The 57,671-nt window shown below is 59.5% G+C and carries 56 protein-coding genes and 1 pseudogene (1 of these 57 running past the window's edge); 27 read left to right on the top strand and 30 right to left on the bottom strand.

Annotation, left to right across the window (positions count from 1 at the left end; all coding sequences use genetic code 11):
* Window positions 1-124: the end of an ergothioneine biosynthesis protein EgtC gene (egtC, locus tag IIC71_01550; GenBank protein MCH7667879.1), read on the top strand. 647 nt of this gene lie to the left of the window's left edge; 124 of the gene's 771 nt are visible here — the last part of the coding sequence; the start codon falls outside the window, past its left edge; it ends in the stop codon at window positions 122-124.
* Complete coding sequence (egtD, locus tag IIC71_01545; protein MCH7667878.1) at window positions 121-1,116, top strand: L-histidine N(alpha)-methyltransferase; 996 nt, start codon at window positions 121-123, stop codon at window positions 1,114-1,116. The genes egtC and egtD overlap by 4 nt, the downstream gene beginning before the upstream one ends.
* 60 nt (window positions 1,117-1,176) lie before the next feature.
* On the opposite strand, the gene ligA is transcribed toward egtD, so the two are convergent.
* Together ligA and IIC71_01535 are read right to left on the bottom strand one after the other, a co-directional pair.
* On the bottom strand, window positions 1,177-3,192 hold the full coding sequence (gene ligA / locus IIC71_01540; GenBank protein MCH7667877.1) for an NAD-dependent DNA ligase LigA: 2,016 nt from the start codon (window positions 3,190-3,192) through the stop codon (window positions 1,177-1,179).
* A 69-nt stretch (window positions 3,193-3,261) separates the two neighbouring features.
* On the bottom strand, window positions 3,262-4,422 hold the full coding sequence (locus IIC71_01535; protein MCH7667876.1) for a hypothetical protein: 1,161 nt from the start codon (window positions 4,420-4,422) through the stop codon (window positions 3,262-3,264).
* Window positions 4,423-4,597: 175 nt separating this feature from the next.
* Here IIC71_01535 and IIC71_01530 point away from each other — a divergent pair, with 175 nt between their 5' ends.
* Together IIC71_01530 and IIC71_01525 are read left to right on the top strand one after the other, a co-directional pair.
* A complete protein-coding gene (locus IIC71_01530) occupies window positions 4,598-4,969 on the top strand; it encodes a DUF2384 domain-containing protein (GenBank protein ID MCH7667875.1) in 372 nt (123 codons plus the stop codon).
* Between the two features lie 3 nt (window positions 4,970-4,972).
* Window positions 4,973-5,716, top strand: a complete 744-nt coding sequence (locus IIC71_01525; GenBank protein ID MCH7667874.1) for an RES family NAD+ phosphorylase — start codon at window positions 4,973-4,975, stop codon at window positions 5,714-5,716.
* 47 nt (window positions 5,717-5,763) lie between these two features.
* On the opposite strand, the gene IIC71_01520 is transcribed toward IIC71_01525, so the two are convergent.
* Genes IIC71_01520 through IIC71_01510 form a run of 3 tightly spaced genes read right to left on the bottom strand, consistent with a single transcriptional unit; the run spans window position 5,764 to window position 8,888 of the window.
* On the bottom strand, window positions 5,764-6,699 hold the full coding sequence (locus IIC71_01520) for a hypothetical protein (protein ID MCH7667873.1): 936 nt from the start codon (window positions 6,697-6,699) through the stop codon (window positions 5,764-5,766).
* The gene (gene mnmA / locus IIC71_01515; GenBank protein MCH7667872.1) at window positions 6,700-7,830 is read right to left on the bottom strand and encodes a tRNA 2-thiouridine(34) synthase MnmA; all 1,131 of its coding nucleotides are present in this window, start codon (window positions 7,828-7,830) and stop codon (window positions 6,700-6,702) included.
* On the bottom strand, window positions 7,758-8,888 hold the full coding sequence (locus tag IIC71_01510; protein ID MCH7667871.1) for a cysteine desulfurase: 1,131 nt from the start codon (window positions 8,886-8,888) through the stop codon (window positions 7,758-7,760). The genes mnmA and IIC71_01510 overlap by 73 nt, the downstream gene beginning before the upstream one ends.
* Window positions 8,889-8,939: 51 nt before the next feature.
* Here IIC71_01510 and IIC71_01505 point away from each other — a divergent pair, with 51 nt between their 5' ends.
* Window positions 8,940-9,182 (top strand): NrdH-redoxin, encoded by a 243-nt coding sequence (locus IIC71_01505; protein MCH7667870.1) that lies wholly within the window; start codon window positions 8,940-8,942, stop codon window positions 9,180-9,182.
* Between the two features lie 25 nt (window positions 9,183-9,207).
* Here the strand turns inward: IIC71_01505 and IIC71_01500 are convergent, their stop codons facing one another.
* A complete protein-coding gene (locus IIC71_01500; GenBank protein ID MCH7667869.1) occupies window positions 9,208-10,350 on the bottom strand; it encodes a hypothetical protein in 1,143 nt (380 codons plus the stop codon).
* A 25-nt stretch (window positions 10,351-10,375) separates the two neighbouring features.
* Between IIC71_01500 and IIC71_01495 the strand changes: the two genes are divergently transcribed.
* A complete protein-coding gene (locus IIC71_01495) occupies window positions 10,376-10,522 on the top strand; it encodes a hypothetical protein (protein MCH7667868.1) in 147 nt (48 codons plus the stop codon).
* Here IIC71_01495 and IIC71_01490 read toward each other — a convergent pair.
* The 3 genes from IIC71_01490 to IIC71_01480 form a co-directional block, all read right to left on the bottom strand.
* Entirely contained in the window at window positions 10,519-11,286 is a 768-nt protein-coding gene (locus tag IIC71_01490) for an enoyl-CoA hydratase/isomerase family protein (protein ID MCH7667867.1), read from the bottom strand. The two genes, IIC71_01495 and IIC71_01490, sit on opposite strands and share 4 nt — an antisense overlap.
* Before the next feature lie 72 nt (window positions 11,287-11,358).
* Entirely contained in the window at window positions 11,359-12,309 is a 951-nt protein-coding gene (gene meaB, locus IIC71_01485) for a methylmalonyl Co-A mutase-associated GTPase MeaB (protein MCH7667866.1), read from the bottom strand.
* A gap of 101 nt (window positions 12,310-12,410) precedes the next feature.
* Window positions 12,411-12,551 (bottom strand): hypothetical protein, encoded by a 141-nt coding sequence (locus IIC71_01480; protein ID MCH7667865.1) that lies wholly within the window; start codon window positions 12,549-12,551, stop codon window positions 12,411-12,413.
* Window positions 12,552-12,626: 75 nt separating this feature from the next.
* Here IIC71_01480 and IIC71_01475 point away from each other — a divergent pair, with 75 nt between their 5' ends.
* Complete coding sequence (locus tag IIC71_01475) at window positions 12,627-13,220, top strand: TetR/AcrR family transcriptional regulator (GenBank protein MCH7667864.1); 594 nt, start codon at window positions 12,627-12,629, stop codon at window positions 13,218-13,220.
* A gap of 76 nt (window positions 13,221-13,296) precedes the next feature.
* On the opposite strand, the gene IIC71_01470 is transcribed toward IIC71_01475, so the two are convergent.
* From IIC71_01470 to IIC71_01455, 4 genes are all read right to left on the bottom strand, one after another.
* Complete coding sequence (locus IIC71_01470; GenBank protein MCH7667863.1) at window positions 13,297-13,596, bottom strand: NifU family protein; 300 nt, start codon at window positions 13,594-13,596, stop codon at window positions 13,297-13,299.
* A 132-nt stretch (window positions 13,597-13,728) separates the two neighbouring features.
* On the bottom strand, window positions 13,729-15,039 hold the full coding sequence (locus IIC71_01465) for a SpoIID/LytB domain-containing protein (protein MCH7667862.1): 1,311 nt from the start codon (window positions 15,037-15,039) through the stop codon (window positions 13,729-13,731).
* A gap of 49 nt (window positions 15,040-15,088) precedes the next feature.
* Entirely contained in the window at window positions 15,089-16,348 is a 1,260-nt protein-coding gene (gene murA / locus IIC71_01460) for a UDP-N-acetylglucosamine 1-carboxyvinyltransferase (protein ID MCH7667861.1), read from the bottom strand.
* 36 nt (window positions 16,349-16,384) lie between these two features.
* Window positions 16,385-16,885 (bottom strand): hypothetical protein, encoded by a 501-nt coding sequence (locus tag IIC71_01455; GenBank protein ID MCH7667860.1) that lies wholly within the window; start codon window positions 16,883-16,885, stop codon window positions 16,385-16,387.
* 33 nt (window positions 16,886-16,918) lie between these two features.
* Here IIC71_01455 and IIC71_01450 point away from each other — a divergent pair, with 33 nt between their 5' ends.
* From IIC71_01450 to IIC71_01440, 3 genes are read left to right on the top strand one after another with little or no spacing between them, the layout of a single operon-like run.
* Window positions 16,919-17,422 (top strand): RpiB/LacA/LacB family sugar-phosphate isomerase, encoded by a 504-nt coding sequence (locus IIC71_01450; protein ID MCH7667859.1) that lies wholly within the window; start codon window positions 16,919-16,921, stop codon window positions 17,420-17,422.
* A 51-nt stretch (window positions 17,423-17,473) separates the two neighbouring features.
* Window positions 17,474-19,558 carry a polyphosphate kinase 1 gene (gene ppk1 / locus IIC71_01445; protein MCH7667858.1) on the top strand — a complete coding sequence of 695 codons (2,085 nt, stop codon included), beginning with the start codon at window positions 17,474-17,476 and terminating at the stop codon, window positions 19,556-19,558.
* A complete protein-coding gene (locus IIC71_01440) occupies window positions 19,555-20,442 on the top strand; it encodes an NUDIX hydrolase (GenBank protein MCH7667857.1) in 888 nt (295 codons plus the stop codon). Before ppk1 ends, IIC71_01440 begins: the two co-directional genes overlap by 4 nt.
* Window positions 20,443-20,506: 64 nt before the next feature.
* Here IIC71_01440 and IIC71_01435 read toward each other — a convergent pair whose 3' ends face one another.
* Entirely contained in the window at window positions 20,507-21,166 is a 660-nt protein-coding gene (locus IIC71_01435) for a dienelactone hydrolase family protein (GenBank protein ID MCH7667856.1), read from the bottom strand.
* A 53-nt stretch (window positions 21,167-21,219) separates the two neighbouring features.
* Here IIC71_01435 and pgl point away from each other — a divergent pair, with 53 nt between their 5' ends.
* Entirely contained in the window at window positions 21,220-21,894 is a 675-nt protein-coding gene (gene pgl / locus IIC71_01430; protein MCH7667855.1) for a 6-phosphogluconolactonase, read from the top strand.
* On the opposite strand, the gene IIC71_01425 is transcribed toward pgl, so the two are convergent.
* The 5 genes from IIC71_01425 to IIC71_01405 all read right to left on the bottom strand — a co-directional run bounded on the left by IIC71_01425 (window position 21,872) and on the right by IIC71_01405 (window position 26,400).
* Complete coding sequence (locus IIC71_01425) at window positions 21,872-22,309, bottom strand: hypothetical protein (protein MCH7667854.1); 438 nt, start codon at window positions 22,307-22,309, stop codon at window positions 21,872-21,874. The genes pgl and IIC71_01425 overlap by 23 nt on opposite strands.
* Before the next feature lie 39 nt (window positions 22,310-22,348).
* A complete protein-coding gene (locus IIC71_01420) occupies window positions 22,349-23,209 on the bottom strand; it encodes an aldehyde dehydrogenase family protein (GenBank protein ID MCH7667853.1) in 861 nt (286 codons plus the stop codon).
* A complete protein-coding gene (locus tag IIC71_01415) occupies window positions 23,206-24,675 on the bottom strand; it encodes an aldehyde dehydrogenase family protein (GenBank protein MCH7667852.1) in 1,470 nt (489 codons plus the stop codon). The genes IIC71_01420 and IIC71_01415 overlap by 4 nt, the downstream gene beginning before the upstream one ends.
* Window positions 24,676-24,678: 3 nt before the next feature.
* Window positions 24,679-25,602, bottom strand: a complete 924-nt coding sequence (gene deoC, locus IIC71_01410; protein MCH7667851.1) for a deoxyribose-phosphate aldolase — start codon at window positions 25,600-25,602, stop codon at window positions 24,679-24,681.
* Between the two features lie 78 nt (window positions 25,603-25,680).
* Window positions 25,681-26,400, bottom strand: a complete 720-nt coding sequence (locus IIC71_01405) for a hypothetical protein (protein MCH7667850.1) — start codon at window positions 26,398-26,400, stop codon at window positions 25,681-25,683.
* Between the two features lie 101 nt (window positions 26,401-26,501).
* Here IIC71_01405 and IIC71_01400 point away from each other — a divergent pair, with 101 nt between their 5' ends.
* The 5 genes from IIC71_01400 to murJ are packed head-to-tail and all read left to right on the top strand — an operon-like array spanning window position 26,502 to window position 31,604.
* Window positions 26,502-27,410 (top strand): ABC transporter ATP-binding protein, encoded by a 909-nt coding sequence (locus IIC71_01400; protein ID MCH7667849.1) that lies wholly within the window; start codon window positions 26,502-26,504, stop codon window positions 27,408-27,410.
* A complete protein-coding gene (locus tag IIC71_01395) occupies window positions 27,407-28,288 on the top strand; it encodes a hypothetical protein (GenBank protein ID MCH7667848.1) in 882 nt (293 codons plus the stop codon). The genes IIC71_01400 and IIC71_01395 overlap by 4 nt, the downstream gene beginning before the upstream one ends.
* Window positions 28,285-29,235: an ABC transporter ATP-binding protein gene (locus IIC71_01390; protein ID MCH7667847.1), complete on the top strand. Its 951-nt coding sequence runs from the start codon at window positions 28,285-28,287 to the stop codon at window positions 29,233-29,235. Before IIC71_01395 ends, IIC71_01390 begins: the two co-directional genes overlap by 4 nt.
* Window positions 29,232-29,981, top strand: coding sequence for an ABC transporter permease (locus tag IIC71_01385; GenBank protein ID MCH7667846.1), 750 nt, complete (start codon window positions 29,232-29,234; stop codon window positions 29,979-29,981). Before IIC71_01390 ends, IIC71_01385 begins: the two co-directional genes overlap by 4 nt.
* Window positions 29,982-30,041: 60 nt before the next feature.
* Window positions 30,042-31,604, top strand: a complete 1,563-nt coding sequence (gene murJ / locus IIC71_01380) for a murein biosynthesis integral membrane protein MurJ (GenBank protein ID MCH7667845.1) — start codon at window positions 30,042-30,044, stop codon at window positions 31,602-31,604.
* A 44-nt stretch (window positions 31,605-31,648) separates the two neighbouring features.
* Here the strand turns inward: murJ and sodN are convergent, their stop codons facing one another.
* Entirely contained in the window at window positions 31,649-32,065 is a 417-nt protein-coding gene (gene sodN / locus IIC71_01375) for a superoxide dismutase, Ni (GenBank protein ID MCH7667844.1), read from the bottom strand.
* Window positions 32,066-32,176: 111 nt separating this feature from the next.
* Here sodN and lepB point away from each other — a divergent pair, with 111 nt between their 5' ends.
* On the top strand, window positions 32,177-32,665 hold the full coding sequence (lepB, locus tag IIC71_01370; GenBank protein ID MCH7667843.1) for a signal peptidase I: 489 nt from the start codon (window positions 32,177-32,179) through the stop codon (window positions 32,663-32,665).
* Between the two features lie 59 nt (window positions 32,666-32,724).
* Here lepB and IIC71_01365 read toward each other — a convergent pair.
* Window positions 32,725-32,886: pseudogene (locus tag IIC71_01365) on the bottom strand (DNA alkylation repair protein).
* Between the two features lie 66 nt (window positions 32,887-32,952).
* Here IIC71_01365 and IIC71_01360 point away from each other — a divergent pair.
* The 5 genes from IIC71_01360 (at window position 32,953) to IIC71_01340 (ending at window position 39,537) form a co-directional block, all read left to right on the top strand.
* On the top strand, window positions 32,953-34,026 hold the full coding sequence (locus IIC71_01360) for a DUF3048 domain-containing protein (GenBank protein ID MCH7667842.1): 1,074 nt from the start codon (window positions 32,953-32,955) through the stop codon (window positions 34,024-34,026).
* A gap of 19 nt (window positions 34,027-34,045) precedes the next feature.
* On the top strand, window positions 34,046-35,419 hold the full coding sequence (locus IIC71_01355) for an amidase (GenBank protein MCH7667841.1): 1,374 nt from the start codon (window positions 34,046-34,048) through the stop codon (window positions 35,417-35,419).
* A 223-nt stretch (window positions 35,420-35,642) separates the two neighbouring features.
* Window positions 35,643-37,430, top strand: a complete 1,788-nt coding sequence (locus IIC71_01350; GenBank protein ID MCH7667840.1) for a 2-oxoacid:acceptor oxidoreductase subunit alpha — start codon at window positions 35,643-35,645, stop codon at window positions 37,428-37,430.
* A complete protein-coding gene (locus IIC71_01345) occupies window positions 37,427-38,446 on the top strand; it encodes a 2-oxoacid:ferredoxin oxidoreductase subunit beta (protein MCH7667839.1) in 1,020 nt (339 codons plus the stop codon). Before IIC71_01350 ends, IIC71_01345 begins: the two co-directional genes overlap by 4 nt.
* Window positions 38,447-38,544: 98 nt before the next feature.
* Window positions 38,545-39,537 carry a glycosyltransferase family 2 protein gene (locus tag IIC71_01340; GenBank protein ID MCH7667838.1) on the top strand — a complete coding sequence of 331 codons (993 nt, stop codon included), beginning with the start codon at window positions 38,545-38,547 and terminating at the stop codon, window positions 39,535-39,537.
* On the opposite strand, the gene IIC71_01335 is transcribed toward IIC71_01340, so the two are convergent.
* The 5 genes from IIC71_01335 to IIC71_01315 form a co-directional block, all read right to left on the bottom strand.
* Complete coding sequence (locus IIC71_01335; GenBank protein MCH7667837.1) at window positions 39,516-40,538, bottom strand: glycosyltransferase; 1,023 nt, start codon at window positions 40,536-40,538, stop codon at window positions 39,516-39,518. The two genes, IIC71_01340 and IIC71_01335, sit on opposite strands and share 22 nt — an antisense overlap.
* A 32-nt stretch (window positions 40,539-40,570) precedes the next feature.
* Window positions 40,571-41,866, bottom strand: a complete 1,296-nt coding sequence (locus IIC71_01330) for a nucleotide sugar dehydrogenase (GenBank protein ID MCH7667836.1) — start codon at window positions 41,864-41,866, stop codon at window positions 40,571-40,573.
* 38 nt (window positions 41,867-41,904) lie between these two features.
* Window positions 41,905-43,821: an S-layer homology domain-containing protein gene (locus tag IIC71_01325; protein MCH7667835.1), complete on the bottom strand. Its 1,917-nt coding sequence runs from the start codon at window positions 43,819-43,821 to the stop codon at window positions 41,905-41,907.
* Window positions 43,822-43,894: 73 nt separating this feature from the next.
* A complete protein-coding gene (locus tag IIC71_01320) occupies window positions 43,895-45,973 on the bottom strand; it encodes a M15 family metallopeptidase (protein MCH7667834.1) in 2,079 nt (692 codons plus the stop codon).
* Between the two features lie 44 nt (window positions 45,974-46,017).
* A complete protein-coding gene (locus IIC71_01315; protein ID MCH7667833.1) occupies window positions 46,018-47,778 on the bottom strand; it encodes a PQQ-dependent sugar dehydrogenase in 1,761 nt (586 codons plus the stop codon).
* 277 nt (window positions 47,779-48,055) lie between these two features.
* Here IIC71_01315 and IIC71_01310 point away from each other — a divergent pair, with 277 nt between their 5' ends.
* The gene (locus IIC71_01310) at window positions 48,056-49,480 is read left to right on the top strand and encodes a glycosyltransferase family 4 protein (protein ID MCH7667832.1); all 1,425 of its coding nucleotides are present in this window, start codon (window positions 48,056-48,058) and stop codon (window positions 49,478-49,480) included.
* Between the two features lie 21 nt (window positions 49,481-49,501).
* On the opposite strand, the gene IIC71_01305 is transcribed toward IIC71_01310, so the two are convergent.
* Window positions 49,502-50,620 (bottom strand): M23 family metallopeptidase, encoded by a 1,119-nt coding sequence (locus IIC71_01305; GenBank protein MCH7667831.1) that lies wholly within the window; start codon window positions 50,618-50,620, stop codon window positions 49,502-49,504.
* Between the two features lie 89 nt (window positions 50,621-50,709).
* Entirely contained in the window at window positions 50,710-51,864 is a 1,155-nt protein-coding gene (locus IIC71_01300; GenBank protein MCH7667830.1) for a DUF3048 domain-containing protein, read from the bottom strand.
* 184 nt (window positions 51,865-52,048) lie between these two features.
* On the opposite strand from IIC71_01300, the gene IIC71_01295 reads away from it, so the two are divergent.
* A complete protein-coding gene (locus IIC71_01295; protein ID MCH7667829.1) occupies window positions 52,049-53,173 on the top strand; it encodes a glycosyltransferase family 25 protein in 1,125 nt (374 codons plus the stop codon).
* Between the two features lie 59 nt (window positions 53,174-53,232).
* Here the strand turns inward: IIC71_01295 and IIC71_01290 are convergent, their stop codons facing one another.
* Window positions 53,233-53,910 carry an HAD family hydrolase gene (locus IIC71_01290; protein ID MCH7667828.1) on the bottom strand — a complete coding sequence of 226 codons (678 nt, stop codon included), beginning with the start codon at window positions 53,908-53,910 and terminating at the stop codon, window positions 53,233-53,235.
* On the bottom strand, window positions 53,907-54,848 hold the full coding sequence (locus IIC71_01285; protein ID MCH7667827.1) for a phosphoglycerate dehydrogenase: 942 nt from the start codon (window positions 54,846-54,848) through the stop codon (window positions 53,907-53,909). The genes IIC71_01290 and IIC71_01285 overlap by 4 nt, the downstream gene beginning before the upstream one ends.
* A 95-nt stretch (window positions 54,849-54,943) precedes the next feature.
* Here IIC71_01285 and IIC71_01280 point away from each other — a divergent pair, with 95 nt between their 5' ends.
* The 3 genes from IIC71_01280 to IIC71_01270 form a co-directional block, all read left to right on the top strand.
* Window positions 54,944-55,726 (top strand): 2,4-dihydroxyhept-2-ene-1,7-dioic acid aldolase, encoded by a 783-nt coding sequence (locus IIC71_01280; protein ID MCH7667826.1) that lies wholly within the window; start codon window positions 54,944-54,946, stop codon window positions 55,724-55,726.
* Entirely contained in the window at window positions 55,723-56,391 is a 669-nt protein-coding gene (locus IIC71_01275; GenBank protein MCH7667825.1) for an acylneuraminate cytidylyltransferase family protein, read from the top strand. The genes IIC71_01280 and IIC71_01275 overlap by 4 nt, the downstream gene beginning before the upstream one ends.
* A gap of 255 nt (window positions 56,392-56,646) precedes the next feature.
* The coding region (locus IIC71_01270) for a hypothetical protein (protein ID MCH7667824.1) at window positions 56,647-57,671 on the top strand (1,025 nt) is incomplete at its 3' end.

Here is a 57,671-nt window from a genome sequence, read left to right as displayed (position 1 = left end):
CACCGGATCGTGGGTGGTGTCTGAACCGCTCGACGACCGCGACGATTGGCGGCCAGTGCCCGAACACCACCTGGTCCACGTCACCGCCGATGGCGTGCAACTCCAACCGTTGGAGTTGTCATGACCCCGCGTCTCGGGGAGGGAGCTACCGTGCGGCGCCTGTCACATGAAGCTGACTTCGGCGCGGATCTGGCATCTGACGTACTCCGAGGACTGACAAAAACACGCAAGGAACTCTCCTCGAAGTACTTCTACGATGCTCGCGGATCGGCGCTGTTTGAGGAGATCACCCAGCTACCCGAGTACTACCTGACCCGAGCAGAGACCGAGATCCTCACGAAGTACGCAAACGACATGCTGGCTGCTGTTGAACCCGTCGAACTTGTGGAGCTCGGGTCCGGATACTCGGTGAAAACGCGACTCCTCATCAACGCCATGGAACGCGTAGGCAGTGGAACACGGTACGTCCCTTTCGACATATCCGAGTCAGCGCTCCGAGATGCCGCAGATTCCCTGCAACGGGAGTTTCCTTGGCTGGAGACAGAAAGCCTCGTAGGCGACTTCCATACCGATCTCCCCATGATCCCCCGATGTGGACGTCGGCTGGTGACGTTCCTCGGTTCGACGATCGGAAACTTTCTCGCACCGGGGCGGGTGCGTTTCTACCGATCCGTTGCTGCCATGCTGGAACCTGACGATGGGCTGCTGGTCGGGCTCGATCTCATCAAGGACATCCCTACGCTTGTTGCGGCCTACGATGACTCGGCGGGAGTCACGGCGGAGTTCAACAAGAACATTCTGCACGTTCTCAACCGCGAACTCGGCGCCGATTTTGACGTCCCAGCGTTCGATTTCATTGCCCGCTGGGATGAGGAATGCGAATGTGTCTCGATGAGCCTACGCGCAACTCGCGTTATGGATGTGCGAATCGAGGACCTCAACATCACGGTGCATCTCGACAAAGACGAGGAAATCCACGACGAGGTGTCTTGCAAGTTTACGTTTGCGAAACTGACCACCGAGGCGCACCAAGCCGGCCTCCATGTCGCCAACTGGTGGACCGACTCCGAGGATCGTTTCGCCGTAGCCCTCCTTCGACTGCCAACCCGCGAGTAGGGCGCTCTCGAACCACACCACCCTTTACGGTAACGCCGACTTCGCCGGCGAGGCTTGCGACTAGGCGTCTTCGAGCAACGCTGACAATGCGGCCTCATTGAGTACAGACACACCGAGCTGTTCGGCCTTTGCCAGCTTGGTACCCGCTGACGATCCGGCAATCAGGAAATCGGTCTTGCCTGATACCGAGCCGGTGACCCTGCCGCCGCGGTCTTCGATCGCAGCCTTCGCTTCCTGGCGGGTGTACCGCTCAAGTGTCCCGGTGATCACGAAGACCTTGCCGGCAAGACTACTCCCGGCGGGCGCCTCGGGCTCGGGGTCCTCAAGCCTCACACCAGCGGCGCGCAGCCGCTCAATGAGACGAACGTTGTCCGTGTCGGAGACCCACGCAATCCACGACGCCACGATTTCAGGTCCGACCCCGTCGATAGCTCCCAGTTCCTCTTCGGTGATCTTCATCAGACGTGACAAACTCCGGAACTCTCTGGCAAACACGCCGGCGACCGTGCTGCCGATGAGCGGCACACCAAGACCGGTGAGCAGTCGCCCGACGCCGGCATCTTTGGCGGCGTCGATTGCCGCAAGGAGGTTGTCGACGGAGATCTCGCCCCATCCGTCAAGCTCGCGGATTCGTTCGCGATCGAGCGTGAAAATGTCCGCGGGATCTTTGATGATGCTTTTGCTGAGGAACGTGTCGACCGTTTTGTAACCAAGGCCTTCGATGTCCATTGCGCCCCGTGACGCGAAATGGAACAGGTACTCTCGGATTCGGCTTGGGCATTCGAAACCACCGGTACATTTCGCCTTCGCCTGCCCCTCCGTGAGGACGATGGGGTTTTGGCAGAAGGGACATAGCGCCGGCATATGCCAGATTGCCAGGCCTCGCGGTCGCTGGGCCAGGATCGGACCTACAACCTCGGGAATCACGTCCCCTGCGCGACGCACAATGACGGTGTCGCCCGGTCGGACGTCCTTGCGGTGCACCTCGCCTTCGTTGTGCAATGTGGCGTGTTCGACCGTGACGCCGCCGACAAAAACGGGCTCCAAGACCGCGTATGGCGTGACCGCACCAGTACGCCCTACCCCGATCTCAATCGCTTTGAGAATCGTCGACCTCTCCTCCGGTGGCAGCTTGTATGCGGTTGCCCAGCGCGGACTTTTGGCGGTGAAACCGGCAATATTCTGTAACCCAAGATCGTCGACCTTGATGACGATGCCGTCGGTCTCGTAGGGGTGGTCGTGACGATGACGTTTTGCTTTTTCGACATACTCGACGACTTCAGCGATCGTTGCCACAGTCTTGTTCTCCGGATTTATCGGAAACCCGAGTTCGGCCAGCCAAGCCATCGTCGCCGAATGAGTGCGCAAGGTTGGTCCACCGTCGACGTGCCCCACCTGATACAACCAAACCGATAGGTTTCGCGCGGCGGTTTTCTTGGGGTCTTTTTGCCGCACCGACCCGGCGGCGGTGTTGCGCGGGTTGATGTACGGCTTGCCGCCCATCTCTTGCTGACGACGGTTCAGCGCCTCGAACTCGGCCACCGGCAAGTAGATCTCACCTCGCACCTCCAGGATGGCAGGGGCTGATCCGCGAAGCCGTAGAGGAAGTGCCCGGATGGTGCGGACGTTGCCGGTGACGTCCTCGCCGGTTATCCCGTCGCCACGGGTGGCGCCGCGGACCAGGACGCCCTTCTCATAAGTCAGAGATACAGCGAGTCCGTCAATCTTGAGTTCGCACGTGTAAGCGCTTGGAGCATCACCTAGCGCGCGAACCAGGCGCGCCTCCCACGCAAGTAGCTCCTCATCCGACTCGACGTTGTCGAGTGAAAACATTCGCTGAAGATGGGTCACAGGATCAAAGGTGGTTTCGGTCGCAGCCCCAACGCGCTGGGTCGGAGAATCAATGGTTACCAGCGCAGAATCGGCTTCCTCGAGCGCCCGCAACTCGCGCATGAGGTCATCCCAGTCGGCATCGGGGATGGTTGTTTCTCCAAGGACGTAGTACCCGTAGTTGTGCGAACAGATCTCTTCGCGCAGTTCAGCGACACGTTTTGATGGGTCGGTCGTTGGGGTCACGCGGTTTACCTCGGGTCGATGCAGACAACAAGATACAGCACCCGTGTTCCCCTGCCTGGCGAGGTCGGCTTACGGCGACCAGGCAACCCAGACGCCGCTGGCGACGTCCGTTGCTGTCTCGTCGTCAATGTCCTGGACCAAGATTCTGGGCTCACCGTCCACGATTGCTGGGTAAACAAACGCCGATCCATCTGGAGCCCACAGCGAAACGGACTGGGCGTACTGGTCGAAGAATGGTCCAAACGACTGGAGCCACGAAACGTTCACCGCAAACTGCTCGAAGTCGGTAACGTCGCCACCTTCCCAAACGTGCCACTGCACCGCGAGGTCGCCGTCATTTACGAAATCCAAAAACAACAAGCGATTCCCTGTTGCGTCCCATTGGTAGACAAGAGCCGGGTCTGACGAGACAGCGGACAGCGATCCGCTTGTCAGATCGATGACTGTCAGGACACCGGTACTGATGGCTGGAATTGTTTGTGCCGAAGCCAAGATTGCGCCCGGATCGCTGCTGTTCGTCGTTTGTACCGCGAGACGATTCCCCGCCCCCACGAATCGAGCTGGGCCACGAACGGTAGCGAGGTCTGCAAACTCCGCACCATCCCACAGCGAAAGAAACGTCCTGGTGTTCTCAGTTCGCAGGGTCACAAGACCAGCTTCGAGCCACACCGGCGCTTGAAACATTCCCGCGGAATCGCTGATTGTCTCCGTGATCTCGGCGTGAACATCGAGGCGTACAGCCCCCACGTGGGTGGCAAACCGGTCGCTGTCTGGATCCCACGTCATGTAAAACGGGGCGCCGTTTCCCACAGGGTCGACGGAACCGACACCGGAAACAACTTCAGCGACGAGGCCAGGCGAGAAATCGTTGTTTCGCAGCAGGATCACTGTCGCCGAATCCTCTTTGAGCGAGGCGAGGTAGTAGAACGGGGGTGTTGCGAATTCAACGTCCCAAACTTCTTCACCACCAATGCGGATGGCTGCCAGGTGGTTGCCTTGCGGGGACGTCTCTGCTCGCACGAACGTGTCTGTCGATGCCCAAATCGGTTGGAAATACGCGGCGTCGGACGCAGGTTCGAATCGTTCGACAACACCTCCATCTGGGTTGACGATGACGACGGCTGCTCCCTCATCGAGGATCAGCAGGACATCCCCTTGTCGCGTGCTCGAACAAGCCCCAGCCAAGAGTGCGAACGCGCTGAGCATCCCGAAGAGAAGAAAGTGTTTCATATCATCAAACTACCCACAACCTACGCCATCTGTTCCTGAAATCACACGATCATTGCAACATTACTCCTACAGAGCAGATCACGCCTGACAAGACCGGTGTATCGTTTGGCGAAAAACAGGGTCCTTTCGTGCAAATGGACATTTCTGTGTTATCCTGAGTTCGAGAGGAACCGATATGACAGTCGCGACACAGATACAGAGCCCCGACACCTCACACGTGCTAAACAAAGCGTTTACCAACGCCAGTGCCCAACTCGGTGTCACCAGAGAGTCGGCGGCGTTGATCCTCGGTGTCAGTCGCACCACGCTGGCTCGCCACGCTGAAAGCGGTTTCGATCCTATGTCCAAACAGGGCGAACTGAGTCTTCTTTTTGTTCGGATGTTTCGGTCACTGTCAGCGATCAGCGGCGGTGACCAGGCATTCATGCGTCATTGGTTCATCACCCAGAACGCTGGCCTGGGTGGTGTACCAGCCGAACTCGTACAGACCATCAACGGCCTGTATCGGTCCATTGAGTATCTCGATGCCATGCGGGGCAAGACCTGACCAATGGAAGTGGTCTCACCATCTGAACTGTTCAGCGGTCGCAAGCTGCATCGGGTGCTTTCGGTCAGCGGCTACCGAATGGTTGAGCACCAGGGGAAGGCCGCAACCGCCGAGCTAGTGGACACGCTCGATGAGCAGTTGGTGCTTGAACGGCTTCTCGATGACTCAAAACCACCCTATCGGCCCCATACCGAAGCACTCCACTATCTGTTGCGGACACCGTTTCGGTACCCGCCCCTCACGCACGGTTCCCGGTTTGGCACCCGTGTCATGGCTAGCTTCTTCTACGCAAGCGAAGACCCCAAAAGCTGCCTGGCAGAGGTCGCGTATTACCGGTTTATCTTTCTCAGCGACATGGAAACGCAGTTCCCGACACCGATTCGTTCCCGACACGAGATGTTCACCGTCAGATTCCGCACACACCACGCCGTTGATCTGACCCGGTTGTCGAACGTGAAGCCGCAACTTACGGATCCATCCGACTACACCTTCACCCAGCAACTCGGATCGTGGCTGATGGAGCAAGGCACCGACCTCATACGATATTGGTCAGCACGCCACCCGGACGGGGTCAACCTCGCTGCACAACCGAGCGCCCTGTGGTCAAAAACACCTGGGCAGCGACAGATGTGGTTCTGCCACACGACACCCGACGAGGTGAGTTTCGCCAAACCCGACGGGACTCCACCAGCGTCGTTTCCACTTGCCGGATTCCTCGTAGCGGGAACACTCCCCCGCCCGGCGTAAGCGGTACAAGGAATGGACTCAGCCCCCCGACCCGCCAGGATCGGGATCTACCGGTCCTCACCACCATGGATGCGGTCGACGACATCATGCACGACCTGCATCACGTGTGCGGCGTCGGGAACAGTCGTCCCTGTGAGGCCGCAACCCGGGGTGTACCAGGCGTTGCCGTGCATCGGCCCAAGAGGTGCGCCTGCGGCGACAAGCCTGGTCAGGGCGATCTGGTAGCGCCTCACGAGAGTTTCAATGTCGGGTATGGGATTGAGCGATGTTGGTGCGACACCCCACATGACACCGGTGCCGTTGCCGATCGCGTCAGCTATGGAATCAACTCGGTCGGTGAATCCGGGACCGAGGCTGGCGACGTCCCACGAGAACCAGCGGGGTCCCAAACCCGCGATCATTGCCCAGTCGGGATCGCCGCAGCAATGTACTCCGGGTCTCACGGAGACGCCGTCTATCACGGCGCCAAGCACATCTCGCACGAGACCTAAATCGGCGTCCGGGCCGCGTTCGGACCCCCACGCTGCCAGCAACGGCTCGTCGAGGATGAGGACGACCGATACGCCGGGCACCATCCGTCGAATAGTCGCGACGTGTGAGTCGATGCGCTCGATCAACCCCGCAACGAGGCCATCCCACAGAACCGCCATATCGGCGCCGCCACGCAGCATTGCCAACCCCAGAGTGATCGGCCCCGTTGCCTGCGTCTTGATGACTGCGTCTCGCCGACCGGTAAGAAACGTTGTTGCTGTCGACTCCGCCTCCGCCCTATCGCCATACGCTGCCCCGTGTACAAGCCCATAGGCACCACCGGGACCGCAACCACACAGACCGTCGCCCCACTGCACGATCATCCCTTCAGACGGGTGTCTCTGCGGGAGCTGCGGAACGTATGAAACGGTTGTGGTGGTATCGACAAATGCAACAGCCTCTCCGACATCCGTGTGTGGAAGTGACCCAACACCCGTGATCTCGAAGCCCATCTACAGCGACGCAGCGATCGTCCCGCCGCCGAGCACTTCGTCGCCTCGGTATATCACCGCCGCCTGCCCAGGGGCGACACCAAGCTGCGCACTCGAAAACCGGATAACCGCATCCTCCCCGCCCGTGTCAAGAAACGCGTCGACAGGTTCAGCGCGGTACCGTATTTTCACAGTGATCTCCGAGTCAAGTGGCGGACTGCCCGCAACAAAAGTCATGTCCTCAACAACGCAACCGTCGGCGAGTAGGTCGGCCTTTTTACCGATGGTTATCCGAGCGCTTTGCGGATCGATGTCGACGACGTAGCGGGGCTCACCGAGTGCAACACCGAGGCCTTTGCGCTGACCAATCGTGAAGTCGATGGTGCCGTCGTGTTCACCGACAACTTCTCCAGTGGTCGTGATGACTTCGCCGGGTATTGCTGTGTCGGGAAAGTGTTCACGGAGAAAGTCTCGGTAGTTCCCATCGCCAACAAAACACAGGTCCTGACTGTCGGGCTTGTTGGCGGTACGCAGACCGAGTTCGCGAGCCCTCTCGCGGACTTCATCCTTGGTGATCTCACCAATCGGGAGCTTGACCCTCGACAGCTCGTCCTGGCCGAGCATGTGAAGCACATAACTCTGATCCTTACCGCTGTCGTGACCAGTGCGGAGGTGGTAGCCGTGGTCATCGTGAGTCACCCGTGCGTGGTGCCCGGTGACCAGGACGTCGCACCCCAACTCGGTGGTGCGATCCAGAAGCGCATGAAAGCGCACGGTGCGGTTGCACTCGATGCACGGGTTCGGCGTACGGCCCTGCATGTAGATCTCGCCAAACCGCTGGACGACTTTTTCGGTGAACTCGTCGACGTAGTCGAGCACGTAATAGGGGATGCCAAGCTGTGCGGCGACACGCCTAGCGTCCTCTGCGTCACCGACGGTACAGCATCCGGCAGTTGGCATTTCGCCACCCGGTCCCTCCCACTGTTTGAGGGTGACACCGATGACTTCGTGGCCTGCATCGAGAATCATCGCGGCCGCCACTGACGAGTCAACACCACCCGACATGGCTACGAGTGCCCTCACTGCAACATCTGCATGGTCTTGATGACACGTTCGGCAGCATCGATTCCGTCCGACTCGGTGTTCACCCATCCAAACGTGAATCGGACACATTCGCCCGCCGCAACCTCGTCCATTCCCATTGCGGCAAGAACGTGCGAAACGTCAATAGCTCCCGACTGGCACGCAGAGCCCGCGGCGGCAGCAATGCCTTCTTGGTCAAGTCTGATGAGCAGGGTTTCTGCCGAGAACCCTGTCATGCGCAAGTGAGAGTGCTGTACCAGCCGGCTATCGATCGGTGCGTTGCGCGAAATTTCCCCGAATCTTTGCATCAGAACGTTTTCAAACGAATCCCTTGCCCCACCGACACGACGCCTGAAGTCAGCTCTGTCTGTAACCGTGGACCGCATGGCTGTTGCCATGCCTACGATGCCGGCGACGTTGAGCGTCCCGGAACGTCGCCCCAGCTCCTGGCCACCCCCATGAAGCACCGGCTCAAGTTCGACGCCGTTTCGCACATACAAAAGCCCGACTCCCATCGGGCCCCCAAATTTGTGGGCAGCGAGAGAAATAAGGTCCGCGCCGGTGGCAGCAACGGTGACTTCCTCTGACACAAATGCCTGCACAGCGTCGGTGTGCAAGAGCGCACCGGCAGAGTGGGCGATATCAGAAATCTCCAGCAGCGGATGGACGACGCCGGTCTCATTGTTGGCTGTCATGACCGATACCACTGCAGTGTCGGTGTCGACGGCGTTGCCCAATGCCGCAATGTCGATGCGTCCCATTGCGTCCACGCCGACAAACTCGACGGAGTTGCCTAGACGCCGAAGAAACCGCGCTGTCTCGATCACTGCTTCGTGTTCGGTCTGCACCGTGACGGTTGCGGTCCGGTCGTCTGAGTCGAGCACCGGACCCATCAAGGCTAGGTTGTCGGCCTCGGTGCCGCCACCCGTGAAAACAATTTCAAGCGGTCTTTTAGCGCCCAGCAGCTCTGCGATCTCCTCACGAGCCTCCTCCACGGCGTTCTTGACGCGTCGAGAGATACCATGGATCCCGGACGGGTTCCCAAAAGCGTCGTCGAGGTAGGGAGCCATTGCTTCGCGCACTTCCGGCCTCATCACCGTTGTTGCGGCGTGATCGAGATACAACATCAGGGTATTGTGACAGCTTCCACTTGCACGTTCGCCGACTCAGGAGCGGTTATGACAACCCAACAGCCGATCGTCTATTGGCGCCCCGGTTGCGGATTCTGCGCCAGATTGTTCAGAGATCTGGAGAGAGCCGAGATTCCGTACAGCAGTGTCAACATCTGGGACGACGAAGATGGCGCCACCATCGTTCGCTCATACGCCCGAGGAAACGAAACGGTCCCGACGGTGGTAGTTGGGGATATGGGTCTTGTGAACCCGTCAGTCGAAACAATCCGATTGGCGCTCCAGGCCTAACCCTGCCTGCCGGCACGAGCCACCATCAGTTCTCCAGAAACCGATCAATGAAACCAAGGATCGCAGCATCGTAGGCGTCCGGATCCACGTTCCACAACGTCGCGTGCGACCCAGCCTCGAACGTCACCACCGTTACAAAATCGTCCGGCACGGCCACGGCGAAGTCCTCAGCCGCCGCCACGGTCAACAACGGGTCGGCGGTCCCGACCATGAGCAACATGGGGACATCGAACTGGTCTGCCCTGTCCATGTGGTTCACGTCTCCCCAATCAACCCCGTACCGCACGCGGACGAACGCTTCCGCAAACGGCCGCAGGGCCCCGGGAATGCCGTAGTCAGCAGCAGCCTTGTCCACAGTTGCTTGCAGATTGAGCAGCGGAGTCTCGAGAACCACACCGGCTACACCTGATAGGTCCGCCGATTCGTGGAGATACGTCATGATGATGTTTGCGCCGAGATCCGTCCCCACCAATATGACCTTCTCGGCGCCCTTAGATCGTGCAAATGCAACAGCAGCGGTCAGGTCCTTCCACTCGTCGTAGCCCCACCCGATTGATGAGCCTGGGGCGTCGGGTGCCGTCCCGTCGGATCGGTAGGAAATGACAAGAACGGGAAGCCGCTGGGCCTCAAGAGATGGCAGCATTCGCAGCACCTCCGCACGACCCGCATCTGCGCGACCGTGCACGTACAGAACCCATGTTGCGCCGTCGCCTTCTATGAACCATGCGGGCAACACTCCGACGTTCGAAACGACACGAACGGTCTCAAAGTCGATGTTGTGCGCCTGCTCGGGATCGCCAAAAAACACATCGCTGACCACTCGTATCCGGTCGCCACCGGAGAACTCGCCGCTCACCGAGCGGAAGATGCGTTCGATGGAGATCTCGGCCGACGAGACTATTTCGGAGATTTGGCCCTGGGCATTCTTAGATTCGACACTCCAGATTCCCGCTCGTTCCGTTGCCGCGCTACGTGCCAGGGTTATACGTCCACCACCGACACCGATGACATCGATGTCGTACACAATCTCGACGTCAGCGTTTTTGAATAGCTCAGATCCGATGCTCTGGCTGAAGAATACGACACGGCCTCCGAGGATCACGGTTGCTAGCGCCAGGGAGATCAGGGCGACGATCTTATATCGTCGCGGCCAGGGATTCGGATCCATACGGCAACATTAGTGGTGCCCCGACGTGACCACGGTTACATGGACCGAGACGCTCACGATGCCCTGGCAGCTCGGAGGCAGACTCGGCGACCTGATCGCAAGACCGATTGTCACGCGGGTATGGCGCAGGAACCTCGCCAACCTTGAGGACCTGATCGCAAGGGCCGGCTAGCGACCGGAGAAGTCAGCCGCTTCCTTGTTGACGAAAGCAAGAATTCCTGTTTTGGCATCCTCAGTGCGAAAGACACGCTCGAAGGAGTCGCGCTCAACGTCCATAGCCTCATCGATGGGGCGACCGTAACCCTCGGCCATTGCCTGCTTCACAGCAGAATACGCTCTGGTCGGTCCACCGGCCCAAGTCGCAGCGTCAGCCATCGCGGTTTCGACAAGCGAGTCGTCTGCCACGACCTTGTCCGCGATGTGGATTGCAAGCGCCTCCTCCGCGCCCACCTGACGACCGCTCATGTTGAGTTCCTTGGCGACCTGGTATCCGCAGAGCCGCTGAAGACGCTGCGTCCCGCCGGCACCGGGGATGATGCCAAGCAGGATCTCGGGCTGGCCTACCTTGGCCGACTCGCCGATATAGCGAAAGTCGGCCCCCATCGCGAGTTCGAGACCACCACCGAGGGCATATCCTTGGATTGCAGCGATCACCGGCTTTTCAAGTAATTCCAAACGACGCACGACGCCGGCCAGGGTGGATGCGATCGGCTCATCAGAATCAGAATCGAACGCATCGACGAATCGTTTGATATCCGCCCCCGCGGCGAAGTGTTTGGTGCCCGTGATGACCACCGCACGGACGTCATCTGCCGCGGCCTTCTCGACGGCTTCGCCGATGTCGGCAATGAGTTCCCCCGAGAGAGCATTTACAGGGGGCCGGTCGAGGGTGATCTTGACGACCGCACCGATGACTTCGTAGTGGATAAGACTCATGGGACCTCCGCAGACAGATTGGCTAACAACCGTAGACAGCTTTGTACAAGGTTAGTGGTGCACCCAAGGTGGCTACCGGTCGAGGTCCCATGTCAATTCAGCGGCTGCGGTCCACGGATCCTTTTCGAGATCCGCAACGGCATCACCGACGGCGGTGGCCGCACTCGAGTTCAGCAGCCTTTGTGCTCTCTCCGAGTACCGGTGCTTGACCGCGCGGCGGAACTCCGTCCGCCAGCGATCACGTCGCGCCGGGATCTTGCCACCCCCGTCAAGGTGCTCTCGGTGCTGCGTTACGGCGTCCCACACGGCCTCGGTGCCGTCGCCCGTATGAGCGGTGCATTGCACAACGAGCGGACGCCAGAAGGAATCGACATCGAGGTCGAGCATCGCATTGAGGTCCCTAATCGTTTCGTCTACGCCGGGCCGGTCGGCCTTGTTCACAACAAATACGTCACCGATCTCGAGTAGACCCGCCTTTGCGGTCTGCACCGCATCACCCCAGCCGGGGTTGACCACAACAACGGTGGTGTCGACGTTTGCGGCAATATCGACTTCGGCTTGCCCGACCCCGACCGTCTCGACAATCACTTCGTCAAACCCGAAAGCATCAAGAATCATCACGACACGCGACGAGGACGCACCTAAGCCGCCGAGTTGCCCCCGCGAAGCCATGGAACGGATGAACACACCGTCATCATCAATGTGCTGCTGCATTCGAATGCGGTCCCCCAGGATCGCCCCACCCGTGAACGGGCTCGAAGGGTCAACCGCCACAACAGCAACCTTGGCGCCGCCGCGACGAATATGGGTTATCAGATGGTTCACAAGAGACGACTTCCCCGAACCCGGTGCGCCGGTGATCCCGACGGTCCACGCATGACCGATGTCGCGATACAACGCCGATACGATCTCGGTCGCAACGGCACCCCCGCTTTCGACGGCGGAAATGAGCCGCGCAAGCGATCGGCTGTCGCCGCTGCGGGCGGCCTGAATCAAGAGTGTGGCGTCAATCGGATTCGGCATCGAGATGACACTACCGGACCACTGCAGTCAGGACCCGCTCATCGCACAAGGTCCCATCCTGAGCGCGTAAGAGCGGAGCTGCCCAAGTACCACTGGTGTGGCTAGCCGGCGACAACGACCAGCGAGGTATCGAGGGCGGAGTCTGTGTCGATTGATTCGCCCGTTTCGATACGCCGTTTGAAACCTGCAAGCGCTCTGGTTGCAGATCCTGTCAGTTGCTTGCGCATCATCACCTTGTTCATCAACCACCCAATGGGACCGATCGTTCCTGCGTTACCATAATGGACCGATCATTCCCATCAAGTCGCTGGATAAACATGACACGAACACGAAGCTTCGATATTGGCGAGGTGCTGACGAGCCTGATGTACCTGTTCTGGGAAAAGGGTTATGAAGCCACCTCGTTGCACGACATCGTCAGCACGTCCGGTTTGTCACGATCGTCGCTGTACCGCGCGTTCGGCTCGAAACGCGAGCTATTCGACCGTACCCTGGCCCGTTATCTAACGGGATTCGATACCGCCTTGGCTCCCTTGGATAACCCCGGAGGTGTGGCCGGGGTCCGTTCGTTCTTCACACAATGGCGCGGTAGGGTCGTTGACGACGGCGGCGGATACCTTGGCTGCATGATCGTCAACACAATCACCGAGCTTGCAATAGCGTCCCCGGAGGCCCGCAAGGTCGGCGACGCCTACCAGCAGCGACTCTACGAATCATTCTTCAACAGCCTCACACAAAGCGAGCGCAGCGACACGGTCGCACCCGAGCTTGCAGCGAGAAAGGCACGCGTCCTTGCGGTCATGACGATGGGGCTATTCGTCGCCAGCCGCGGCCAAGACGCACCCGTCATCACAGACCATCTCGACACCATCATCGCCGAAATCGACTCGTGGCAGCTCGCACCAGTTTGATCAAATCAGATCGGCTACCAACCAGCAAGCTGTATCGCCTCTCAGAGAGTTCGCGGGTGACTTCCCAGCGGTGCAGCTAGAGCGCGATGACCTCGACTACACCGGGGACGCGGTCTTTGAGGATCCGTTCTATTCCCGCCGTCAGGGTCATCGAGACGAGCGAACAACCGTCGCAGGAACCGACGAGTTGTAGAGTCACTCGCCCGCCGTCTGTGCCGAGAAGAATCATGTCTCCACCGTCGGCCTGGAGCGCCGGACGAATGTACTCAAGGACTTCGTTGAGCAGATCCTCGTCGATCGGAGTGTCGGTCGGAGGTGCCGCGCCGAGATCGTCAACACCCCGCGGCGACGCCACCGAAATTGTGGACGTCTGCATCTGTTGTTCGTCGGCCATGTGAGCCCCTCGTGTGCTGACGACATTGTACGGCACGTCGCCGACTCTGAAGGCGGTTTCTGTCCGCACCGACTGCTCGCGGAACACGGCCTGCATGGATGTCTGGCCTTCGTATCAGCGCGGCCAATGTTTGCCGGTCAGCAACGCGACAACAATTTCAGCGCCGACGGGTGGCGTCAGGCGGATGCCGTTCGATGAACGGTCGAACGTCCACTCTCCGCCGGGAACAACGCCCGCAAACGAACCGTTCACCCACAAATCGAACGAACCCGTAGCCTCGAAGAGCAGCGACGGCGATGTCCAGGTGAGTCCGATCCGCACCGTGTCGGGGATGTAGCGCCCACCGTCTTCAGGACGCAGACCACCGTAATAATGGGCGAGCATGTCGTCGTACACCCAACCGTTGTCACCCATTGCCTTAATGCCCCACTGCGACATCCCAATCGCATGACCCCAACCCTCGCCGTCGAACACGACCGTGAGAGGAGTCGGCCGGTCGGACGCCGGCAAGAACGCCGACACGCTCGATATCGCCGACGGATTCTCACCCTCAACATGCGTTGCGAACGTGTAGGACAGAATCGTCTGCGGCCACCGCCTCCCCGACGGCCGGGGTCCAGGAAACAGACCCGGATACAGCGTCGGGCCATGGACATTGAAAATGGCTCGAATGCGCGACACTGCAATAGAGGTGATACCGAGTTCTGAGCGGATCTCCACCTGCGAAGGACCCTCGCCCTCCCCCGGACCGACTACGGAAACGTCAGTGATATCACCACCGACGGTGAACCCAGACATGGCAACGACGCGCCGGAAAGCGTCAGCGGGCACGACAACGGTCCACGACCGATACGGCGTCACATCAAGTTCTGGAGAGTCGACGGGCTGCAAGTACGGTTTCGCGGAGGCACCCCAAATGTCCTGGATAGCCCGGGTACGCGACCCGGCGCTCGACGAGTACAGCGCCTGGGCCGGGGAGTCCTCGTACAAAAGGATCTCGCGCGACGTACGGGCGATCTCGGCGTCCCAGCGCAGTTCGTCAACCGAATCCCCCGGACTGCTGCCTCCGTACACCTGACATTGCGTCGTCGCGCAAATGTCGAACTCATACTTTCGACCCGAAGACGAACGCCCGCGCGCCATCGTCCACGCGAGATAGGTACGGGCAGCAACAACCTGGGCTGCAAGAGTTTCGTCGGGCCACGACAGCGGAACTTCGTGAATTCCGCGCAGGTACCCGTCTAGGTCCACCTCCTCGACGAGTACTAGATTCTTGTCAGCGGTGCCGATGTTGAGGGCTCCGACATAGCTCCGATTACGCCAGACAATCTCGGTCCCTTGGCGCGGGACAATCGTCACCTCATAGATGCCACTGCCGGTCTGCTGTGCTGATGCGACACCCTGACCGAGCGTTCCCAACACCATCGCCGCAGCCAACCATGTGATGCCGGCGGCCGAGTGCCGTCGCGTAAACCTAGATGTCGAAGCGCTCAATTGTCGCCCCCAATGCAGCAAGCTTCGGGACGAATTCGGTGTAACCCCGATCGAGGTGGCTGGCGTCGAGGATGGTCGTCGTCCCCTCGGCCGCTAAGGCCGCAATGGTGAGCGCCGCACCGGCTCTGATATCACACGCATCCACGGTGGTTCCGCTGAGGCGACTCTGACCGTCGATCACCACATGTTGCCCGTCTACACGGATCGCCGCGCCCATACGATTCAGCATGTCGATATACCGAAACCGGCCCGAGTAAATGTTCTCCGTCATTATCGACGTACCCAAACCTGAAGCAAGGAACGCCACCATCTGAGGGTGCATGTCGGTGTGAAAGCCCGGATACGGCAGTGTGGCAAAGTCGACCGCGGTTGGACGTCCTGGGCCAGACACCGTAATCGAAGAATCGCCGGTAACGACATCACAACCGGCAGCTCTCATCTTCGACAATTCCATCCTGAGATGGTCCGGCACACAGTCCTCGACCGTGACCTCGCCTCCAGATGCGGCGCCCGCAAGCAGGTAGGTGCCGGCCTCAAGACGGTCGGGAACTACGGCATGGGTCGCTGCGTGCAACTCGGGGACCCCGGTGATTTCGAGACGGGATGTGCCGGCGCCGGTTATGGTCGCTCCCATCGCACACAGGAATATCGCTAGATCTGTCAACTCAGGTTCGCGTGCTGCATTGGTGAGAATCGTCGTCCCCTTGGCCATCACTGCCGCCAGCAGAATGTTCTCCGTCGCACCAACCGACGGGAACTCGAGTTCGACGTCCGCCCCGATCAACCCACGCGGCGCCCACCCGTGGAGCGCTCCCTCTCGAATCTCGAACTCTGCGCCGAGGCGGCGAAGCCCATCGAGATGCATGTCGATGGGACGCGATCCAAAGTCATCTCCACCGGGTAGCGCAATCCGCACTTCGCCGACGCGTGCGAGCAGAGCACCAACAACGAGAATCGATGCTCGCATCCTGCTGACCACTTCAAGCGGCGCCTCGGCTGAAATGTCGTCAGGAACGGTGACCGTCATCGTCGTGCCATCAACGGTGCAGGTCGCACCGACGTGTGTGAGGACCTCACCCATCAGTGAGACGTCAACAATGTCGGGGACGTTCGTCAGGGTGTGGGCGCCGGGTGCCAGCAACGTCGCAACGAGGTGTTTGAGGGCGGCGTTCTTTGCCCCCAGCACATGAACCGTGCCGCGCAGAAGTGTTCCACCGGTTACTCGCATAGCTTCCATCATGAGGATTCTACGGGCCGATTCCATCTAGACCGCGCACTATGGGAGAACCTCAAACGTCGTGCGAATCAGATCAGCGTGCTTCTCCCACGATTTGCCGCCTGCTCGGAGTTCGATTGAGTACGCAAGCGGCGACTCGGTCACGACCAGACGGTGCCACGCAAAACCATCCGTAAGCACGACGAAACTGTCGATCGACCCGTCAAACTGCGGCTCAACCTTCTCCACCTCGCCAGTGCCGTCTTCGACAATCGCCCAAAGCGCCTCAACGACTTCGGACCGTGATATCGGCCACGTTCGCCCCGCGGCTGTCGCCACGCCTTCCATGTTCATCGGAGCAATCGATATCAACACGTCAGCATCGTCAGACCTGGCGAGGACGACGTATGACCCTCCCGAATCCAACACCGACCACCCGGCCGGCACATCTACGCAGAAAACTTCGGTGCATAGGGTCTCGGATTGTCCGATCGGCGGTGCCGTGCCGCCTGACCCGCAAGCCGCAGCTATCACCAGGAATGTGGCCGCGAGCTTCTTCACCCGTTCAACCTACACCTGTTCACGAGCCTATCGATGCGAGTATCGTGGCCAAGTCACGAAAAGGAGACGTTGGTGCGCATTGTTGTGGGCTCCGATCACGCCGGATACCTACTGAAAAACGAACTCATTCCGTTGCTCGTGGATCGCGGACACGAGGTTATCGATGTCGGCACCGACAGCACCGAGTCGGTCGACTACCCCGACTTTGCGGTGGCAGCTTCTGAAGTTGTGCTCGACGGAGCGGCCGACCGCGCAATCGTCATCTGTGGATCGGGCGCCGGCATGTGCATTGCAGCAAACAAGATCCGCGGAATTCGCTGTTTCCAGGCGTACGACACGTACACCGCCCATCAGGCAGTGGAACACGATGACGCAAACATGGTTTCCCTTGCGACAAGCGTCACGGGCAGAGCCTTGGCGTGGGAGATCGTTGTCGCTTTCCTCGATGCGACCTTTTGGGACAAGGGACAGTACCGACGTCGGCTTGACAAGGTCCTTGCGATTGAGGACGACAATTTCCGTACGGAAGCGACCTGACCCTGTCGACGTAGGGGGAAGTACGATGGACCAGTCCCCGAAAGCCTACCGATGACCGCGCACCCACCTGAAAGTTACATCAATCGGGAGTTGTCGCTCCTGGATTTCCAGACGCGTGTGCTCTCGTTGGCGGAGAACAAAGAGACGCCGTTGCTTGAGCGGGTCAAGTTTGTCGCCATCGTTGCCAACAACCTCGACGAGTTTTACCAGGTACGCGTTGCAGGGCTGGTCGAACACGACGTAACCGGAGTCGGCAGGCGCCCTGCCGACGGGATGTCACCGCGGGCACAACTCGACGCAATTCACAAAGCGATGGTTGAGATCATCACCCGGGTGGACTCGCTGATGAACGACGACCTTTTCCCGGCGCTGGCTAACAACGACATCCACATCACGGACTACACCGACCTCTCCAACGGAGAGCGGAAGTACTTGTCGGAGGCGTTTGACGAACAGCTCTTCCCGGTGCTCACTCCCCTCGCCGTCGACCCCTCACACCCGTTCCCCTACATCTCGAACCTCTCACTCAATATTGCAGTTGAGTTGCAGCGCCCGTCGTCGCGAACCACGGAGTTTGCTCGGGTGAAGGTGCCTCCGATCCTTCCGCGTTTTGTACAACTCGGCGATGAGTATCGATTTGTCCCGCTTGAACAGGTCATCGGTGCTCACCTCGATCGGCTCTTCTCTGGCAGTGACATCGTTGACCATTTTTTCTTCCGGGTCACCCGCAACGCCGACATTGCAGTGGAGGAGGAAGAGGCCAAAGATCTGCTTGAGGCCATGGAGTCGGTGCTGCGGTTCCGACAAAGGTCCGTGACCGTCGTGCGGCTTGAAATCGACACCCGCATGAGCGACAGCATGCTCGACCTACTCGCCTCAGAACTCGGCGTGTCGAGCAGCAACGTCTTCCGCAGGTCCACGCCTCTAGGTCTCAGCGGCCTCTCGGACATCTACAACATTGCAAGACCTGACCTCAAGGACAACTCCTGGACTCCGACAACGCAGCCAAGAATCGCCGATCGCGGCGACCAACCGGTCGACTTCTTCCACGAGCTCACAAAGGGCGACATCATGGTTCACCACCCGTACGAGTCGTTCGCAACCTCGACGGGTGCATTCCTTGCACAGGCCGCACACGACCCCAATGTGCTCGCAATAAAACAAACGCTATACCGGACATCAATCCCTGACGACCCCGCCCTCGGCGGTGAGGAAACCATTGTGAGATCGCTGATCGCAGCGGCTGAGGCGGGCAAGCAGGTCGTTGTGCTCGTCGAGCTGAAGGCCCGTTTCGACGAAGCGGCGAACATCAGTTGGGCGAAACTGCTTGAGAGCGCCGGCGTCCATGTCGTGTACGGAGTACCGGGTCTCAAGACCCATACCAAAACCCTTCTCGTCGTGCGGCGCGAGGGTGGAGTGCTGAAACGCTATGCCCACATTGGGACGGGCAACTACAACCCGAACACCGCCCGGCTGTACGAAGACCTCGGCATTCTGACAGCCGATCCCGACATTGGCGCTGACCTATCCGAGCTGTTTAACGCCCTCACCGGCTACGCAGCCGCACCCCACTACCGCAAGCTTCTCGTTGCCCCACACCATCTGCGCACCGAGATCACAAGCCGTATTCGAGAACAGGCCGATCGCGGCTCAGATGGTCGCATCCTGCTCAAACTCAACCACCTCATCGACGCCGACATCATCGATGAGTTGTACGAAGCTTCATCCAAGGGCTGCCAGGTCGATCTGATTGTCCGTGGCATCTGTGGGCTTCGCGCCGAGGTGCCTGGCCTTTCACAAAACATCACACTTCGTTCGGTGGTAGGAAGATTCCTCGAGCATTCGCGGATCTTCCGGTTTGGCACCGTCGGAAAAGGTGCGACGTACTACTTCGGCTCTGCAGACATGATGCAACGCAACCTGAACGCTCGCGTGGAGGTGCTGACGCCCGTCGACGACCCCCAGTTGCAAACCAGGCTCGACGGGATCATCGAAACGTTGCTGAACGACGATTTGCTTGCGTGGCGACAGGTGGACGGCGATTGGCGCCCAGTCCCTCACAACGGTGGTTGCGGCAGCCACGCCCACTTCATGCAGACGGCGTTGGAACCGACCGCGGGAGCGGGCGGCCGTTGAAGAACATCAGCCCCGCAGCTCAGATCCACGCCGCCGGCGGCGTGGTCTACAGGACTCGCAAGGGTTCTATCCAGTATCTGGTCGCACATCGCCCGAGGTATGACGACTGGTCGATTCCGAAGGGAAAACTCGACATCGGTGAACCGTTCCACGACGCCGCAGTGCGCGAAGTGGAAGAAGAGACAGGGTATGTCGTCCGCCCTGGGGCGTTTCTCGGAGGTGTGCTCTACTCGACGGGCAACGGAAACTCCAAGCTCGTTCGGTACTGGTTGATGAAGGAGAAAAAGGGTTCCTTTGCACCAAACGAAGAGGTCGATGAGGTGCTCTGGCTCTCTCGCAAGAAGGCGATGAAACAACTCAGCTACGGACGCGACCGTACCCTCATCGACGTCGCGGCGGGCATGCTGAAACATCCAAAGTCCGCGACAATTTATCTCGTTCGGCATGCTCATGCCGGGGTCCGCGGGATGTGGCATGACATCGACCGGAAGCGACCAATCAGCCTCCGTGGCTACAAGCAGGTCTCAGCTATCGACAACTGGCTCTCCAACTACCCCATCACCACGGTGATGACATCGAGGTTCAGGAGATGTCGCCAGACGGTCGGCGGTTACGCCAAACAGGCTGGGCTCCAACTGGTACGCGCACCAGGCCTCGGCGACGGATCAACGGCCGCCGATGTTGCCGACCTGATTGCCGACTTACAAGGGCACCAGGCAGTGCTGTGTAGCCACGGTGAGGTCATCGGTGACTTCATAGGCAAGCTTGTCGCGCAAGGCACCATCGATGGCCCCCCGGAATGGCGCAAGGGCTCGATCTGGACTCTCCGCGTGCGCAGGGGCGAAGTGGTCGCCGGCATCTACCGCTCCCCCGCCGACCTCTAGACCACCACCCGGAACTCTGCCTCAAGACACGTCTGGAGGTCGTCGGGTTTACCCATTGATGCGCTCAGAGAACCGACGTATTGATCCATTTTGCAGTCGTGGCGGCAAGCCCGGCGAGGACTCCGGAATCTGTATCGGTTGACCGTTTTGAGACGTGGAAGCCGTGATCGGCGTCGTCAACAATGACCAATCGGGCGCTGCTGATCGCCGACAACGTGTCCAGGATCAGGTCCGGCGGTGACAACCGATCTCTGGTTCCGGCGAAGTACAGCTGTGGGCAATCAATGCGGGAGAGGTGTTCGGTTGAACGCGGGACGCCTTTCCCGATCGGTACCAGCGGATATGCAAAACACACAACACCGGCCGCCACCCAACCTTCATCTCCGACAAGATGGGTGCCCATCCGTGACCCCATCGACTTGCCGGCAACGACGACATCATCACAGTATGTGAGCAGACGATCCGCCGCAGCCCTGTGCACAGCTAACAGTTTCGGGGCCCGATCAGGAGCCTTCGACCCTCGTTCGATGTAGTGGTAGTTGAACGTCATCGTCGGGAACCCGTGCGAGGCCAACGCATCGCGTAAGGCAACCATGAACGGGTGGTCCTGACCGGCTCCGGCGCCGTGTGCGAGGACGATACCGGTGCCGAGCGGAGACTCGGGCATTGCGAGTCGGGCGGTCACTTTCCCAATCGGTGTGCGGATTACCAGTCGTCGAGCCATCTCAGAGACGCTAGCGACACCGACCCAATGCAATGCCGCCTATCGTGAACAACATGGCTGTTCACATCCTGTCGTCCCGTGCCGACGTCGCAATCGCGGCGGCAGATCTTATCACCGACTACATCGCATCCAACGAACATCCGGCGTTGGGGCTTGCCGGCGGGTCAACTCCAGCTGACCTGTACCGAGAGCTCACTACCAGAGACATCGCTTGGGAAAAGGTCGTGTGCTGGCTTGGGGACGAACGTTGGGTGAGTGTTGACGATCCCGATTCGAACTCCGCAATGGCAAGACGTCTCCTCACGGACGAGGTCGGGGTGACATTCATTGGCCCAGACACGTCGCTACCTACACCTCAGGAAGCCGCCGGAATCTACACCCGGCAACTTGCCAGTCCTGGGCTGGTCCTGTTGGGCATCGGAGACGACGGCCACACTGCTTCGCTGTTTCCCGGCACCGACGCGTTGCGAGAACAAGCCGATGTCTATCTCGCCAACTGGGTCGAACACAAGGAAACATGGCGCCTTACTGCGTCGTTTGCGATGTTGAGACGTGCGGAACACATTGTTTTCCTGGTCGCAGGCGGGGCGAAAGCCGAGAGGATCCACGAAATCCTCAACTTGAACATCTCCCACCCTGCTCAACGAGTCGCCGCACAGGCGAAGAAGGTCACGTGGATGCTCGACACCGAAGCCGCGTCACTGCTTAGCTCTCCACCGCCTGGATAGAGTTCACCAGCGCACCCTCACGAACGACCTTGAGCACTAGGTCGGCGGCCGGGTCATCGGTCACCAGATCGGCGGTCGCCTCGCTGATTGCGGTATTGAGTTCTGCAAGATCACATCCGAGCGCCTGCGCGCGCTCATCAAGCTGCTCACCGGTAGCACCGAGATCAACCACGATCTGTGGTGGGGTGGCGTCTCCGACCATGACGTCGACCGGCAGGGTCTCAACGACTTCTACCCACGTTTCGACAAGATCCACGCCGATAGTCACGAGCCCACCACAAGTGTCAACCTCTGCGGGCGGGGTGACCGCCCCCGTAGTACACGCCGCAAGCACCAGCGAAAATGCCGCGAGCTTGGAGGCTCCGGGTAAGGCTGACCGGATGAGGTCATTTCGCTTGCACGGTCCAGTGAACACGGCGTTACCTTAGGGTTGCACCATCGATACTCAGTGTCATCAGACGCCCTTGGGATGCCAAACCGTTTTTGTCTCGACGAACTTCGCAATCAGGTACGGACTCTGGGCGGATTCGTCGGCGAAGCCCGGCTGAGTTGCAACCGTGACGCGTTTTACGTTCTCGGCTGCGTCACGAACCAATGAGGTGGCCAGCTCGTCCGACGTGCCGACAATGTCGATGGCGTTGACATCCATGTGTTTTGCGAGGACCGGCCCAAGTTCTTCGGCGAAGCCGGTGATGATGTTGACAACGCCCGGAGGGACATCAGATGTGGCGAGCACCTCAGTAAGCGCGACCGCCGCCAACGGCCGTGGTCCAGCGACAACGACAACCACGGTGTTGCCGGACACAATGATCGGAGACAAACGTGAGATAAGGCCGAGGAGGGGGGACTCGTGAGCGAAGAGGAGGCCCACAACGCCGGTGGGTTCGGGGGCGGAGATATTGAAAAAGGGTCCCGCTACCGGGTTCATGTTGCCAAATACCTGGGTGAACTTGTCCGCCCAACCTGCGTACCAGACCAGCCGGTCGATAGAGGCGTCAAGCTCAGCATTTGCTGCCTCCGCCGTAAAACCGCCGGTGAGAAGCCGATCAATGAAGTTGTCGCGCCGATCTTCCATGATCTCAGCAATGCGGTACATGATTTGTCCCCGGTTGTACCCACTGCGCTCAGCCCAACCGGTCTGTGCTGCACGCGACCCCCGGACCGCGTCTCGCAAGTCCTTGCGCGAACCCTGACTCACACGAACGACGGTCGAACCGTCGGCGTGCTCAACTGCATATACGCGACCAGACTCCGAACGCACGAACGCTCCATTGATGTACAGCTTGGCGGTCTTGCGGACGTCGACCCTGGTCATGACCACGGCCCATCGAGGTACGGGAGGAGACCGTGACGGCCACCCTCACGGCCAAACCCGGATTCCTTGAATCCACCAAACGGCGACGCAGGATCGAACTTGTTAAATGTGTTAGCCCACACGACGCCAGCCTTGAGCCGGTCTGCCATCCACAAGATTCTCGACCCCTTCGTGGTCCACACACCGGCGGATAGCCCGTACGGCGTGTTGTTTGCCTTCTCGATCGCCTCATCTGGAGTGCGGAACGTCATCGTTGCAAGGACCGGCCCAAAGATCTCTTCTTGAGCAATGCGGTGGCTCTGCGAAACGTCCGTAAAGACCGTGGGTGCAAACCAGAACCCCTTGTCAGGGAGTGCACATTCGGACTGGAACATCTCTGCACCAGCCGCACGGCCCGATTCCACTAGGACCTCGATCCTCTCCAGTTGAGAGGCGGAGTTGATTGCGCCGACGTCGGTGTTCTTGTCGAGCGGATCACCGATCCGCAGCGTGTTAAGCCTCGCTTGAAGTTTGTCAAGGAATACGTCACGGATACTCTCTTGAACAAACAACCGCGACCCTGCACAGCAGACGTGACCCTGATTGAAGAAGATCCCGTTGATGACACCTTCGACTGCTTGATCGATGGGTGCGTCGTCAAAGATGATGTGGGCACCCTTGCCGCCGAGTTCCAACGAGAGCTTCTTGCCGGTCCCTGCCGTTGCGCGACGTATCGCCTTGCCGACGGCGGTTGACCCGGTGAAGGCGATCTTGTCGATATCAGGGTGTTCCACAATCGCAGCCCCCGTCCGACCGTCGCCCGTAACGATGTTCACAACACCGTCCGGCAATCCGGCCTCGGCACACAACTGGGCAAACAGCAGCGCAGTGAGCGGTGTTGTTTCGGCAGGTTTAAGTACGACCGTGTTCCCGGCCGCCAGGGCGGGTGCGATCTTCCACGACAACATCATCATCGGAAAGTTCCACGGAATGATCTGCCCGGCAACCCCCAATGGCTTGGGGTCGATGCCGGCAAATGCATACTCAAGTTTGTCGGCCCACCCTGCGTAGTAGAAGAAATAGGCGGCTACAAGTGGAATGTCGACGTCGCGTGACTCCTTGATCGGCTTGCCACCGTCAATGGTTTCCAGGACCGCAAACTCGCGAGTTCGCTCCTGGAGGAGGCGTGCGATTCGGTACAGGTACTTCGCTCGCTCGGCAGGTCGCATCTGGCCCCAAACGTTCTCGTACGCACCGCGGGCTGCTTTCACTGCGGCGTCGATGTCGGCTGGCCCGGCTGCCGACACGGTCGCGATGTGTTCCTCTGTCGCCGGGTTAATCGTGGCGAACGTCTCCCCATCCAAGGGATCAACAAAGTCGCCGCCTATAAATAGTCCGTATTTGTCGGCAATGGAGACCATCTCAGAGGACTGAATCGATGGGGCGTACTCCCACTCGACACCTTTTTCGATCGTGTGATCCGTCATCGCTCAGTCCTTCGTGAAGTAGTCGGGAGACTGATAGCGGCCCGTTTCGAGCCACCGTATTTGCATCAAAACATCGTTGAGCAGACTCGACGCGCCAAACCTGAACCACTCATTTGTCATCCACTGCGCGCCAAGTGTCTCGCTCAGGAGAACAAGGTACCTGATCGAGTCCTTTGCGGTGCGGATCCCGCCCGCCGGCTTCATACCGATCATCTCGCCGGTTGCCGCGTGATGATCTCTGATTGCCTCAAGCATGACGAGTGTCACCGGCAGGGTGGCGGCGGGCGAAATCTTACCCGTCGATGTTTTTATGAAGTGTGTACCGGCAGACATTGCGATTGCCGAGGCCCTGCGCACGTTGTCGAGAGTGCCGAGTTCCCCGGTTTCGAGGATGACCTTGAGGTGGGACTCCCCACACGCCTCTCGCACGGCCTGGATCTCTTCGAACACTTTGAGGTAGTCGCCGCTCAGAAAGGCACCGCGATCGATCACCATGTCGATCTCGTGGGCGCCCGCCGCGACCGCCTCGCGCACGTCGTTGACTTTTACATCGATACTTACCTGCCCGGACGGAAAATAGGTCGCAACGCTTGCAACACGCACACCGCTGTCTCCAAGAGCGGTGACCGCCGTATCTATGTGAGCCGGATAGACACAAATCGCGGCAACCGTCGGAAGATCGTTGCGTGCTGGATCGGGACGTATACCCTTAGAACATAGTTGCCGAATTTTTCCAGGAGTGTCCTTCCCCTCCAACGTGGTGAGGTCCATCATCGAGATGGCCAACCGGAGCGCCGACAGTTTGGACTCGCGTTTGATTGAGCGGCGGCCGAGAGCTGCAACACGTTCTTTTGCGCCGACATCGTCAACGCTCGGCACCGACTGCACGAGGTTGCGCAGCGACTGGTTAGAAACTGGTTGTGTCAACACTCGTCCCCCTCCTTGTTGCGGAGCTATGAATGCTTTCTTGACGCGCCACGAATGGTACGGATCCCGTGCGGCACGTCAAACCGTTTCGGGTGACGCAGTGTTGGGTTTGTGTCTTGCGGTTGATGCAAGCGTGTACCCCCACCACAACGTTGCGATCCCGGCGAGGAGCGACGCGGCAAGACCGCCCGCTTCGCCGAGCGCGGTCATTGACCCGGCAAGCGTCGGGAACAGTGTCCCCACTGCGATCAAGACGTTGCCCTTTGCAAGTCTGGGGTTTCTCCGCCGCCACCGTACCGCGGAAAACACGGCAAGACCGATGACAACAATGGCTGCAACGCCGCCGGCTACACCGGCAAAGATGCGTGGGGAAGGGAGGTTGGCGTTACCGGCAGTGAAGGTCTTCGCATACACGTCAGATCCGGCAGGGACCGCGGCGCCGAGTCCGGACGTGTCGACAGGGGCGAGCAAAACGGCAAACGCTCCGAGGATCACGACAACCGAAGCAACTGTCGCTGCGGCGCGACCTTTCGACTCGCCAAAGAGCAAATACACAGACCCGACCGCGAGCAGGGGAACATTGACGATGGCACCGAAGAGATAGAAGACTCGGTACACCGCCGGAGTCCATCCGAACAGAGTAGCCCACGCAAGCGACCCCGTCGCAAGGGCGTACGCCGCAAACGCCGCGGCCCACACTGCGGCATGGGGACGAGGTCTGGCGAGGTAATCACGGACCATTCGTGCTGCAAAACCGAACGACAACAAAGCTGCTGGAATTGTGAGAGCAGTATCCACCCTCGCAAGGCTACCCGCTGACAGCAGGGTCGCCTCTGTTCGCGGATCCCAGGGTGATACCTGATACCCGCCTCGTCGGCGACGCGGTAACGTACGCCCTCATGGATCACCCACTTATCGAGCTTTCCGGCCTGAGCCACAGCTATGGCAACGTCGTAGCTCTCGACAGCCTCGACATCAGCATCCCGATGGGATCCATCGGTCTGGTTGGCGCGAACGGCGCCGGCAAGAGCACGCTGATAAAGATCTTGCTCGGCATTCTGACCCCCACCGCCGGCTCGGTAAAAGTGCTCGGACACGACGTTTCCCGAGAACTCATCGCAATGCGCGCCCGAGTCGGTTACATGGCGGAAGGCACGACGCTTCCGTTGGATCAGACAGCCGCGGATTTCATGGTGTACGCCGCCGAGCTCGCCGGTATTCCCAGGAAGGCGGCCAAACAGCGCTCATCGGACGTGCTCACACTCGTTGGGCTCCACGAAGAACGGTTTCGCGCAATCGGAGATTTTTCGACCGGTATGAAACAGCGTGCAATGCTTGCCCAGGCCATCGTGCATGATCCCGACCTGGTATTCCTCGACGAACCGACCGCCGGCCTCGACCCGGAGGGCCGTGACGAAATGCTCGACCTCATCACGCGACTCAACGATTTCGATATCAACGTGTTGGTATCGAGTCATGTGCTTAGCGACATCGAGCGGACGTGCAAGTGGGTAGTCATGCTTGACGGTGGCGCCCTGCTGCGCAACGGACCCATCGAAGGCGTTGTCGCCCGCGACACGCTCGAGCTTGAGGTTCTCGGGGACGCAGACGCGGTAGCCGACCTGCTGCTGGCGCGCGGGGCAACCGTCGGCCGCGGCACGGCGAGTCTGCTGGTGAAAGCGCCGCCGTCCGTCGACGTCGACGTCCTAATCAGAGACGTGCTGGCCGACACTCACATGGGAATGCGGAGGTTGACTCCAAAACGGTCGACACTCGAGGACCTCTTTCTGGAGGCTGAGGGAACATGAGCACGGGGCAGATTTACGACCTTGGTTATGTCCCGCACACCGGGCCACGGCTCGGACGCAGCGGCGCAATGCGCGCCATCGTGAAAGACGGTATGAAACGCGCGTTGGGGATCGGACGCAAAGCGCGCGCAAAGTTCATGCCGATGGGTCTGATCATTGGTGCGATGACGCCGGCGATTGTCCTTGTGGGAATGTCATTTGTCTTCAACACAGAGTTGAACATCGATGCATCAGACCTGCTCGGTTCGCACGCATCATATTTCGACCTTATCGCCTCCCTCTCGCTGCTGTTCATTGCCCTCGCCGCACCCGCCGTCATGATTCCTGACCGTCGGGACAACGTTCTTGCGGTCTACTCGTCACGACCGGTTTCCGCTGCGGACTATCTCATCGCCCGCGCGGGGTCGCTCGCAATCCTGATGATGATGTTTCTCCTGCTCCCCCAACTCGTCCTGTACGTCGGTCTTTCGGCGCTTCAGCCGGCCGGGCTCTTCTCGACGTTGGTTTCCGACTCGGGCGAACTGCTGCGCATCGTCGCCGCATCGCTGGGGTTCACCGCCGCATTCGGGGTCCCGGCGTTTCTCGTGTCGGCGTATGCGAAAAGAACGGGGCTTGCGGCAGGCGCCATCATCATCGGGCTGCCACTGGTTGATTCTCTGGCGATCGGTCTCGGCCAGTCCGACCTGCCGGGCTCCTCGCTTGCACCGCTCTTTGCTGTCGTAACCGCAGGCGGGGTCGTTCGCGACTGGGTGTTCGGCCTCAACAACCTCACTTTCACCGATGCGGGCCTGCCTTTGTGGAGCGCAGCCGCAGCGTTGACCGTGTTTGCGTTCGTTGTTGGGTTCATCGTGCACCTCCGGTATCGGAGAGACATATGACACCAGCACCAAACCCGGCCCTCGTGTCTGACGCGACGATCGAGGTCCGCGGAGTCTCCAAATGGTTCGGTAACAAGGTGGCGGTCTCAGACGTCACATGTTCCTTCGGCCCCGGCATCACCGGTTTGTTGGGGCCCAACGGCGCGGGTAAAACAACCCTCCTACGCATGATGATGGGTCTCACCTCGCCGTCGCAAGGATCGGTGTCGGTCTTCGGCGAAAATCCACGGACGGCGCCCAACGTATTTAAGGACCTAGCGTTCGTACCCGAGGACGACTCCGTGTACCCGTTTCTTACGGGACGCCAATTCGTCAGATACGCCGCCGACCTCATCGGCACCGCCATCAGCAACGCGGAGGTCGTTGAAGCTCTCAACAGAGTCGAAATGCTCGACGCCGCCGACCGCCCGATCTCGGATTACTCCAAGGGCATGCGACAACGCACCAAAGTGGCTGCCGCGTTGGTACACAACCCGCGGGTGCTGGTGCTTGACGAGCCGTTAAACGGCACCGACCCCGTTCGACGCGCATCGCTCATTGCGATGTTCAAAGAACTCGCCGCTGCGGGTCACACGATCGTCATCTCGTCGCACGTTCTTCAGGAGGTAGAACGGCTTGCGACGAGAGTCATTGCAATGGTCGATGGAAAACTCGCTGCCGCCGGCGATATCGGTGCGATTCGGGCGGCGATGTCTGACATCCCGTACCAAATCAGGATCGACACCGACGCACCGCGTCCGATCGCGTCGGCGCTGCTGTCGTTAGCCGACGTTTCCGGCATCTCGGTTTCCCAGGAAAGCGTTCGTGTCGAGACCACAGATCTGAGCTCGGTAGGCAGAGCCCTCCCCCGGATCGCATCCGACATCGGCGCCCGTATCCACCGTTTCGAGCCGGTTGACGAGTCACTCGAAAGCGTATTCCGGTACCTCGTAAAGGGCCGACGATGATGACTGCACACGCAATCTTTCGGGTGACGGTCCGCCAGCTACTGACAAAAAAGCGTATTGCCGGCTTCCTCCTCATAGCGTTGTTGCCCTCTCTGTTGCAGACACTGATACCCGAAAGTTCGTTTGAAGGACCCGAGCAAGCCCTACTTGAGCTAGCAATCAGAACGCTCCTCAGCCTGATCATCCCGATCACCGCAATTGTCTTGGCAAGTGCCGCGCTCGGTGACGAGCGCTCGGACAAGACTCTGTCCTTCCTAACGTTGCGACCCGTTTCGAGGTACACGATCGCAGCGGCGAAGATTGCCGCGACTGCGGTAGTCGCCTCGTCGTTTGCTGCGGCGGGTGCGTTCGCCCTCAGCGTTGCGTACGTCGTTGACGGCGGATCCGGCAACCCGATCATCGGACTCGTCGCGGCCGGCATGTTGTCAGCGACCCTGTATTCCGCAATCGTGACGCCACTTGGTTACGTCACGAAGCGCGCAACGATCGCGGCCCTTTCCTATCTCGTCCTCATCGACAATCTGATTATCGGGGCGATTCCGTCACTGGCTTCCTCGTCGCCATGGCGTGTCGGGCTTGCCGGAGGTAGTGACCTGTTGAGTGACTCCTTCACGGGCACCACTGCCCTCGACGCGATCGGATCGCTTGAGCCGAGCATTGGCGTCGCACTTGTCCAGGTCGTAGGCACGATTGCGGTGATGACCGCTGTCCTGGGCCTTTTGCTGAGCCGACTCGACAACGCATAAACGACAGCCACCCCGGTGAGTGATGCCACATCCTCTCCTTGAGACGCTAACTTTCTGCCCGTGAACAAGCTGTTCAAACCCACCAACCGTCTCGGGACCGCCGCGCTTGTCGTTTCTGGTGGGATCATCATTTCTCGCCTGCTCGGCCAGGTCCGCGAGATAGTGTTCGCGCAGCTGCTTGGCGCCACCGCGGCTACCGACCAATACGTTGCCGCGTTCCGCATCCCCGACTTCATGAACTACCTGCTCGCCGGTGGATTCCTCTCAATCACGTTCATCCCGATATTCAGCCGTTATCTCGCCAACGATGACGAACAGGGAGGATGGGACGCCCTGAGCGCAATAGTGCGCCCGATCGCAATCGCGATCATGGGACTGACGGTTTTCGGATGGTTTGCAACCCCGACCATCGTGGAGTCACTGTACCCAGGATTTACGCCGGAACAGATCGACAACACGATCCGGTTGACTCGTATCGTCCTGCCCGCCCAGGTCTTCTTCGTCACAGGCGCGTTGTTTTCCGCGGTGCAATACGCAAAGGGCGTATTCACGATTCCGTCTCTGGCCCCGATCGTCTACAACGTCAGCATTATCTCGGGCGGCGTCCTGTACGCGGCTGTGACGGGGGAAGCCGACCCCGAGGGCTTCATTTGGGGCGCGTTGGTCGGGGCCGCGGTCGGAAACTTTGGTCTCCAGTGGTGGGGCGCCAGGCGCGTCGGGATGCAGCTCAACTGGACACTCCCGTGGCGCCATCCGGTGCTGCGTGAGTATGCGGTGATTGCTGTTCCGCTCATGGTCGGGCAGTCAATCGTTGTACTCGACGAGACCTTTATGAGCACCTTTGGCGACCTCGTCGGTGACGGTGCCCAAACCCACCTGCAATACGCCCGGCGGACGATGCTCGTGCCGGTTGGTGCGATCGCCCAAGCAGCGAGCGTCGCGGCATATCCGATGCTGGCGAGGCTTTTTGCAGAAGGGAAGCGCCGCGCGCTCGCAGCGACGGTTGACAAGGCAGTGTCGTGGGTTGTTGTGTTATCGATTCTGTCTGCGGGACTCATGGTATCGCTGGCGGAGCCGATCATCCGCACCCAGTTCGAGCGCGGCAATTTCACCGCATCCGACAGCGTTGCGGCCGGGACTGCGTTGTTTTTCTATGCGTTTTCGATACCGATGTGGGGCGTACTCCAGATCATCACGCGGTCGTTCTACGCAAGACGACAGATGTGGATCCCGGTAGCTGTCGGGACAGTCTCAACGATTATCGCAATCCCGATCTACGTCATGTTTCGAGCTGAGTTTGGGCTAGCCGGTGTTGCAGTAGCGTCCGTGATGTCGATCGGTATCTACACAGCAGCATTGGTGTATCTGTGGTACTCCGATGATGCGCACGTTGGCCGCATCGGCAAAGTCATCGACCGCGCGGGCCGCGCCATCCCACCGACCGTGGTCGGAGGCCTCGCCGCCTGGCTCGTGGCACGGATGATTTCCGCGTCGCTAGGTGGCTGGTCGGGATCCGCGACTGCGGTCATCGTCGGCTCGGCGGTTTACATCGGCGTCGGTCTTGGAACGTTGCTCGGTATCGGTGAAGTTACGGCAAGGTCAAAACGTTCGGCACACGCGTAGAAGGAGCCGCCGGTGCGGCCCCTCCCATCGATTCATTGGCGTTGTTACGAAGGCGGGTACACGCCCGTCGCCTTTGACTCCTCGGTCGCCCAGAACACAACAGCGATCTCCTCGATCAATGTTATGAGTTCGCGGCCCACCTCAGGGTCCACAGACTTTTTTGCATCCGACGCCTTCTTGAGAGCACGCCAGAAGAGGTCGTGGAGACCTGGATTCTGCTCAACGTGGTGCGGCTTGAAGAAGTCTGTCCACAAGACAGACAGATGGTGTTTCACCAGTTCGGCACGTTCCTCCTTGATGGACACGCAGCGCGCTCGGAAAACCTCATCGTCCGACGCCTGATACTTCTCGGCGCACTTGAGTACCGACTTAGCCTCGATCATCGCCTGTGCGGGGTCGTAGACACCGCAGAAAAGGTCGCAGTGTGCATGTGCTGTCCGGGTGGGCCGGAACAATCCCATGATATACCTCCAGAGGGGATCGATTGGATAACAAAACCATACACCGGCAATGGAGATGTCTCGACGGGGACAGTTTCTTCTAGAATGTCCGACTGAGGTATCGGGATGGTGATGAGAACTCGAAGGAACGTTGCCGGTTTTATCGCGGTTGCTGCACTTGGGTTTGGCCTGCTCAAAGGTCGGATGCGAAGGTATGTGGTTGCCGACGAGTCGATGCTCCCGACCTTGTTCCCCGAGGACTACCTGCTCACGACACGTCTGACGCGTCGACCAGGGCGAGGTGACGTCATCGTCGTCCGGCATCCAACGAACTCGACCATGGAGATCGTCAAGCGCGTGGTTGGGCTGCCTGGGGAAACCCTCGAAGTCAGCGCGGGCCAGGTACATGTGGATGGCGGTGTCGTCGCCGAACCATGGGCTGACGGACCAACCCATCCCGACGGGACGTGGCATCTCGGACCGGACGACATCTTTGTGTTGAGCGATGCGAGATCCCGCACACTGGACGACTCGCGAACCTTCGGCCCGATCGATGCCTCCGCAACGCTGTGGAAAGTCGTTGCGGTGTATTGGCCGCTTCGACACCGGCGCCGGTTCTGACACCGGCGACGCACGCTGATTGTTGCGGCTTCACAATGTCCAAATGATTCGCTGCCGGGCGGAAACTCCGCCTTCACGCGAGACATGATCTTTGTTCTGCCCGGTTTCTGTACTCCGTAGAACGCCATGTCGGTCTTCATGTATGCAGCCATGGCGGCAGCCTTTTCAGTATCGGCCACGGCGCGAAGCTCACTTTGCACAAAGGCGACGACGTCGGTCATGCAGCGCAGTGTATCCGCGCGCCCTGGGTGTGACGTAACGCTTTAACAGGGGTACACTCGCTCGCCGTGAACCGCATACGTCTCCCAGTAACCTTGACGGCCTTCGCTCTGCTCGCAGCCGCTTGCAGCGGTACGGCCACGACAACAACCTTGCCAACGTTGACATCCATTCAGCCGCAGTCAACGACAACGCTTGCGCCGACAACGACAGCGACGACAAGCACCACTCTCGCTCCCGTCGGGTCACCATCGCCGCTCAACGGACTCGGCATCGAAGACGAGACGCTCGCAACTCGGCGCGTCATCGCAGTCAAGATCGACAACCACCCGAAAGCACGCCCACAGTCGAGTCTTAACCAGGCGGACGCTGTGTACGAACTGCCCGTTGAAGGGGGTCTCACCAGATTCATTGCGTTGTTCCACAGTTCGGACACGGACTACATCGGCCCGATTCGCTCAGGTCGGCCGACCGATCCGACCCTCGTGAGTCCGCTCGGCGGGCCGATGCAAATCTCCGGTGCCCAGAGCTGGGTGCAGAGCAAGTTCGTAAGTGCTGGCGTGAAACTGCTCGGGGAGGGTGTCGCGACCTTCCGCATCCCATCCCGGTCTGCACCGCACAATCTCTACGGAGACACGCAGACAATGCGCGCCGAAGCCGACCGACGCCAATTGCCGGACAAAGCGCCGACGCCGATGTTCACATTCTCGGACAGTCCGACCGAGACAGCAGACACCGCTGACGAAATCATCCTCGACTGGTCAGACTTTCCCGAGGTTCGTTGGGAGTGGGATGGCGAGAGGTACCTCAGGTTTAACGGGACGGTCGAAGCGAATGAGATTTCGAAGGAAGCCGACGAGACTCAAATCGGTGCAGACATCCTCATCGTCCTGTTCGCAAGGCGGTACACCGCATCACCGAGCAAGGGCCAGTCCGGATCCTCCGTGCCCGCCCTGGATACCGTCGGAACAAACCGCGCCGTCGTCTTTTTCGACGGCGGGGCCATCGAAGGCACCTGGGTGCGAGACTCGATCGAAAAGCCGTTCCACCTCGTTGACAGCCTCGGAAACGGTATCGAGATACCGCCAGGGATACCGTGGATATCGGTTTTCCCCGACAACCGGACACTGTCCTACTCCTGACATGACAGCCTGAGCCGAGATGAACTCCTTCGCACCGACCGTCACTGAAAGCTCCAGCATCGTCGGGTCGGGAGAGCGGTCCGTCCAGGAACTCGTTGAGCCGGCACTCGATCGTGCCGAGGCGAGTCAGCCCACACTGAACGCATTCACGAGCATCGACCGCTACCGCTCAGTGCACATCGCCGAACGGCAAACGATTTCGGGGTCCCTTGCCGGAGTGACGTTTGCAGTCAAAGACCTCATCGACGAGGCGGGCCTGCCGAACACCAGAGGCAGCGCCTTCACCCCGCCGGTACCAACGGCCGACGCACCCTGCGTATCCCGGATGGTGACGGCCGGAGCCACCCCCATCGGGCGCACCAATCTGCACGAGTTTGCGTTTGGCTTTGACTCTGAGAACGATCACTTCGGGCCTGTGCGGAACCCCTGGGACACGTCGCTTTCCACTGGCGGCTCATCCGGCGGCAGCGCTGCCGCGGTCGCCGCCGGAGTGTGCTCCGTAGCTCTGGGAACCGACACGGGGGGATCAGTGCGCGTACCGGCAGCGCTGTGCGGTGTCTACGGGTTGAAGGTCACACACGGGCGCATACCGATCAGCGGCGTTTATCCGCTCGCATCGTCGCTCGATACCGTCGGGCCGTTTGCACGAACCGTTGCGGACATCGAAGCCGTGTACACGGTCATTGCGGGGCACGACAGCTCAGACCACTGGTCTGCACAACGCACCGTTGAGGGACCCACAACGCCTCCGCCGATCGACCGCATCACTCTGGGAATCCCGCGCCCGTGGGTAGACGACGATCACGTTACCGATGACGTCGTTGACGCGTGGCACGCCGCCTGTGCGGCTCTCCAACGCGCTGGCGTGACCCTGGTAGATCTCGACGCTCCGTCGATTGGAACGTCAGACCTTGCAACGGTGTCGGTGTACTGGGAAGTCGCAGTATTACACCGCACCCAGCTTGAAACGGAACCGGAGACCTACGGATCGACAGTACGATCACGAATGCTCGAAACACTGACGGTGGACGGCTCCGAGTACCTCAACTCCCTAGCCTGGCGGCGTGATTTGCGGAACAGCTTTGCCAAGGCGCTGAGTGGAGTCGACGCACTCCTGACACCCACAAGCGGTCTGATGAGAAAGGAGATCGGAGTCGACGAAATCGCCTTGAGCAGCGGCGAAACAGTGCGCTATGTGACTCCCATTTCGCGTTTCACCGCGTTGGTTAACCATGTGAGCCTCCCCGCGTTTACACTGCCGACGAAAGTTGTCGTATCCTCCCCTCCGGGAGCAATCCAGCTCATCGGATCACACTGGAACGAACGGCGGTTGTTAGCAATCGCACAGCGTTTCGAGGACGCAGGCATCTGCGGCTATCGCAGGCCAACATGAACCACGAAATTCGGAATAGACGGAACCGAGACGGGGCTTGCACCTTCGCAAAAGCCCTGTCTTTTTCGCGTCCACTTGCCGACATACACGATGAACTGCTGCGGAGACCCAGCGGCATATCAAGGAGCAGAGTACGGTGACACACGACACGCTACTGGCCGACCCGGCCGTCGAGCATCGGGACCGGATCGTTATCCGGTTTGCAGGCGACTCCGGCGATGGAATGCAACTCGCAGGAACGCGTTTTACCGACGCATCTGCGTTGTTTGGAAACGACCTCGCGACATTTCCCAGCTTTCCCGCCGAAATCAGGGCGCCGGCCGGAACCGTTGCAGGCGTTTCATCCTTCCAGATTCACATTGCGGATTTCGACATTCTCACCCCGGGCGACGGCCCTGACGTCCTCGTAACGATGAACCCTGCAGCGCTGATGGCGAACATCGACGACGTAACCGAGGGTGGCCTCATCATCCTCAACTCGGACGCGTTCATTCAACGGAACTTCGCAAAATGCGGGTACGACGTAGATCCTCGAACGGACGGCAGCCTCGAACAGTATCGAGTCCTCTCGGTACCGATGGAAGAACTGACCAAGCTCGCAGTCGCCGACAGCGGTGTGAGTGGGAGGGCGGCTCTGCGATCAAAGAATTTCTTTGCGCTTGGCCTCATCTCGTGGATGTTCAGCCGCACCCTCGAGCCGATCACCGATTGGATCGATGGGAAATTCGGCGCCGACGAACCAGTCGGCCGAGCGAACACCATGGCCCTCAAGGCGGGGTACAACTACGGCAACACGACCGACGCAGTCCACTACAAGTACGAGGTGCTTCCGGCAAAAATGCCGGCCGGTACGTACACCAACATCACAGGAAACAAGGCGCTGGCGTGGGGCCTGATTGCGGCAGCTCATCTCGCCAAGCTACCGCTCTTCTACGGCTCATACCCCATTACACCCGCATCGGGAATCTTGGAGGAACTGGCCCGGCACAAGAACTTCGGTGTAAAAACGTTCCAGGCGGAAGACGAAATCGCCGCCGTTGGTATCGCCGTAGGCGCATCATTCGCCGGACACCTTGCCGCGACGGGCACAAGCGGCCCCGGTGTGGCGCTCAAGAATGAGACCATTTCGCTTGCATTGATGATGGAACTGCCGCTCGTAGTCGTCAATGTCCAGCGTGCCGGACCCTCAACCGGTCTGCCGACAAAGACCGAGCAAGCCGACCTGATGATGGCAATCCACGGCCGGCATGGCGAGGCACCACTGCCGGTTGTGGCAGCGAGAAGCCCAGGTGACGCATTCTCTACGGCGATCGAAGCATGTCGCATTGCCCTGAAATACATGACGCCGGTGATGCTTCTGTCCGACGGTTTCGTCGCGAACTCGTCCGAGCCGTGGCTCCTCCCTGACATCGCCGACCTGCCGGAGATGCCGGTTACCTTCGCGACTGAGCCAAACGGTGAGAACGGCGAGTTCCTGCCTTATCTTCGCGACGAGCACTTGTCCCGACCGTGGGCCATCCCGGGGACGCCGGGTCTCGAACATCGTCTTGGTGGTCTCGAAAAGCAAGCCGTTACCGGCAACGTGAACTACACGCCGTCGAACCACGAGTTCATGACGAAACTTCGCGAAGAGAAAATCGCCCGTATCGCCAACGACATCGAGCCATTGAACGTTGAGGGTCCCCAAAGCGGTGACGTCTTGGTGCTTGGATGGGGCGGAACGTACGGATCGATCCGAGCAGGCATGCACAGGGCGCATCAGGCGGGATACACCAGCGTGGCGGCGGCCCACCTGCGGCATCTGTTCCCTTTCCCCGCAAATCTGGGAAGCGTGTTGCGTTCATACAAACACGTCATCGTTCCTGAACTCAACCGGGGCCAACTCAACCGGCTGCTCCAGGCCGAGTACTTGGTGCCTATCGAGTCGTATTCCAAGATCCAGGGTTTGCCGTTCAAAGCAGCTGAGATCTGCAAACGCATCATCGATACAATCGAAGGGGGCAAATCATGAGCGACACTGCCACCAGATACAAACGCGCTGACTTCCAAAGCGACCAGGAAGTGAAGTGGTGCCCCGGCTGCGGGGACTACACCATCCTTGCCTCCGTCCAGAACTTCCTCGCGGGACTCGACAACATCGACAAGGACAAACACGTGTTTGTTGCGGGGATTGGGTGTTCGTCACGGTTTCCGTACTACATGAACACCTACGGCATGCACACGATCCACGGCCGCGCCCCCGCGTTTGCCTCGGGGATTGCAACGGCGAACCCCGATCTTCATGTGTGGGTGATCACTGGAGACGGTGACGCGCTGTCCATCGGCGGCAACCATTTAATCCACACACTACGCCGCAACGTGAACCTCAAGATCTTGTTGTTCAACAACCAGATCTACGGCCTCACGAAGGGCCAGTATTCGCCGACCTCAGAAGTCGGAAAACGCACCAAGACCAGTCCCATGGGGTCGATTGACCACCCGTTCAACCCTGTCAGTCTCGCTCTTGGCGCGGAAGCGTCGTTTGTGGCACGGGGTATCGACATGGACCGGAACATGACCGCCGACCTCCTCAAGGCAGCCCACGATCACCAGGGCGCTGCATTCATTGAGATCTATCAAAACTGCAACGTCTTCAATGACAAGGCTTTCATCAAGCTGACCGCCAAGGATGACAAGGTCGCCAACCGCATATATCTCAAACATGGCAAACCGATCGTGTTCGGAGAGAATGACGAAAACGGAGTGGTCATCACCGACGACGGCGCCAAGATCGTCAAGGTTGCCGAGGTTGGTTTGGATGCAATCCACGTCCACGACGAAACACGATCAGACCCGGCCATTGCATTTGCGATCAGCCGTCTCAGCCACGGCCCGACCGGACCAACGCCGGTCGGGATCTTCAGGAATGTGACGCGGCCGCAGTACGACAAGGAAGTCGCATCCCAACTCGCCGCCGCCCGCGAGCAAAAGGGCCCTGGCGAGCTGTCTGCCCTCCTGGCAAGTGGTGGGACCTGGACGGTCAGCTAGCCGCCATGACAAGTCGCGCCGCCCGCCTCTCCTGTTCTGGCGTCCAATCGTGCCGTATCCGGCACGATTGGACGCCAGAACAGCAAGGTGTGGCTTAGGTGAACACCGAAGCAGCCCACAAACCCACCGTGAGCGTGATCATCCCGGTCCGCAACGGCGGCAAGTACCTCGGTGCCGCGCTCGATGCCATCACGTCTCAGGACTATGACAACATCATCGAAATCGTAATCGCGGACGGGAACTCCACCGACGACACCCGATCGGTCATAGCGACACGGGCGGCACAGGATCATCGCATCCAGGTAGTCGAAAACCCCAGTGGTACAACACCCGCGGGCCTAAACAGGGCAATAGAGGCGACCACGGGCGATGTCATCGTGCGCTGCGACGCCCAGGCCGAACTTCCTCCCGGATACGTGAGCACGGCGGTGGCGACGCTGCACCGGACGGGTGCCGCCAACGTTGGCGGCATCCAACGCGCCGAGGGCGTGGCGACCGTGCAACGCGCGATTGCGTATGCAATGACGTCACAGGTTGGGATTGGTGACGCGGCGTTTCGTTACGGTGGGCCGGAGGGAGAGGTCGACACTGTGTATCTCGGGGTTTTCGACCGTCAAAAGCTCGACGACGTCGGCCGATTTAATGAGACATTGATCCGGAATCAAGATTACGAACTCAACGCACGGTTGCGAAAGGCCGGACACACGGTGTGGTTCGACCCGTCACTCTCTGTCCTCTACCGACCCCGGACGTCGCTGCGGGCGCTGGCAGTCCAGTATTGGCAGTACGGCGCATGGAAGCGGCACGTCGTCATCAGCGGCATGGCGCCGCTACGTCTTCGCCAGCTCGCTCCTCCCCTTTTGATATTGGCGTTCCTCGTCACAGGGGCACTCTTTTTGGCAGGAAGCCGTGTCCCATTCTTTGCTGTGAGTGCGGTGTACGAAATCGTGCTGTACGGCACCACGGCGCTGTGGCTGTTCAAGACCCGAGACAAAGCGGCGATTGGATTCGCCGCGGCCGCCGCCACAATGCACTTCGCGTGGGGTGCGGGGTTTCTCGTTGGCCGACGTCAGCGGCCCACTGACGTATAGAAGTCAACTACGTCCTCGGCAGGCCACCGATAGCTAGAACGCACCCGTTCAACATCGGCTGCGACCGCTGACCGGAGGCTCTCGTCGCCCGCAACCCGCACGATCGCGGCCCGAAGTTCAACCACGTCACCTGGGGGAACGAGTTCGACACCCGTCAGGTCGACAGCGACGTTTCGACTCCCAGGCAGGTCTGACGCCACGATCGGCAGTCCCACGGCGGCGTACTCGAGAAGCTTCGTCGGCAGGGAGTTGTGGTAATTGGGGAGATCAAGCAACGGACTCACGCCGAGGTGATGATGCCCGATCGACGCCAAAGCATCTGCGTGCGGCTCAAATCCGTGCAACACAAGGTCAACACCGATCAGGTCTGCCTTTTCTTGCAGTCGGTTGGCGAAGTCGTCGCGGCATCGTCCGATCAGATGCAAGGTCAGCATCGTGCCCGCCATGGCTTCGACCAAGACCATTGCGCCGCGGGCTTCGGTCACGTCACCCAGATACACAACACCCGACTGGGGGGTAGTCGATTTGGGTTCGAGCGAGATCGCAGGAAGGTAGTTGGCGAACACTCGGTGGGGTTTTGCCAGCGCGGCGTGGTATCCATCCTCGGCAAGCGTGAACGGCATCACACGTTCCGCCAATGCAAGGGTTAACCCAACAACGAGCGCAACGGCCGGTCGTGCGAAGCGCGGGATTGATCGCTTGTCGCGGATCTGAGCAACAACATTCTCATGCATGTCAAACACAATCGTGCGGCGGAATAGTCGAGCCAGAATTGCGCCAGGCAGCAACTCGGGGTCGTGGATGACCGCAACGTCAAATCGCCCCCGGATGAGCCGCCACATTGCGGTCAGAGATCGTCGAACTCTTCCACCGGCTAACACATCCACTTCGAAACCCATGGGCTGCGATGGCAATCCCTGGCTGACATACGTGACGTCGAACCCTTTGCGCAGGGTTTCGATCAACTTCCAGCGGATTCTGGGGTCGTCGGGTGGATGCACCGACGACACCACAAGAATGCGGCGCCGCCCGGTCACAACACCTCGACGTTATCTGGAATGGGGCCGAGACTGCGATACACGCCACGAGTATCCAAAACAGCGCCGACCTGACTAGCAATTGCTTTGAAGTCAAGAACCGTGTGGTCCGTAAGAATGACCGCAAGCGAGAACTCGGTCAGGTCTGCGTCTTGATCGACATGAGTGAACCCATGGCTCTCGATTCTGGCCTCGCCGACGACAGGGTCGAGAACGGAAATAAGTGCGCCGCGCCGTTCGAGTTCGCGCAGGACCTCTATCGACGCCGACTCGCGATCGTCCGCAATGTCTGGTTTGTAGGCAATTCCGACTCCGAGAATCTTGGTGCCAAACACGGGAAGGCGTCGGCCATTCAACACCGCCGCGGCGCGGTCAGCGGCATAACTCGGCATGCCGACGTTGACCTGCTCGGCGAGATCGATGAACCGTGTCGCGAACTTGGCCTCCCGCGCCCGCCACGCAAGGAACTGCGGATCGAGCGGGATGCAATGACCCCCGACGCCCGGCCCGGGGTAAAAGGCTTGAAACCCGAACGGCTTGGTCGCGGCCGCGTCGATCGTCTCCCAGATGTCGATGTCTAGGGCGTGGGCAAGTTGGGCCATCTCGTTTATGAGTCCGATATTCACGGCCCGGTAGGTGTTTTCCAACAGCTTCGCCATCTCAGCGGTGCGGGCAGAAGACACCACATGCACGGTCCTCACGACACGTTCGTATGCGGCCGCCGCCACCTCGCCCGACGTGGCGGACACACCACCGACGACTTTCGGTATGTCGCCAGTTTTGAGGTCGTCTCCGGGCGATACGCGCTCAGGGGAAAAAGCCACAAACACGTCCTGGTCAAGGACCAACCCCCCATCCGTTGCGGCGGGCACCAGGATGTCTTCTGTGGTGCCCGGATACGTTGTCGACTCGAGCGCAATCAACATGCCCGGTTGGACAACCTGGCGAACAGTCTCGGCGGCAGACTTGATGTATGAGAGGTCTGGTTCACGATTGCGTCCCAGCGGACTCGGTACCGCAATGAATATCGCTTCCGCGTTCTTGAGAGCGTCGGGATCAGTGGTGATAGTCAGACCGTTGTCGAGGGCGTGCTGCAGCTCCTCGTCGGTGATGTCCTCGATCGGCGAATGGCCGGCGCTTAACGCCGCCACGTGGCTCTCGGAGACGTCGAAACCGATCGCGGAAAGACCCCGCTTTGTCATTGTGACCGCAAGCGGCAGCCCGACGTATCCCATGCCAATGACAGCACCGGTCCACTGTTGTGATGCAAAGAATTGAGCTCGTGGGTGCATGGGCAACCGGTTCCCTTCCAAAGAAGGGAATCATACCGCTATCCGTCGATAGCACGGTGGAGGAACGTGGCCAACTGTGCCCGCGTCACCGGATCGTCGGGGCAGAATTGGTTGTTCGTCGGCGGGTTGCATCCAACGGTGATCCCGACGAGTCGAATGCGGTTGATGTCCGTCTCGAAGATGCTGGTGTCGTCGTCGTTGAAGTAGTCGGTCGAGGCTGTTTGCAGATTGAACGCCCTAGCGAGGAAGGCCGCCATCTGGCCGCGAGTCACCGTGTCTTGCGGGCAGAAGCTCGATTCCCCACACCCCATCGTGATCCCGGCCTTAGCGAGCGCATTGATGTCGGATTCGAAAATGCTGGTGTTGTCATCGTTGAAGTGGTCGGTAGTGGCGGGTGGGAGATCGAGGGCCCTGTTGAGAAAAGCCGCCATCTGGCCGCGAGTCACTGATTCGCCGGGACAGAAGTTCGTGTTGTCTGGCGGGTTGCATCCGAAGGTGATCCCCTGCGCCGCAATCCATTCGATGTTTGCCTCATGCACGGAGCCGGCGGTGTCGGTGAAGGTCGGCGCGGGCGCAGCACCCGCGTACGGCTCGTTGGCCCTGAAGTAGATCGACCGCAGCCCGAACAACGACTTCACTGAAGATGACGTTTTTGTGACGGTAATCGCCCCACCATTCTTGACCCCGGTGAAGACAACCGTGTTGGCGCTTCCCGAGGAATTCACCGCGGTGACTACAACGGCGGTCACCGTGTCGAGTCCCACCTTGCCAGCGACGTAGTTGCCCGTGAACTCTCGTTCCCAGGAGGAGTGCGGGTTGGCAGCATCGTCAACGTCCCATGACGAGTCAACAGACTGGTAATACGGCCGGGCGCTCCACGATGACCAGACTTCGTCAATATTCTCAGTCGCCCCACCAGATGATGACGAATAGTAGCCGCGCACGATCGTCTGCGTCGGTGCGTCGGGGTGCGTAATCACGACGCTCTTCGTGGAATCAACCGCTACCAGCCATTCCGTGATGCCAAAACCTACGTGCCCCCAGCCGACGTAGCGCTGGTCGATAGTCGAGTCTCGTACATGACACCAGGCACCGCAGGCGTTATTGCCGGGTGGCCCGTCGTTCGCCTCGCGGAACAACATCAACTCGAATGCGTAGGACCTTGCCGCGACCGCCTGAGCTTTGAGCGCCTCAATACCGCCGTCTGTCTTGGGGTACATGTTTGTGAGTCCCCAGAAGTAGGGCATCTCCGAGATGCCCCGTATGTAGTCGTTTATATCGATTTCCAACGATAGGTCCATGCCACCGGGACCCGAACGAAGGTGGAGTTGGCCACGACCGTACTGACATTCGCGCGACATGCTTGGGACAGTGTTCCAATCCGTGTTGTAACAGTCGACAATCGCAATCTTGCGCGTCGGGGCTGCTACGAAGCCATCCCAGTCGATGTCGACAACGCACGATCCGGTACCAGCGTCATCGATAACCGTGCCGTCGGTGTCCCTGATAACCAGGTCGCAGGCACCGTCGGCGTAGTCCAACGCAATACGCTGATCCTTCGACAGGATCCACTGATCAGACTCGCGTGTCACCACAACGTCGACATCAGTGCCGAACCCGGTGCTGCGAGCGATAAGCTCAATCGACGACTTGTCCTTCTCAAGGTTTACCCACAGGTTTTGGGGTCCGGGGAGTCCGTTTTCACCGAGGACTCCAACAGCAGAACCGCTGTAAAAGTACGCCGTGATCTGATCGTACGACCACCCATCTTGCGCCGCACCCAACGCACCGTACTGGCTCAAGCCAACGCCGTGACCCCAGCCGGCGCCGTTGAACGTCACGGTCTCGAGGTCTTCGCTTGCGAGTGCGCTGCTGGGGACAATCAGAACGCCTGCGATTGATAGCGCCGTCAAGAGGCGGCCAAGACGCATGCGTGCGGTGCCTTTGTTCTTCATCAAGGACATCATCGTCGATGCTAGCTCTCCGCTTGAGTAACACGGTGCCGAGTAGCTCGTAATGGGGCTGAGGTTACCCCGACGTGAGCGCCCGGTGGAGGAAAGCAGCCATTTCTTCGCGTGGAATATTTCGTCCCGGGCAGAAACGGTCGTTGGCGGGAGGATTACATCCGCTGGTGATCCCAGCCACGCGGAGGCGGTCGATCGAACCCTCGAACACAGATCCGTCATCGTCGTTAAAGAAGTTGCCGACGCCTGGATCATGCAAGGCGAACGCGCGAACCAGGAACGCTGCCATCTGACCACGGGTCACCGGGGCATTAGGGCAGAAGTTGTCGTTTGTTGGCGGGTTGCACCCTAGGGTGATGCCGGCAGCGGCGATACGGTTGATATCATCCTGAAAGATCGATTCGTTATCGTCTGTGAAGAAGTCCTCGCTCGTCGCGGGCAGGTTGAGGGCTCTTACGAGAAAGGCGGCCATTGCGCCGCGGGTTACATTGCTGGTTGGGCAGAACTCGTCTCCGTAGGGTGGGTTGCAGCCAACGGTGATTCCGGCGGCGGCGACATATTCAATCGAAGCAACGTGAATCGAGTCATCGTCGTCGCGAAAAGTGCCCTCGAAGTTGTAGGGCAAGGCGTCCGCGTCACATGTGAACCCGGGGTCGAGAAACCATGAGGTGTAGTTGGTTCCGTCGAGTTGCGTGTTCCCAAGGTACACCTCGAGAGTTCCATCGACCCCGTAGATCCAGGCATCGCCGCGCCCGTCACCGTCGTAGTCTCCAAACGCAAGGTCGGCGATAACGAGGTCGCTCGCAATCACTATGTTCTCGGGCGTCCCAACATATCCGTTCGCATACGTCAGGATGAGTAACTGGAGGGCGTTACCGACCTTGTGAGCCGCAACCAGGTCTGGCCTACGGTCAAGATCGCGATCGTCGAGCGAAAAACTCCACCCCTGCGTGTCACCGAGGCCGGTGTCGGTGTCTTTCAGCGGGATGAGGAACAGGGTTGCTCCGCTCCACACCTCTACTCGGGTGACGGACCCGACCGACCGGATGACAAATAGGTCCATCCGGCCATCACGGTTGTAGTCGCCGGCGAGATACGTGTCGTCCGACCCGACCGGGATTGCGGTTTGGAGAACGACCGACTCTTCGTAACCTGCCGCTCGATCCACGATCTCAACTTCTAGCGTCGCACCTGAATCGTCGAGAAACCACAAATCGTTACGACCCTTGCCGTAGAAGTCGCCGAGCACGACCTCACGCCCGGCAACCGACACGTCGGGGGCAAAGAGTCGCGACACAGCACACCACTCGTTGGCTTTGTCGGAGCGTGAGTACTCAACAATGACACCCCCGTTGCCATCGCGAACGTTATAGATGTCGCGAACGCCGTTGCCGTTCCCATCCGCAATCGTCCGATGGTCCGCGCCAACAACTCCGAACTCTGTCGAAGTCGTTTGAGCTCTTGTCGTGAAATCCGCCTGTGCGGTGAGAGGAGGGTACGAGAGGAGTTCCTGGTTGTAGCCCGGCGTGAACGCCGGGCCCATCCAGGAGAAGTGCATCGGGTCTTTCACGCTCTGCCAGTCGCCACCCCAACAAAACCCGGCGTCCTGCCAGGCTTGCACGAACCACGTTGGCATGTCGGTGACCAGAACTCCGTCGGCGCGGTAGGGGTTCGTCGTGGAATTGATATCCATAGCGTTTCCAAAAGTATGAAACGAGATGCGGGTCCGGCCTGCAATGGTCCGAGGCGTAAACCCGTACGAATGCCAGCCGCGCACGGCATACCAGTTCCCCTTCGCCTGCTCAGCAGCGAGGTTTGCGGTGACCTGCTGAAACGCCGGAAGCGCACGAACGTGGACCAGGCGCGTCGTACCGCCGCTCATCGGGATTTCCCACGGCACCAAAACATCCCGTATCTGGCCCACCGTTCGTCCGAAAAAGTCTGCACGCGGTCCGCGCAACAACTCTGAGTCGGAAAGCCATCCGGTCTTTGTTGCTTTGGGGTTGGTCGTCGCCGGTTCACCACAGCCCCAGGACTCAACGAACGTGGGCCCCCCAACACCCTCGCTTGCCGACTCGATTGTCGCAACGTCAGCGAATGCTTGACCACTGAGAACCGACGAAACGAGCGCGGCGGCAGCCATGGCCGCTGCGAATCGCGAAAGCGGTACTCGATGGCCTAGGAACGTCACGGTGTGGCGACTTGAATCATCAGAATCGAACCGCCACGCAGGATGTACACGTTGCCGTCGTTGTCGGTGCCAAAGCCCCACGTCCCGCCACCGCTGAGTCCGAGTTCGGTGGTCCAATCCTTTTGGTTGATGGCCGAGTTTCCAGAAATCTGAAAGCTCTTTACCCATCCCTGACACGCGTCACCGTAAAAGTAGCGACCGTTAATGCGTGGAATGTCGGGGTTGGTACCAACCACACCACCTGCGACGGCGCACCCTTCGCTCTCTGTGCTGTACTCAAGCGCCGGGAACGTGAAGTTGGATCCGCCGAGGCACTTTGCGGCAGTCGAGAATGACAGCGAACCCTCGTAACGGCACCAGCCATAGTTTACACCTGCTTGCGCCGCATCGACAATGTTGATTTCCTCGCGTGTCTCCTGGCCAACATCCGCAATGATGAGTTTGTCACCCGCAAACGTCCACCGCCACGGGTTGCGAAGCCCGATAGCCCACAGCTCATCTGCGCCTGCAGTTCCAACATAGGGGTTATCCGAGGGGATTGCATACGGGTCACCACCATCGACATCGATGCGAACCATTCCACCGAGCAACGAGTCGATATTCTGACCGTTTGCGTAGGTATCCCCTCCTCCGCCACCGTCACCGTATCCAATGTACAGGTAGCCGTCGGGTCCAAACTGAATCATGCCGCCGTTGTGGTTACTGGCCGGTTGCACAACATCGATAATGACCTTTTCGGAGTTGTTGGCGACAAGCGAATTTGCGGACACGGTGAATTCGGACACTCGACTTCGGTGGGTACCGGTCGTCGAGTAGTACACGTAGAACTTGCCGTTGCTCGTGTAGTCAGGGTGAAAGGCCATACCCAATAGACCCTTCTCTCCGCCGTCGCTGACCTTCGCTGTGATATCGAGGAACACGGAGGTCGGTCCACCGCCGGGCTGCATGATCTCGATACGACCAGACTTGCTAACAATAAATAGGTCGTCCTGCCCAGGGTTTGTGAGTAGCAGCACTGCTCCGGAAACGAATCCGATGTTGACTGCGGTAAGGGCCTGTGCGGGTGGTGGCACGTTGGGCGTGAGTCCTTCGGTTCGGGTCAAAAATGTGGCCATCTGGTCTCGACGAACCGGGTCGTTGGGGCAGTACTCGCTGTTTTCGGGAGGGTTGCAACCGAGCGTGATACCGGCGGCTGCGAGACGATCGATATCCAGTTCGAAGTTGGAATTGTTGTTGTCGTCGAATCGGTTCGAACCCGCCCCGGCGGTGTAGCCGTATGCACGCACCAAGAACGCTGCCATCTGGCCACGGGTCACGACGGCATCGGGACAGAATTTATCGTTCGTTGGAGGGTTACAACCTTTGGTGATACCGGCAAACGCCAACTTTTCAATATCCGCCTCGAACTCAGAAGCATTGTCGTCGGTAAACGTGTTATCTCCAGATACGGCAGTCAGGCCAAGCGCACGAACTAAGAACGCCGCCATCTGGCCACGGCTGACCGAAGACCCTGGGCAGAATCTGTCGTTTGCCGGCGGGTTGCAGCCCTTGGTGATACCAACTGCGGCGATCGCTTCGATCGCGCCTTCGTGGATGTTCTCGTCATCGTCGGTGAAGGTGCCACCCGGTGGTAGGTCGCTGGACGCAGCGACCGGAGCATCAGATCCCGGGCCGATCGCTAGAACCGTGTCGATCGCCGATACCGGTGCAACAAGCACCGTAGAAATGAGTGCGATCGCCGCGCTCACAGAACGCATTTTCCCCATTGTGCAAACCCCTTGCAAATAGTTGTAGCGGCCAGTGTCTCACGGGACCACATGTGCGAGGAATGACCATTTTGCCCTAGCCACCGCCGCTATTCAACGACCCTCGGGCATTTTGCGCTGCGCTGTGGGCGGTGATTCCTCGAGGTCGGCGCCACAGTAGCTTTCGGCCCGCGCTACCTTCAGATGGCGTCATCCGAGCGACGGACCGGACCGACCGATCCAGGGCGAGCCGTGTAGCCTTGCACTTCTGCAATCGAGGACACCGCCCGTGAAGATCTGCATGTTCGTAAAAAACTCGTTCGAGTACGACGCGCGCGTCACGAATGAGGCGCTATCGCTGATCGCAGACGGACATGACGTTCTTGTTGTTGCAATTCATGTGCCGACCGTGACAGCCGAGCACGAGGTTCAGCCCGATGGTATCGAGGTGCGCCGAGTGTCACGAGTGAGTTTCGGCGTCGGGACACTCAACCGGCTGGCAAGCCGATATGCGGGCACCATTGAAGAACGCAACGCGCGGCTTACCGGAGACGACGTCGACGAGGACCGCATCCGATCTATGGCGCAGGTGCTGCCCGAATCAACAGCTACGCCGGGTGCCAATTTGCCCACGCCGAGCCCAAGATCGTCAGTCTCGCAAGTGACACCGACGGCGACCGCCCGACTATGGGGGAGACTCTCGACGCCGGTTCTACGGTTCATTGCCAGAACCGCGCGGTTTGTAGTTCGGTCGCTGAAGTTCTTGCTCGGCCGCCAGGGTCGGGCCCTGAAAACGTATGCTATCAACCGCCGGATGATCGAGATTGGCCTTGGGTCCAAGGCCGACGTATTCCACAGCCACGACCTCAATACGTTGTATGTGGGGGCAACGTGCAAGAAGCGCTCCCCTGGTGCAAGGCTGGTGTACGACTCACACGAACTCCACACCGAACGCAGCCGGATGGGTTACTGGTGGCGAAAATGGGCTGTGTGGAATGAGAAAAAGTGGCTCCCCAACGCTGATGCGATGATCGTTGCCAGCCCCTCATGGATCGCGGAGATCAAGAAAAAGACCGGCTGGGTGCCCGACGACAGCATCGCCATTATCAACACGCCACCTCTTCGTGATCACGTCCCGCGAGATCTTCGCGGTGAGCTTGAAATTCCAGCAGATCAGCCCATCTTGCTATATCAAGGCTCGATCCAGGAAAACCGCGGCATCGAACCAGCAATCGACGCTATCGCGATGCTCGACATCGGTGTCCTCGTGATCATCGGTTACGGCTATCACCGCACCACACTCGAAAAGTCGGTGAGGGACCGCAAGTTACAAGATCGAGTGAAGTTCTTCGGACCGATACCGAACGACGAACTGCTCGACTGGACAGCCGCTGCGGATATCGGTCTGTGCAACATCATCAATTCGTCGTACAGCTACTACACGTCGCTCCCCAACAAACTTTTCGAATACATGATGGCCGGTATCGCAATTATCGGCTCAGACTCCCCCGAGATTGGTCGCGTCGTGAACACAACCGAATCGGGTGTGGTGTGCGACCCCGCCGATCCTGCGGCCCTGGCGCAGGCCGCTCGGACGATCCTGAAAGACCTTGATCGATACAAGGACGCATCGCAGAGGGCAAGGCGACAGAACCATTGGGGCATCGAGTCGGAGAAACTAATCCAGCTCTATGGGAACCTTGGTGTCCGATGACGGCGGGCCATCGAGCGGACGTTACAGGTCGAGCGCTCTCACAAAGAATGTCGCCATCTCGGCCCGGCTCAGCTCCCGATATGGGCAGAACTCCGTGTTGTCGGGTGGGTTGCACCCAAGCGTGATGCCGGCAACGCCGAGTCTGTTGATCGAATCCTCAAACACCGACGCTTCGTCATCGACAAACAGATCGAGACCTTCGTCGTTGGTGTAACCAAAGGCCCGTGTGAATAGCTCGGCGAGTTCTTCTCTGCGCAGCAGGTCCTGCGAGCAGAAGTCACTTTCGGAACAACCGAAACCGATCCCGGCCTCCATGACTGCGTTGATATCCGCCTCAAACGGGGTGTCAGCGTCGTTACCGAAGTAGTCTTCAACAGGGATTGGCAGGTTCAGAGCACGGTTCAAGAAAGCAGCCATCTCGCCGCGAGTGATCGACCTGTCTGGACAGAATCTATCGTTGGCGGGTGGGTTGCAGCCCTTTGTAATACCAAGGGCGGCGATCTTATCGATCGCAAAGCGGTGTATCGAGGTGTCATCGTCCCAAAACTGGCCCTCCTGTTCGGCGGGCAGCGGAGCAGTCAGCCGAGGCGCGGCGTCCACATACGGTGTCGGATTCACCACGGTGCCGTCGGGTGTGTGTAGCTCGAAGTGAACATGCGACGCGGTGGCCTCTGCGTTGCCAGAATCACCAACCCAACCAATGAGTTGCCCCGCACGCACGTGAACACCGGGTGCGATGCCCGCGGCGATCCCGATACCCTGGCCGTCATCGGTACCTGGTGTGTCGTTGTTCAGGTGGATGTAGTAGGTCTCCCAGCCATCGTCGTGGGAGATTGACATCGAGCAGCAGTTCCCACCAACTGTGTCTTTTACCCATCCGACAACCCCGTCGGCTACGGCAACGACAGGTGTGAGCTTGGCGGCTATGATGTCGACACCGAGGTGGGTCCGAGGGCACCCGGTGCCGCGACATGCACCATACGTGTCTGAATAGTCGACCTTACCCACAACGGGAAAGTACATCTCTGAAGTGTCCCCCGCTTGCGCCTGTGGGACCGCGATCCCAAGTAACGCGGCAACGACGAACAAAGCCATAACAAGAGATACGCGACGGTGTAGAAACTCGAGAGAAGCCAACATCACGCAAACGCTATCGGCTTTTTGGGCCAAAATCTTTAACGGATGTTCAAGATGTGCGCAAGAATCGCGACACCGGCAGGACCCGAAATCTATTCGAAGGTGATGTCCACGAACCGGGGCACAATCTCGACAAACAGCCGACCCTTCGGTATCAGGATCTCCTCACCCGCATCCGAAACGAAAATCCATCCGTCCTCTTGTGCAGCCCTGCGCCATTCGCCCTCGATGACTTGTCCGTCAGAGAACACCATGACCCGTCCGAACCCGATGACATCGAATGTCGGCACCGGCGCACCAGCCGAGTCTTCGTAGCCTGCGAAGCGCTGGGCAACCATCATGACAATCACCGTGTCGACGGAGAAGTCGCTGATGTCACCGTCGAACGTGTCCGCGACCTGGAACACCGAGTCGTTCTGGGTGCGTACCCATCCATTGCCGCCCACAGCCCACGATACGTCCATGCCGCCAGAGAGCGGGATGTTGATGACCGAGACTGGGTCGCCATCGAAACTGTCTCCAAAACGGAACGGTTGTACTCCGGGAGGTCCTCCCACCGACGTCGCGTCTGCCTTCGCTGCCAACGCAAGCAGATTGCTCGGTGCCTGCCGCACGATCTGGTCGAAGAACTCAGCATCCGACAAGATCGTCACACCGGCCGCCTCGACGTCGCGCACAACCCAGGGTCGGCCACCTGTCGTGATGACGATCGGACTGAAAGGTCCGAGCAGGTCGGCATCCACTGGACGCAAGGATCGGGCAGGCCCAACCCCGATGGGTACGTCGTCAAAGAACAGAGCGGTGAATCGGGTCAGGCCACCCTCAACAGGGACTTCGAAAATCACCCCCGCCTGGCGAAGCCCGATCTGGCCTTGCGCTGCCGGCCCATTGTCGACCTTCACCGCGATGACTTGTCCGGTGTTAGCGGAGTCAAGAGCTTCACCGGTGAGCGGGTTGACGCTGACCGGTGCGGACGTAGCAACAGGCGTTTCAGCGTCTCCGCCACCACTGGTTTCGGACACGGTCGTGGGTGTCACGCCGGCGACAATGCTCGATGTGGTCTGACTCTCAACCAGGGTCGTCGATGTCGGTACGCTCTCATCGCTACCGCTTCGGCCTGCCATAAACACGCCGAACCCAATCACGGCCACCAGCAATGCCCCTCCCCCAATAACGACACGCTTGTCCGCAAAAACGCTGGGCAGACCCGCTTGCTGGTACTTTCGCTGTTCATCCCCCGACGTCATAGTGCACTCCCAACTCGCCAACCCCCACGCATTCCGCGCAGACCCAGCAAGCATGCTATCTCACCTCTGCTAAAACGCCGCATGAAGTCGGCGAAACACGCTGACACGTTTATGCCCTTAGCAACGCCTGCTCCCATCTCCCAAGAGCTGTCGCACCCGGATTATCCGCAGGTACACTGCCTCCATGCCCACACGACTGCTTCTCGGAGCATCCATCGGCGCAGGCGCAGCTGGCGCAGTCGTCATCGCTCTCACACTGACCAATGCCATCACCTGGCAACGCGCGGCATGGATTGCGGCTGCGTTTCTCTTCGGGTCTCTGTATTTGCTGGGGATAACAATCATTTCATTGCTACGTGCGTTCCGTACAGACCTTGCTCAGATTCGCACACGCTCAAAGAAGCTCGCGACAAACACATCGAGACTGGCCTCTCGCGTCGAAGACATCCGCCAGGAGTTGCTTCTTGGTCCCATGTCCCATCTGCCTGGTCAGGTAGCCCGCATCGAAGGTCTTCTTCCGGAAACTCCGACTCTGCAGCAACGCCGGCACGGAACACCTGCTGGGAGTCACAGTCTCCAAACCGAGTTCGATAGTGTTTTTGTGTTGAACCTCGATCGCGATGCAGAGAAGATGAGGCATGTCGCCGCCATGCTCGAGCGGCATGGAATAGAGTTCTCACGCTTCCCCGCTGTCGACGGTACCGCGGCTGAGTTCGACGAAGAATGGGATCGGTACTGCGCAACGAAACCCGACCTTCCTCCAGAGCGGTACACCGGCACCAAGCTGATTGAGTCGCGTGGAGCGTGGGGATACCTCAAGACCATGCAGGCACTTTTGCACGAGGCCGGAACGCAAGGTCTCGAACGAATTCTCATTTTCGATGACGACGTAATGTTGCACCGAGAATTCGGGAGGCGCTTTACGCAAACGTGGCCCGAGTTGCCCGACGACTGGAAGCTGGTCTATCTCGGTAGTGCCCAGGTCGACCGGGCAAAGCTTTCGTCATACTCGACCCGCTTGCGGCACCCGGGCGCCATGGCAAACGGAAGTTACGCAATCGCGCTCGACGCATCGGTTTTTGCCCAGGCGCTCGCCGCGATCGACCGATTCGACTGGCCATTCGATGCGGGCGCGTTACGAGAGATCGATGTGGCGTTTCCATCAAAGGTGTTCACAGTGGAGCCGCCACTCGTCGTTGCTGACGTGTCCGCGAGCTCGATTCGTAGCGGCCGCGACCTAGGTGCCCACACAGAAAAACATGGCTGGGACCTCAAAGACTACGAGACTTCTTGGACTGCCGCTCCTTGATCCCCGGCGGGGAGTAAACCAGCACGGGGGCGCGGCCAGCACACGTCAACCCGATCCACTCACGATGCTCCGACAGCAACAGCAACGACGGCATCTTCGACGTCCTTGAAATGGCGGACCACCGTTGTGCCGTCTGAAAACATTCGTTCCTCGTCGGGCAGTCTGTACCCGACGAACATCACCGTGTTTGCCGAGGCAGCCTCCAGATCGGAGAATTGGTCGCCCACGATGACCGTCCGCTCGCCGGTGACCTTCCGACTCTTCAGGTAGCTCGCGATGATCTCGGGCTTCGACGTAGGGCTGCCCTGCACTTCGTCGAACCAGGAACCGATCCCGCGAGCAGCCACGATGAAGCGCAATTCCTCAGTGGGGGCCGCCGATGCCACGACCATCGGAACGGTTCCAACATAGCGGCCGAAAAAGTCCGCAACACCAGGAATCAGTTGAGCCGACACAACTCTGTCGGTGACGATAGCGCCGAACCGGTCGGCGACCTCGTGTAACCGCTCCTCGGTGCACGGGTGACCGAGCATGTGTTCTTCGATGTACTCGATCTTGGTGAATCGCGATACGCCGGCATGGTGGAGGTGGTACTCGCGAACCCGAGTAGCAAACTCTGGTCCCTGCTCCTCCAGGTAAAGGTCGTAGAAAGCATCGGTCTTGACATTTGCTGAATTGCAGATTGTGCCGTCGAAGTCGAATATGACAAGATCGACAACGTCGACAAGCGAACTCACGCAGTGCCTCTGTTGTCGAGTTCACGCAACACGTTGAGAAGGTTTCGCAGCGCCTCGCTTTCCATCAGCTCACGGGCCTCACGGGCGTACGACCCCATGTGAGCAGTGAGGACAACGTTGTCGAAGGCGCGCAATGGGCCGTCGTACGGTTCTTGATCGAATACGTCGAAAGCTGCACCGCCAAGACTCCCCGATTCCAACGCCCTGGCCACCGCCGCCTCGTCGACAACACCACCACGTGCAGCGTTCACGATGATCGATCCCTCCGGTAAAGCTGAGATGACGGCCGCGCTCACCAAGTCCCGCGTCGTGTCATCGAGCGGTACATGAACGGTGAGGACGTCCACCTGAGAAGCCAATTCCTCCACCGAAGAAACCCGGTCGTACTCAGGGGTGGCGATCTCTGGGTCGTAATACCTGACGGACGCACCAAACGCACTCACGAGATCCGCAACTCGGCGGCCGACTCTACCGAGCCCGACGATGCCCACGGTGCGCCTTGCGAGAAGTGAGCCCATCAATCCCTGCCAGACACCCGACCTCATGTTGCGATCGGCTTCAGCGATTCGGCGAAGAACGCTCAACATCAGCCCAAGAGTCAGTTCAGCAACCGCGGCCGCAGGCGCGTTTGGCGTGTTGACGCAAATGATCCCATGATTCTCCGCCGCAACACGATCAACCGAGTCGTACCCGGTCCCGCATCGAGAGATCACTCGCAAGCCCGGGTTGGCAGCGAACACGGCCTCGGTGAGCAGCTCCACGCCAGCAACCATCCCAACGATGCCCGACTGCGATAGCAAATCGCTCACTTCCTGCTCGGCGAGCTTTCGACCGTAGTCGCTGCGAACAATCTCCCACCCTTCACTCCGAAGCTCTTCGAGGAGCGGGTTGGTCATGTCAAAATTGGATGTGGTGATCGCGATTGCGCGCTGTCCCATAAGCCAGGCCCTTCAAGATGCGGAGACCGAATTGGCCTTTAGGCTACCCTACGGTGGCCTAAGTGAATCTTCTCCAGCGACCGAATTGCGAGCCCATGGCAGGACTGAAACATCTCATCGGGGCGGAACGTCCGACCATAGGATCCTGGATCCAACTGGGAGATGAGTCTCTCGTTGAGATACTCGCTCGGGGACCGTTCGATTGGCTGTGCATCGATCTTGAACACACAACTATCTCCATCGAACAGTGCGGCAAGATCATCAGGGTGGCTGATCTCGCCGGGTGCCCCACACTGGTGCGGCTTAGCGGCCACGATCCGTCGGAGATCAAAAAGGTGCTCGACGCCGGGGCTGCGGGGATCATTGCTCCCATGGTGAACACGGCGAGCCAAGCGGAGGCGATTGTCAGTGCTGCCACATACCCACCGATCGGCTCCCGGGGTGTCGGCCTTGCAAGAGCGCAGGAATACGGCCTCGGTTTCCCCGAATATCTCAAGAGGATAGAACACGACTTGGTGTGCATCATGCAGGTCGAACATGTCGAGGGGGTCGACAACCTCGACGAAATCCTTGCAGTCGATGGCGTTGACGGGTTTTTCATCGGCCCATACGACCTGTCGGCGTCGCTCGGATATCCCGGACAGTTCGACCATCCAAGCGTCATTGCGGCACTCGATCGGGTGCGCAAGGTTGTAGCGCGCCCCGATGTTCTGGCGGGGATCCACGTCGTAGACCCGGACGAGGCCAAGCTGCAAGAGGCCATAGACGATGGGTATCGGTTCGTAGCGTTTGCGTCTGACATGCTGTTTTTCGCACACCGCATCAAAGATGTCGCGAGCAAAATCGAGAACCTCCGAGACCGAAGCTCCCCAGCGTGACAACAATCGATGCTCTCATCCCGCTCAAAGGTGAATCGCAGCGGGTTCCGGGAAAAAACATGCGGAGCTTCGGAGGCCAGCCGCTATTTCACACAATTCTGCAATCGCTCGAGGAGGCCAACCTGGTCGGAAACATATACATCAACACCGACAGCGAGTCCATCGCCGAATCGGCGTCGAAATTCCCGTCAGTCACAGTAGAAATGCGCAAGCCAGAACTCTTAGGCCACGACATTTCTGTCAACTGGATAATCAAAGACTTCCTTATCGACCACCCCGAGATTGGCCACCTCATCCAGACCCACTGCACAAACCCGCTGCTCTCGGCAAAAACCATCGACGCCGCAGTCTCCGCCTACCTCGAAAACGAGAATTGCACCAGTCTGTTCACTGCGACCCGCATCCAGGCACGCCTCTATGACAAGCACCTGCTAGCCGTCAACCACAACCCCGACGAGTTGGTGCCTACCCAGGATCTCGACCCGATCTACCTCGAGAACTCCAACATGTACATCTTCGAGCGCACCGCGTTCTTCGACGAAGATGCCCGCATTACGTCCAACACGATGGTGTGGGAAATGGACCCCTACGAGGCGGTAGACATCGACGAAGAACGAGATTTCACCATGGCGGAGAGGCTTCATACCGCCGGAAAACCCCAGTAGTTCTCGCCGGACCACCTGTGTCGCGACATGGCGGTAGATGCGGCTACGCGACGGCTACGCTACGGAACTTGTCGACACACGTCTGGCGCGACAGGCTCATGGATTCCGTTTGGAAGAAAAACAAAGTTGTGACCACAGGCGCGCTTGCCCACATCACGACCGTCGAGGCGGATGCCGAACGCTTCCCACCAACCTCAGTGCGAAGATGACCCAGTCGAACCACATCACGTCGAAATCCACTCGGGAGGTACGAGTATGACCGCAGGTGCAAAAAAGGTGATCGTGATCACGACGATCAACGATGCGACACCCGCAGTTGACGCATTCGCGGCGCTCGACGAGTGGTCCACGGTGATCGTCGGCGACAGAAAGACACCGAATTCCTGGGCAGCGAGGAACGATGTCCTATACCTCGACCTAGACTCCCAAAATCGCTACTTTCCCGACATGGCGTCCGCGCTTCCTTTCGACCACTATTCTCGCAAAAACATCGGGTACCTGCACGCGATTTCCGAGAGGCCAGAAGTTATCGCTGAGTCGGACGACGACAACCGACCCTTGGCGAACTGGGGCGTGGTCGGCCCTGAATCTGGGGCGTACGCGACCGTCACAGGACCTCGCATCGCGAATATCTATCAACACTTCTCTGATGCGCCTGTGTGGCCGCGAGGCTACCCCCTCGATTTGGTCTTAAGTGGTCAGCGGCTTGAAATTAGCCGAAAACAGCAAACTTCAGTGGCGATTGAACAGCAACTCGTGCACGGAGAGCCAGACGTCGACGCAATCTATCGTCTCGTCGTGAACGAGAACCCGCAGTTCGGGGATCGCGAACCGATCGTAATGGACGAGGGAGTTTTCGCCCCGTTCAACTCGCAAAACACGTTCTGGAGAAAGCTAGCGTTTCCGTTTCTCTACATGCCGTGCAACGTCACGTTCCGCTTCACCGACATCTTGCGCGGCTGGGTAGCACAACGATGCATCTGGATGCTCGGAGGAAGATTGGCCTTCTCGTCAGCAACCGTGTTCCAGGACCGCAACGAACACGACCTGCTCATCGATTTCGAAAGCGAAATCCCAGTGTATCTGGACACGTACAAAGTTCTCTCCGCCCTCGAGGCGGTTCCAGGCACAGAGAACCCTGGCGAAGCGTTGATGGCTCTTAGTCTGGCAACGAACCCTCCGCTGAACCCACTGAAAGATGCCGTGCTTGAATCGGCCGCGAATCACATTCACGGTTCAGCCATTCGAAAATTGTGGTCAATTGATGAGCAGGCAGCCGC

This window comes from Acidobacteriota bacterium, from assembly GCA_022562055.1.
In the GTDB taxonomy this organism is placed as follows: Bacteria; Actinomycetota; Acidimicrobiia; order Spongiisociales; family UBA5794; genus BMS3BBIN02.
Note: the sequence above shows the minus strand (reverse complement) of the source record. Positions and strands in the feature narration are given on the sequence as shown.

Excerpts from the sequence above, each read along its gene's own strand:
- egtD (MCH7667878.1), top strand. The coding sequence starts at position 121 with ATGACCCCGCGTCTCGGGGAGGGAGCTACCGTGCGGCGCCTGTCACAT.
- IIC71_01535 (MCH7667876.1), bottom strand. The coding sequence starts at position 4,422 with ATGAAACACTTTCTTCTCTTCGGGATGCTCAGCGCGTTCGCACTCTTG.
- IIC71_01530 (MCH7667875.1), top strand. The coding sequence starts at position 4,598 with ATGACAGTCGCGACACAGATACAGAGCCCCGACACCTCACACGTGCTA.
- IIC71_01525 (MCH7667874.1), top strand. The coding sequence starts at position 4,973 with ATGGAAGTGGTCTCACCATCTGAACTGTTCAGCGGTCGCAAGCTGCAT.
- IIC71_01520 (MCH7667873.1), bottom strand. The coding sequence starts at position 6,699 with ATGGGCTTCGAGATCACGGGTGTTGGGTCACTTCCACACACGGATGTC.
- mnmA (MCH7667872.1), bottom strand. The coding sequence starts at position 7,830 with ATGGGTGAACACCGAGTCGGACGGAATCGATGCTGCCGAACGTGTCAT.
- IIC71_01510 (MCH7667871.1), bottom strand. The coding sequence starts at position 8,888 with ATGTTGTATCTCGATCACGCCGCAACAACGGTGATGAGGCCGGAAGTG.
- IIC71_01505 (MCH7667870.1), top strand. The coding sequence starts at position 8,940 with ATGACAACCCAACAGCCGATCGTCTATTGGCGCCCCGGTTGCGGATTC.
- IIC71_01500 (MCH7667869.1), bottom strand. The coding sequence starts at position 10,350 with ATGGATCCGAATCCCTGGCCGCGACGATATAAGATCGTCGCCCTGATC.
- IIC71_01490 (MCH7667867.1), bottom strand. The coding sequence starts at position 11,286 with ATGAGTCTTATCCACTACGAAGTCATCGGTGCGGTCGTCAAGATCACC.
- meaB (MCH7667866.1), bottom strand. The coding sequence starts at position 12,309 with ATGCCGAATCCGATTGACGCCACACTCTTGATTCAGGCCGCCCGCAGC.
- IIC71_01480 (MCH7667865.1), bottom strand. The coding sequence starts at position 12,551 with ATGAACAAGGTGATGATGCGCAAGCAACTGACAGGATCTGCAACCAGA.
- IIC71_01475 (MCH7667864.1), top strand. The coding sequence starts at position 12,627 with ATGACACGAACACGAAGCTTCGATATTGGCGAGGTGCTGACGAGCCTG.
- IIC71_01470 (MCH7667863.1), bottom strand. The coding sequence starts at position 13,596 with ATGCAGACGTCCACAATTTCGGTGGCGTCGCCGCGGGGTGTTGACGAT.
- IIC71_01465 (MCH7667862.1), bottom strand. The coding sequence starts at position 15,039 with ATGGTGTTGGGAACGCTCGGTCAGGGTGTCGCATCAGCACAGCAGACC.
- murA (MCH7667861.1), bottom strand. The coding sequence starts at position 16,348 with ATGATGGAAGCTATGCGAGTAACCGGTGGAACACTTCTGCGCGGCACG.
- IIC71_01450 (MCH7667859.1), top strand. The coding sequence starts at position 16,919 with ATGCGAGTATCGTGGCCAAGTCACGAAAAGGAGACGTTGGTGCGCATT.
- ppk1 (MCH7667858.1), top strand. The coding sequence starts at position 17,474 with ATGACCGCGCACCCACCTGAAAGTTACATCAATCGGGAGTTGTCGCTC.
- IIC71_01435 (MCH7667856.1), bottom strand. The coding sequence starts at position 21,166 with ATGGCTCGACGACTGGTAATCCGCACACCGATTGGGAAAGTGACCGCC.
- pgl (MCH7667855.1), top strand. The coding sequence starts at position 21,220 with ATGGCTGTTCACATCCTGTCGTCCCGTGCCGACGTCGCAATCGCGGCG.
- IIC71_01420 (MCH7667853.1), bottom strand. The coding sequence starts at position 23,209 with ATGACCAGGGTCGACGTCCGCAAGACCGCCAAGCTGTACATCAATGGA.
- IIC71_01415 (MCH7667852.1), bottom strand. The coding sequence starts at position 24,675 with ATGACGGATCACACGATCGAAAAAGGTGTCGAGTGGGAGTACGCCCCA.
- IIC71_01400 (MCH7667849.1), top strand. The coding sequence starts at position 26,502 with ATGGATCACCCACTTATCGAGCTTTCCGGCCTGAGCCACAGCTATGGC.
- IIC71_01395 (MCH7667848.1), top strand. The coding sequence starts at position 27,407 with ATGAGCACGGGGCAGATTTACGACCTTGGTTATGTCCCGCACACCGGG.
- IIC71_01390 (MCH7667847.1), top strand. The coding sequence starts at position 28,285 with ATGACACCAGCACCAAACCCGGCCCTCGTGTCTGACGCGACGATCGAG.
- IIC71_01385 (MCH7667846.1), top strand. The coding sequence starts at position 29,232 with ATGATGACTGCACACGCAATCTTTCGGGTGACGGTCCGCCAGCTACTG.
- sodN (MCH7667844.1), bottom strand. The coding sequence starts at position 32,065 with ATGGGATTGTTCCGGCCCACCCGGACAGCACATGCACACTGCGACCTT.
- lepB (MCH7667843.1), top strand. The coding sequence starts at position 32,177 with ATGAGAACTCGAAGGAACGTTGCCGGTTTTATCGCGGTTGCTGCACTT.
- IIC71_01355 (MCH7667841.1), top strand. The coding sequence starts at position 34,046 with ATGAACTCCTTCGCACCGACCGTCACTGAAAGCTCCAGCATCGTCGGG.
- IIC71_01350 (MCH7667840.1), top strand. The coding sequence starts at position 35,643 with ATGCAACTCGCAGGAACGCGTTTTACCGACGCATCTGCGTTGTTTGGA.
- IIC71_01345 (MCH7667839.1), top strand. The coding sequence starts at position 37,427 with ATGAGCGACACTGCCACCAGATACAAACGCGCTGACTTCCAAAGCGAC.
- IIC71_01330 (MCH7667836.1), bottom strand. The coding sequence starts at position 41,866 with ATGCACCCACGAGCTCAATTCTTTGCATCACAACAGTGGACCGGTGCT.
- IIC71_01325 (MCH7667835.1), bottom strand. The coding sequence starts at position 43,821 with ATGAAGAACAAAGGCACCGCACGCATGCGTCTTGGCCGCCTCTTGACG.
- IIC71_01320 (MCH7667834.1), bottom strand. The coding sequence starts at position 45,973 with ATGGCTGCCGCCGCGCTCGTTTCGTCGGTTCTCAGTGGTCAAGCATTC.
- IIC71_01315 (MCH7667833.1), bottom strand. The coding sequence starts at position 47,778 with ATGCGTTCTGTGAGCGCGGCGATCGCACTCATTTCTACGGTGCTTGTT.
- IIC71_01305 (MCH7667831.1), bottom strand. The coding sequence starts at position 50,620 with ATGTTGGCTTCTCTCGAGTTTCTACACCGTCGCGTATCTCTTGTTATG.
- IIC71_01300 (MCH7667830.1), bottom strand. The coding sequence starts at position 51,864 with ATGACGTCGGGGGATGAACAGCGAAAGTACCAGCAAGCGGGTCTGCCC.
- IIC71_01295 (MCH7667829.1), top strand. The coding sequence starts at position 52,049 with ATGCCCACACGACTGCTTCTCGGAGCATCCATCGGCGCAGGCGCAGCT.
- IIC71_01285 (MCH7667827.1), bottom strand. The coding sequence starts at position 54,848 with ATGGGACAGCGCGCAATCGCGATCACCACATCCAATTTTGACATGACC.
- IIC71_01280 (MCH7667826.1), top strand. The coding sequence starts at position 54,944 with ATGGCAGGACTGAAACATCTCATCGGGGCGGAACGTCCGACCATAGGA.